This is a genomic window from Sinomonas atrocyanea (assembly GCF_030811715.1).
GTDB classification, from domain to species: Bacteria; Actinomycetota; Actinomycetes; order Actinomycetales; family Micrococcaceae; genus Sinomonas; species Sinomonas atrocyanea_A.
This window is the reverse complement of record NZ_JAUSRH010000008.1, coordinates 115,344-170,835: the sequence shown is the minus strand read 5'-3', so window position 1 is coordinate 170,835 and position 55,492 is coordinate 115,344. Positions and strand designations below refer to the sequence as shown.

Genomic DNA, 55,492 nt, shown 5'->3' with positions numbered 1-55,492 from the left:
TCGCCGGCCGGCTCCACAACCCCAGCGCTGTCGTGGCAGTGCTCGCCGCGGACGCCGCGCGGCGCAGAGGATATGCCTCGCTGCGTCCCGGCGACACCCCGTGGCCGGCCCACCCGGCCCAGCGCTGACCGGCGCCGTGCAGGCTCCCGATCCCGCGCTGGCCTCACCGGCCGCCGCCCCCTCCCCGGCACCCGCGGCTGACGTCCCGCCGGCGCTCGGCCGCGCCGTCGAGGACTACCTCCGCCACCTCGCCGTCGAGCGCGGCCTCGCCGCGAACACCCTCGCCGCCTACCGGCGGGACCTCGCCCGCTACGGCGCCTACCTCGCGGGGCAGGGCGTGGGCTCGCCCCGCGGCGTCGAACGCCAGCACGTCGGGGGCTTCGCCCAGGCGCTGCGCGACGGGGCCGACGGCGGCAGCCCGCTGACCGCGCGGTCCGCGGCGAGGACCGTGGTCGCCGTGCGCGGACTGCACCGGTTCTGGGCGCTCGAGGGCACCACGGCGGACGACCCCGCGGCGGATGTCCACCCGCCGCTCGCCGGGCAGCGCCTGCCCAAGGCCATCACCGTCCACGAGGTCACCCGGATCCTCGAGGCGGCCTCGGCCGACACCCCCTCCGGCCTGCGCGACCGGGCCCTGCTCGAGTTCCTCTACGCCACCGGGGCGCGCATCAGCGAGGCCGTGGGCCTGGACGTGGACGACCTGCGGCTCGAGGCGGGCGACGGCGGTCCCGCCGTGGTGCGGCTCTTCGGCAAGGGTTCCAAGGAGCGCCTCGTGCCCATCGGCTCCTACGCCGCCCGCGCCCTCGACGCGTACATCGTCCGCGGCCGCCCGGCCCTCGTGGCGAAGGGGCGCGGCACCCCGGGCCTCTTCCTCAACGCCCGCGGGGGCCGGCTGAGCCGGCAGAGCGCGTGGACCATCCTCAAGGACGTCGCCCAGAAGGCACAGATCGACCGCGACGTCTCGCCGCACACCCTGCGGCACTCCTTCGCCACCCACCTCCTGGAGGGCGGCGCGGACGTCCGCGTCGTCCAGGAGCTGCTCGGGCACGCCTCGGTGACGACCACGCAGGTGTACACCCTCGTCACCGCGGACACGCTGCGCGAGGTCTACGCGGCAGCGCACCCGAGGGCGCGCGGATGAGCGCCGCCCGGGGGCACGGAGGCGCGGGCTGATGGGCGCGCCGGTCGCGCTGTGCTTCCTCCTGCGCGAGACGGCGGGAGGCCGGGAGGTCCTGCTCGGGCGCAAGAAGCGCGGCTTCGGCCGGGGCAAGATCGTCGGCCTCGGCGGGCATGTCGAACCGGGGGAGACCCCCGCGGAAGCCGCGGTCCGCGAGCTCGGGGAGGAGGCCGGCGTCGTGCTCGACCTCGCCGTGCTGGAGCCGGCCGGAACCGTCGACTTCCGCTTCCCCGCCCGTCCGGCCTGGGACATGGAGTGCACGATGTTCACCGCGGCCGTCTGGACCGGGGAGATCGCCGAGACCGAGGAGATCGAGCCCTCGTGGTACCCGGTGGAGGCTCTGCCGATCGAGGACATGTGGCAGGACGCCGACCACTGGCTCCCCCTGGTCCTGGGCGGCACCGTCGCCGACTTCTACGTGGAAATGGCCGAGGACAACGAGACGGTGTTCCGTTTCGCTGTCCTCGGCCCGTGATCCTGCGCGGAGGGGCTCCGCCGGGGCGGATCAGTCCAGGTGGCGCTCGTCCGGGCCGTTGTAGGCCGAGAGCGGGCGGATGAGCGAGTTGCTCTCGAGCTGCTCCATCACGTGGGCGGTCCAGCCCACGATCCGGCTGGCCACGAACAGCGGCGTGAACGTGGGGATGTCGAAGCCCATGAGGTGGTACGCAGGGCCCGTCGGGTAGTCGAGGTTGGGCTTGATGCCCTTGGCCTCGTCCATCGACTGCTCGAGGCCGTCGTAGAGGCCCAGGATCTCGGGGCGGCCGTAGAACGCGATGAGGTCGTCGAGCGCGGCCTTCATGGTCGGAACCCGCGAGTCGCCGTGCTTGTAGACGCGGTGGCCGAACCCCATGACCTTCTTCTTGGCGGCCAGGGCCTCGTCCATCCAGGCCTTGGCCCGGGTCTTGGCCTGCTCGTGCGTCTCGTCCGTCCGGATGCCGATCTCCTCGAACGTCTCCATGACGGCCTCGTTGGCCCCGCCGTGGAGCGGGCCCTTGAGGGCGCCGATGGCGGCCGTCACGGCCGAGTGGAGGTCGGAGAGCGTCGAGGTCACCACGCGCGCGGTGAAGGTCGAGGCGTTGAACGAGTGCTCGGCGTACAGGATCATCGAGACCTCGAAGGCCCGCACCACCTCGGCGGCCGCCTCCTCCCCGAAGGTCATCCACAGGAAGTTCGCGGCGTAGCCGAGGTCGTCCCGCGGCTCGACGAGGTCCTGCCCGCGGCGCCGCCGCTGGTCGTAGGCCACGACGGCCGGCATGGCGGCGAACAGCTCGACGGCCTTGGCCAGGTTCGCCGCGCGGGAGGAGTCGCCGGCCTTGGGGTCGCGGGCGCCCTGCACGCTCGCCGCGGTGCGGCACACGTCCATGGGATGGCACGTGGCCGGCAGGTCGTCGATGAGCCGCTTCAGGAGCGGGTCGAGCGCGCGGCCCGAACGCTCGTGCGCCTCGAACTCGGCCAGCTGCTCCGGCGTGGGCAGCTCGCCGTGCCACAGCAGGTAGGCGACCTCCTCGAAGCTGCACCGCGCAGCGAGCTCCTGTACCGGGTAGCCCCGGTAGAGGAGCGAGTTGGTCTCAGGGTTCACCTTCGAGATGGCGGTGTAGTCCACCACCACGCCGGCAAGGCCCTTCTTGATCTCTTCGGTGTTGGGCACCTGTGTCATCGCAGGACTCCTTCGTCAATGGCCCCGTGGCCTCAGTATCGGCCGGGAACCTGAAAGTTGAACACGCCGGTGTCGAAACGGTTGTACGCCTCGTAGTCAACCAGCTCGTAGAGGCGGGAGCGAGTCAGCATGTTCGCCACCTGGGCCTCCTGGGTGCCGTCCGCCCGGATGCTCTCCAGCGTACGTTCCGCGGCGCCCATGGCGCTGCGCAGCAGGGTCACCGGGTAGATCACGAGGTTGATCCCGACCCCGCCGAGCTCCTCCGCGGTGAACAGCCGGCTCTTGCCGAACTCGGTCATGTTCGCCAGCACCGGCACGTCCACGGCGTCTCGGATCGTCTGGAACTCCTCGAGGCTGGCCATGGCCTCGGGGAAGATCGCGTCGGCCCCCGCCTCGACGAGGGCCTTCGCGCGCTCGACGGCGGCCTCCAGGCCAGCTGCCCCCTCGCCCGTGGCCCGCACATCGGTCCGGGCCATGATGAGGAAGTTCGGATCGCGGCGCGCGTCCGCGGCGGCCCTGACGCGCTGGAGCGCGGTGTCGAGGTCCACGACCGCCTTGCCGTCGAGGTGGCCGCAGCGCTTCGGATTGACCTGGTCCTCGATGTGCATCCCGGCCAGGCCGGCGTTCTCGAGCTCCTGGACGGTGCGGGCCACGTTCATGGCCTCGCCGAATCCCGTGTCGGCGTCGACGATGGCGGGCAGGTTGGTCATCCGCGCGATCTGCCCGGCGCGGGTGGCGACCTCCGTCAGGGTCGTCAGCCCGATGTCCGGCAGGCCCAGGTCGTTGGCGAGGACCGCGCCGGAGATGTACACCCCCGGGAAGCCCTTCTCCTCGATGAGGCGCGCGGAGAGCGGGCTGAAGGCACCCGGGAACTGCTGCAGCGTGCCCGAACCGAGGATCTCGCGCAGCGTGGCGCGCTTCTGCTCGGGAGTGGTCGTCGAGTACAGCATCAGAAGAGTCCCTTCGGGGCGGAGGCGAGGTCGATCACGCCCTCCTTGGCGACGATGTTGAGCGCGTCGAGCTCGCCGGGGCCGAGTTCGGGGAGCCGCTGCACGGCGTCGAGGAAGCGCTCGATCTCCTCCGGGGCCACCGACTCGGCGGCCAGCGTCCTGAACTTGGCGATGTACTGCTCGCGGCGGAACGGGCGCGCGCCGAGCGGGTGGGCGTCCGCCACGGCGATCTCGTCCTCGATCACTGTCCCGTCGGCGAGCGTGATGACCACGGAGCCGCCGAAGGCCTTCTCCGCGATGTCGAGGGAGTGGTAGCGGCGCGTCCACTCCGGGTCCTCCTCCGTGGTGACCTTGTGCCACAGCGCCACGGTGTCGGGCCGGCCTGCGCGCTCGGGGGAGTAGGACTCCACGTGGTGCCACGTGCCGTCCTGGAGGGCCACCGCGAAGATGTAGGGGATGGAGTGGTCGAGCGTCTCGCGGGACGCCGTCGGATCGTACTTCTGGGGGTCGTTCGCGCCGGAGCCGATGACGTAGTGGGTGTGGTGGCTGGTCTTGATGAGGATGCTGGCCACGTTCTCGGGGTCGGTCACCTCGGGATGCTCGCGGTGCAGCTTGCGGGCCAGGTCGATCCACGCCTGCGCCTGGTACTCAGCGGAGTGCTCCTTGGTGTAGGTGTCGAGGATCGCCCGCTTGGCCTCGCCGCGCGCGGGGAGCGGGACCTCGTAGGCGGCGTCCGGACCGTCGAGCATCCACGCGATGACCCCGTCCTCGCCCTCGTAGATCGGCACGGGGGAGGTCTGCCCGCGCATGGCACGGTCCACGGCCTCGACCGCCATCTTGCCGGCGAACGCGGGGGCGTGCGCCTTCCAGGTGGAGATCTCGCCCTTGCGGGACTGCCGGGTCGCCGTGGTGGTGTGCAGCGCCTGGCCGACGGCCTGGAAGATGGTCTCGACGTCGAGGCCGAGCAGGGTGCCGATGCCGGCGGCCGCGGAGGGGCCGAGGTGGGCGACGTGGTCGATCTTGTGCTTGTGCAGGCTGATCGCCTTCACGAGGTCGACCTGGATCTCGTACCCGGTCGCGATGCCGCGGATCAGGTCTCGGCCGGTCGAGCCGACGTGCTGGGCGACGGCGAGGATCGGCGGGATGTTGTCTCCGGGGTGGGAGTACTCCGCCGCGAGGAACGTGTCGTGGTAGTCGAGCTCGCGCACGGCCACGCCGTTGGCCCAGGCGGCCCACTCGGGGGAGACGCGGTCGGTGATGCCGTAGAGGAGCGAGCCCTTCCCCCCGGACGACGGCGCGTGGGCCAGCGCCTGCGCGCGCGCGGCCACGATGGGGCCGCGGTTGAGCGAGGCGATCGCCACCGAGGCGTTGTCGATGATCCGGTTGACGATCATCTCGGCGACCTCGTCGGAGACCTCGACGGGGTCGGCGGCGACCGTGGCGATCTTGTGCGCGAGCTGGTCCTCGCGGGGGAGGTTCTCCTCGCTCTTGTAGACGCGGACCTTGTGCATCTCGACCATGGCTGACCTTTCGGTGGGGCTTAGGGAAGCGGGTGGGTGTTCTTGATGTGGTGCAGGCTGTTGCTGAGGTGGACGGCGGTGGCCGCCGCCGCGAGGTGGGCGTTGCCGTCGGCGATCGCCCCGGCGATGGCGGCGTGCTCGGAGGCTGCCTGCCTCAGGCGGGCGGCGTCGTCCTTCGCCAGGCGCCGCACCCGGGTGAGGTGGACGCGCAGGCCCTCGAGGGACTGCGCGAGGTAGGAGTTGGCGATGGAGTCGTCGATCGCCGCGTCGAGCTCGGCTGCGAGCGCGTAGTACTGGTGCCGCTGCGGGTCCTCGTCGTGCAGGAGGGCCGGGGCCGCGGCGAACCGGTCGCGGAGCCCGGCGAACCGCGCGTGGTCCCCCCGCAGCGCCGCGAGCGCGGCGGCCTTCGCCTCGAGCGCCTCGCGCAGCTCGAACAGCTCGTCGATGTGGGCCAGGGAGATGTCGCTGACGACGACGCCGCGCCCCCGCTGGGCCGAGGCGAGGCCCTCGGCGGTGAGGCGGGCCAGGGCCTCGCGCAGCGGTGTTCGCGAGACCCCGAGGCGTTCCGACTGCTCGACCTCGCCCAGGACGGTGCCGGGAGGCAGGCGCCATTCCACGATGTCCTCGCGCAGGGACGCATAGGCGCGGTCGCTGGCCTTCACGGCGCTCCTCCCCAGATTCGTCCAAGCCCACCTTCGATGTCTCTGTATACATTGGCAGGAAGGCATCGTGAAATCAAGGCCATTATGGGCATTAGAGAGGCTGAATGTATACACAACCCCTTGTCGTCGGTGGGGGCCTGCCCTACGCTGGCCTCATCACGAGGAAGTGAGGAGTGCTGCCATGACCCAGGCGACAGTGACACAGGGGCCGGGACCGTACGCCGAGGTGTACCGCCGGAGCCTGGAGGACCGCGAGTCCTTCTGGCTCGACGCGGCCAAGGCCATCGACTGGGTGGAGGAGCCCACGGCAGCCCTGGATGCCTCCGAGCCCCCGCTCTACCGCTGGTTCCCGGGCGGCATGCTCAACACCGCGTACAACGCGCTGGACCGCCACGTCGAGGGTGGGCGCGGAGACGCCGCCGCCCTCGTGTACGACTCGGCCGTGACCGGCGCGAAGGCCACGTTCACCTACGCACAGCTCACCGACCTCGTGGCCCGGTTCGCGGGAGCGCTGGCTGCCCGCGGCGTCGGGACCGGGGACCGCGTCGTCCTCTATATGCCCATGATCCCGGAGGCCGTCGTCGCGATGCTCGCGTGCGCGCGGCTGGGAGCCGTCCACTCGGTCGTGTTCGGCGGATTCGCTCCGCGCGAGCTCGCGGCGAGGATCAGGGATGCACGGCCCAGGCTCGTCGTGACGGCCAGCGGCGGCATCGAGCCCAACCGTCGCGTCGAATACCTCCCGGCCGTCGCAGAGGCCCTCGAGATCGCCGAGACGCCGGAGGTCCCCGTCCTCGTCAAGGTGCGCCCCGGCTTCGCGCACCAGCTCGCGGACTATCCGGGCTGGGAGGACTTCGACTCCGCCCTCCGGTCCGCCGAGCCCGCGGGATGCGTGCCCGTCGCCGCGTCCCATCCGCTCTACGTCCTCTACACCTCCGGGACCACCGGCACCCCGAAGGGCGTGCAGCGGGACAACGGCGGCCATGCTGTGGCGCTCGCCTGGACCCTGAAGAACCTGTACGGCGTGGGGCCCGGGGAGGTCATGTGGACGGCCTCGGACGTGGGCTGGGTCGTGGGCCACTCCTACATCGTCTACGGACCCCTCCTGGCCGGCGCCACGACGGTGCTGTACGAGGGCAAGCCCGTGGGCACCCCGGACGCCGGGGCGTTCTGGCGCGTGGTGGCGGACCACCGCGTCAAGGTCCTCTTCACGGCGCCCACAGCCCTGAGGGCCATCCGCCGCGCGGACCCCGAGGCCGCTCTCCTCGCCGGCTACGACCTCTCCACGCTCGAGCGGCTGTACGCCGCCGGGGAGCGCCTCGACCCCGAGACCTACCGCTGGGCCGGGGAGAAGCTGAAGGTCCCGGTGATCGACCACTGGTGGCAGACGGAGACCGGATGGGCCATCTGCGGAAGCCCGCGCGGCCTCGAGGACCTTCCGCTCAAGGCCGGGTCCCCGTCCGTGCCGATGCCCGGCTACGACCTGGACATCCTCGACGGCGCGGGGGAGCCCGTCGGAGTCGGCGAGGAGGGCAACATCGTCCTGCGCCTGCCCCTGCCGCCCGGCACCCTCACCACGCTCTGGCACAACGACGAGCGCTACATCTCCTCCTACCTCAGCGCCTTCCCCGGCAGCTACGCGACGGGCGATTCCGGCTACCGCGACGCGGACGGGTATGTGTTCGTCATGGGCCGCACCGACGACATCATCAACGTTGCGGGCCACCGTCTCTCCACGGGGGCGATCGAAGCAGTGCTCGCGGGCCATCCGGCCGTCGCCGAGTGCGCCGTGATCGGCCTGAAGGACACGCTCAAGGGCCAGCGCGCCGTGGGCTACGTGGTGCTCAAGGCGGGGGCGGAGGTGTCCGAGGAGGCGCTCGCCACCGAGCTCGTGGCCCTCGTGCGCTCGCAGATCGGCGCGGTGGCGGACTTCAAGCAGGCCCTCGTCGTCGACGCCCTGCCCAAGACGCGCTCAGGGAAGATCCTGCGCAAGACCATGCGGCAGATCGCCGATGGCGAGGAGTACACGGTGCCGTCCACGATCGAGGACCCGGAGGTGATCGAGCGCCTCGTCCCCGTCCTGCGCGGCGAGTGACCCCGCGCGGTTACCGACGGGTAACATGACGGCATGCACCTGCTCCTGCGCACCCTGATGCTCCTGGTCACCTCGCGCCGGCGGCCTCCGCTGAGCCTGTGGGGGACCTCGTCCCTGAAGCTGCGCGTCCTCCCCACGGACATCGACATCGCCCTGCACGTCAACAACGGCATGTACTTCTCGCTCATGGACCTCGGCAGGTTCGACCTCATGGTGCGCGCCGGAATGTGGGACCGCATGCGCGCTCGGGGCTGGAGCCCCGTGGTGAACCTCGAGACCATCACGTTCCGCAGGTCGCTCACGCTCTGGCAGGCCTACACCATCGAGACCAGGATCATCGGGTTCGACGAGAAGGCCATCTTCTTCGAGCAGCGCATGGTGGCCGGCGGCGAGATCTACGCGCGCGCCTACCTCGCCACCCGCCTGGTCTCGAAGTCCGGCCCGGTGGCGAACGAGGAGATCTTCGCCGAGACCGGCCGGCCGCCCGCAGACCTCGTGCTGCCCGAGTTCCTCCACCGCTGGCGCGAGGAGAACGCCCTGCCCAGCACGCGGCGCCCCGCACCGCACCTCTGGCAGCGCTAGCGTGGGGTGATGGACTTCACCACCCGGCCCGAGCTCGCCGGCACGTTCGGCATGGTCTCGGCAACCCACTGGACCGGCGCCCAGGCCGGCATGGCGATGCTCGAGCACGGGGGCAACGCGTTCGACGCCGCCGCTGCCGCCGGCTTCGCGCTCCAGGCCGCCGAGCCGCAGCAGAACGGCCCCGGCGGCGACATGACCCTCATCTTCGCCGAGCCGGGGCAGGCGCCGCGCGTCCTGAGCGCCCAGGGCCCGGCCCCCGCCTCGGCGACGCCCGCGGCGTTCCGGGCGCTCGGCCTCGGGCACGTGCCCGGCACCGGACTCCTCGCCGCGGCCATCCCTGGCTCGACCCTGGGCTGGCTCAGGCTCCTCGCCGACCACGGCACCCTCGCTCTGGCCGACGTCCTCGGGCCCGCGCTGGCGGTGGTCGAGGACGGGCTCCCCGTCTCGGCCAGGCTGGCGGCCGTCCTCGAGCGCATGGCGCCGCACTTCCGGCAGCACTGGCCCTCCTCGGCCGCGGTGTACGCCCCCGGCGGCCGGCCGCTGGCCGCCGGCAGCCTGCTGCGGAACCCCGCGCTCGCCCGCACCTGGCGCCGGCTCGTCGAGGCCGAGGTCCGGGCGGCAGCCGGCGGCGCGGGACGCGCGGAGGCGATCGACGCCGCCGTGCGCGAATGGACGACCGGGTTCGTCGCCGAGGCGATCGACGCGTTCTGCCGCACGCCGCAGCGCGACTCGAGCGGCACCGCCCACGCGGGCCTCATCACCGCCGCCGACCTGGCCGCATGGCGCCCGCACTACGAGCCGACGGTCTCCCTCGACTTCCGCGGCTGGACCGTGCACAAGTGCGGGTTCTTCAGCCAGGGGCCCGCCTTCCTGCAGCAGCTGGCGATCCTGGACGCAGTCCCCGGCTTCGGCGAGGGCACGCTCGCCCCCGGCACAGAGGGCTACCTCCACACCGTGCTCGAGGCGACCAAGCTTGCGCTCGCGGACCGGGACGCCTGGTATGGAGACGGGCCCGGCGTACCGGCAGAGGAGCTCCTCTCGCCCGGGTACGCGGCCGCCCGGGCGGCGCTCATCGGCGCGACGGCCACCCTCGAGCTCCTCCCCGGCTCCCCGGGCGGGAGGATGCCGCGCCTGCCCGACCTCGTGGTGCGGGGCGGCTTCGAGGCGGCCGGGGTGAACGGGCTGGGCGAGCCCAACGCGGTGCGCGCGCTGCAGGAGGCCACGGCCGCGGACGGCCTGCCCGCGGCCGACGGGAAGGCCCGGACCGACACCGTCCACGTCGACGTCGTGGACCGGTGGGGGAACATGGTGTCGGCGACGCCGAGCGGCGGCTGGCTCTCGAGCTCGCCGGTCATCCCCGAGCTGGGCTTCCCGCTCGGCACGCGGCTGCAGATGGCCTGGCTCGAGGAGGGACTGCCCAACACCCTGGCGCCGGGGCGCAGGCCGCGCACGACGCTTTCGCCGTCCCTCGCCACGCGCGGCGGCGAGGCGGTGCTCGCCTTCGGCTCGCCCGGCGGCGACCAGCAGGACCAGTGGCAGCCGCACTTCTTCCTCGACGTCGCCCTGCGGGGAGTCGGGCTGCAGGAGGCGATCGACGCGCCAGGGTTCCACTCCGTCCACTCGCCGTCGAGCTTCTACCCGCACGAGCACCAGCCCGGCGTTGCCCTGCTCGAGGGGCGGTTCGGTGCCGACGTCGTGGAGGGGCTGAGGCGCCGCGGCCATCGCGTGGGCGTGGCGGGGGACTGGGAGATCGGGCGGCTGTGCGCCGTGGCACGGGATCCGGCCACGGGAATCCTGCGCGCAGGGGCGAACCCGCGCGGCATGGCGGGCTACGCCGTCGGGCGCTGACTCAGGGCCCGGAGGGGGTCAGGCGGCCATCTCGCGGAAGGCCGCGGCGAGCTGGGGGTAGCGGAACTCGAATCCGGCGTCCTTGAGCACGCCGGGGACGGCCCGGACGCTGTCGAGGGCGAGATCGGGATTCGTGCGCAGGACGCCCGCTGCCGCCCGCAGCAGCCCGGCCGGGGCCGGAATGCCGACGGGGACTCCGACGAACTCCCGGATGTGCGCCATGAGCTCGCGGTTCTGGACCGGCTGCGGGGAGGTGGCGTTCACCACCCCGTCGGGCAGCTCGACCGGCGCCTCGCCCGCCGAGGGGACGAGGCCCAGGGCCGCGCGCGCGACCCGCAGCCAGTCGGCCGCGTGGATCCAGCTGAACCACTGCTCGCCCGTGCCGAGGTGGCCACCGGCGCCGAGCCGGGCGGGCCCGGTGAGCCGGGACAGCACCGCGGCGTCGCGGTCCAGCACCACGGCCGTGCGCAGCACCGTCGAACGGGCGGCGGCGGCAGGATCGAAGGCGGCCTCCCAGTCGCGCACCACGGCCGCGAGGCCCGGGGCCTCGGACGGGGGAGCGGCCCGCTCGTCCATCGGCTCCTGCGAGTCGCCGTAGATGCCGACGGCGCTGAGCTGAACCCAGCGCTCGACCGGGCGCGCCCAAGTCCGGCTCGCCTCGACGAGGGCGCGCGTGGGGGCGACCCGGCTGTCGCGGAGCAGCGCGAGGTTCGCCTCGGTGCCGGGCCTGTCGAGGCTCACGCCGCTGAGGTTGACGAGGGCGAGCCGCTCGACCGCGCCCAGCTCGGCGGCCCAGGGACCCTGGCTGCGCCCGTCCCAGAGGATCTGCCGGAAGGGGCCCGGCCGCTGGGACCGTGCGAGGAGGGCCACCTCGTGCCCCGAGCAGAGCAGGTCCGCCGCGAGCAGGGTGCCCAGATACCCGCTCCCGCCGGCGAGGACCGTGAGCGGGCGGCGCGCTGCGTCGTCGTCCGCACCGGCGGTGCCGCCGCCCGGAGCCGCGAGCCGGTACAGGCGCGCGCACTGGGCGGCGAAGCCGCGCACGAGGGGCTCCCCGGCCGTGAGGCCGAACTGCTGCGCGAGCGGGCCGTCGATCACGACGCGCTGGGTGAAGAGCGTGCCCCCGTCGCGTTCCGCGAGCGACCACTCGATCTCCTGTGCGCCGCCGGGCTGGGGCTGGCGGAGCACCAGCCGGCGGCCCGGATCGACCTGGGTGACGGTGAACCCGGGAGCGGTGCGCCGGTGGAGGGCGCCGAGGATCCGCTGGGCGGGCGCGTAGTGTCCCTGCGCCCCCTCCGCGAGGGCTGTGCCCAGCCCGGCCTCGCCGACCGCGGGGTTCCATTCCGGCCACCGCCGCACCTCGGAGAGCACCTCCCAGAGGGGGCCGGCAGGGAGTCGGAACCACTGGGATGCCGTGCGATGCCAGGTCATCCGTGCAGTCTACTGGCCGTGTCCCCGGGCACCGCGGCCGCGGCGGCCTCACGCTCGGCGGCCTCGATCGCCTCCGCGATCCGGTGGCATGCCTGCCCCAGCACGGCCTGCTGCTCGGCGGTGAGGGGGTCGAAGACGATGCGCCGGACGAAGCCGACGTGGCCCGGCGCGGCGTCCGTGATCGCCGCCCGCCCCGCCTCGGTGAGGGTCACATCCTGCCCGCGCGCGTCGTCCGCCGAACAGCTGCGGTGGATGAGCCCCTTGGCCTCCATGCGCCGCAGGATGTGGGAGAGCCGGCTGCGCTCCCAGCCGAGCTCCTGGGCGGCGGTCCCGGAGCGCAGCACCCCGTCGGGGCATTCCGAGAGGGTCGCGAGCACCGAGTACTCGGGCCCGGACAGCTGGGAGTCCCTCGTGAGCTGCCGGTCGACGGCGGGGGTCAGCCCCCACACGAGGCGGCGCAGGGCCAGCCAGACGTCCTTCTCGCGTTCGTCGAGCCAGTGCGGCTCGGCCGTGGTGTGGGTGCTCACAGCGTCTCCTCGGGTCCCCATGTTTGACACATCAATTATGCACGTGCCCGCGGCTCGTGGCGTGGACCAGGGCCCTCGACCCCGTGCGCGCAGGGGACGCCGCGACGCTCCGACGCGGACGGGGGTGGCGGCCCGGGCCGAACCGGACAAGGATGGTCGGCAGTGGCCACACGGGCCGCACGGGAAGGGGAGTCCATGGAGATCGTGCTCACCGGAGGAAGCGGGAAGCTGGGGCGGGTGGTCCTGGCGCACCTGCGGGAGGCGGGCCACCGCGTGTGGAGCCTCGATGTGGCGGGGGAGCGGGACCCAGGATTCATCCGCACCGACCTGACCGACTACGGCCAGGTGGTCGATGCGTTCCTCGGCGTCGACGACCGCCACGACGGGATCGACGCGGTTGTCCACCTCGGCGCCATCCCGGCCCCCGGGCTCGTGCCGGACGCCGCGACGTTCCGCAACAACATGCTGGCCACGTACAACGTCTTCCAGGCCGCCAGGCGGGCGGGCGTGAAGCGGATCGCCTATGCCTCGAGCGAGACCGTGCTCGGGCTGCCCTTCGACACCCCGCCGCCCTACATCCCCGTCGACGAGGAGTACGCGGCCCGACCCGAGAGCACATACTCGCTCGTGAAGCACCTCGAGGAGCAGATGGCCATCCAGCTGTGCCGCTGGGACCCGGAGCTGAGCATCAGCGCGTTCAGGTTCTCCAACGTCATGGTGCCCGAGGACTACGCCGCCTTCCCCTCGTTCGATGCCGACCCGTCTCGGCGCAAGTGGAACCTGTGGGGGTACATCGACGCGCGGGACGGCGCGCAGGCCGTCGAGCGCGCCCTCGAGTCGGCGCGGCCCGGATTCGAGGCGTACATCATCGCCGCGGCCGACACGGTCATGTCGCGCAGCTCCGCCTCGCTCGCCGCGGAGGTCTTCCCCGGGGTCCAGGTGCGGGAAGGTCTGGGCGAGCACGAGACGCTGCTCGGGATCGACAAGGCCCGCAGGCTGCTCGGATACGACCCGCGCCATTCCTGGCGCGACCACGTCTAGAGGATTCCAGCAGGGACCGGCCGCACCGGCCGGTCCCTGTCCCGAGACGCCGAGAGGGCCGGCAGCGAGTCGCTGCCGGCCCTCTCGGGCTCATTGCTCACAGGCGCTCCGCAGGGAGCGTCCGGGGATCAGAGCGGGCGGACCTTGGCGGCCTGCAGGCCCTTGGGTCCCTGCTGGGTCTCGAACTCGACCTTCTGGCCCTCGAGGAGCTCGCGGTAGCCGTTCGATTCGATGGCGCTGAAGTGAACGAACACGTCGGCCGAGTTGTCGTCGGGGGCGATGAAGCCGAAGCCCTTTTCGCTGTTGAACCACTTGACGGTGCCGGTTGTCATGACTGCCCTTCGGGGTCGGTGCAGGTCCCGACCATCGGGACCTGATATGCAGCGGTGTTCGTAAAACCGCTAGCACGCACCGCCCTGGCCATCCGGTGGAGGCAGGAGCCGTACAGGCACAACGTGAAACACAACGACTACACGTACAACGGTACAGGAGCGCGGCCCACGGAGCGAGCGCCGCGCAGCATCCATTTCAGCGCACCGTCTCCCGCCGGGCCTGTCAGTCGATGCCGAGCTCGACGTCGGGGTTCTCCTCCTCCTCGGAGTCGAGCTCGATCAGCCGGCGCGGATCGTGGAGCGGGTCGAGCTCGTCCATGGTCTCCGGATTGTCGCTCGACCCCTCCGGAGCCTGGCTGTCGCGGCCGTCGAGGGGCTCGGTGAGGTCGTCGTCCTCGGTGTTGCCGAAGTCGAGGCTGTGCGTCATCATCTGTCCTCTCGCTGTTCCTGCATCAAATCTAGGCCGCCCGCGCCGCTCGCGACAGGGCCCCAGCGGAGGCGCCTCAGCCGGTCCAGCGGTACTCGTTCTCGGGGCGTCCGGGCGCGCCGTAGCGGGCCGAGCGGGTGACCTCCTTCGTCTCGGCGAGGTGCTCGAGATACCGGCGCGCCGTCACCCGGGAGACGCCGACGGCCTCGGTGACCTCGGACGCGGAGACGGGCACGCCCTTGGCCCGGAGGAAGCCGCGGATCGCCTCGAGCGTCCCGGCGGAGAGCCCCTTGGGCAGGGGCCTGGCCACCGGGGCGCGGAGCGCCGCGAGAGCCTCGTCCACCGCAGCCTGCGACGCCGGGCCCGCGCCGTCCGCGAGCGCCTCACGATAGGAGCGGTAGTGCTCGAGGCGCTCGGCGAAGGCGGCGAACGTGAACGGCTTGATGAGGTACTGCACGACGCCGACCGAGATCGCCCGCCGCACGACCGGCAGCTCGCGGACCGCCGTGATGGCGATGATGTCCACCGGATGGCCCGCGGCCCGCATGCGCCGCCCGACGTCCAGCCCATGCAGGTCGGGCAGGTTCATGTCCAGCAGGACGAGGTCCACGGGCTCACCGGCGGCCGCGAGCTCGCCGGCCAGCCGCAGCGCCGACGCGCCGTCGTTGGCCGTCCCGGCATGGACGAACCCCGGGACGCGCTCCACGTACGCGGCGTGCGCGGCCGCAGCGATGGGCTCGTCCTCCACGACGAGCACCCGGATCCCGGGGGCCAGGCTGCGGCCCCTCGCCGCACTCACGGTGCGGGCTCCTTCCGCGGGATCTCGACCGTGAACACGGCCCCGGCCCCGCCCGTGATGGAGAGGGTGCCGCCGAGGCGTTCCACCGAGCGCTTGACGAGGGCCAGGCCGAGGCCGCGGCCCTGGCCGGCGTGGGGCTTGGTCGAGTAGCCGTAGCGCAGGATCTTCTCCGCTTCGCCGCCGGGTACGCCCGGCCCCGAGTCGGCGACCTCGATCACGAGGGAGGGCCCGTGCTCGGCGATCTCGAGGGAGACCCAGCGGGGGGCGTCCGCGGCCGCAGCGGCGTCGATCGCGTTGTCCACGAGGTTGCCGACGATGGTCACGAGGTCTGCCGCCGCGAGGCCCGAATCGGCGAGGGACGCGGTGGCCTCCGCATCGAGCCGGACACCGCGCTCGTTGGCCTGGGCCGCCTTGCCCATGATGAGGGCGGCGAGGACCGGCTCGTCGATCGAGACGACGAGCTCGTCCGCCAGGGACTGGCTCAGCTGCAGGTCCTCGGTCGCGAAGGCCAGGGCCCGGTCCGTCTGGCCGAGCTCGAGGAGGGAGACGATCGTGTGCAGCCGGTTGGCATGCTCGTGCGTCTGGCTCCTCAGCGCATCGGAAAGCGTGCGCATCGTCTCGAGCTCGTTGCCGAGGGCCTCGATCTCCGTCTGGTCCCGCAGGGTCGCCACCGAGCCGAGGACGCGGCTGCGCCGGCCCTCCTGCGAGACCGCGGGCTCCTGGTTCACCACGAGGACGCGCTCGTCGGTCACGTGGATCTCGTCGCGGGCCGTCCGCCCGCTCGCGAGCAGGTCGCGCAGGCTGCCGGGGATGCCGAGCCGGCTGAGGGCGGGCGGCGCGGGGAGGGCACGGCGCGCGGCGCGGGACCCGCGCGGGGTGCCGGGGCCGGCGTCGTCCACGTCCTCCTCCTCGGGCAGGCCGAGGAGCCGCGAGGCCTGGTCGTTCCGGATCACCACGCGCCCCTTGGCGTCCACGAGGATGACGCCTTCGCGCACCGAGTGCAGCACGGACTCGTAGTAGGCGAACAGCTGGCCGAGCTGCTCGGGGCCGTAGCCGCGCGTGACGCGCTTGAGGTACCGCCCGACGCCGAGCGAGCCGAGGGACCCGAGGGCGAGCATGACGGCGGCGATCGCCAGGAGCGCGGGCAGGCGGCCGGCGACGGCGACCTCGATGGCGCTCACCGTCACGCCGGCGGCGACCATGCCGATGACCTTCCCGCCGTCCCTGATCGGCACGATCGTGCGGACGGAGGGGCCCAGGGTCCCCTCGACCTCCTCGGTGAACGGGTGGCCGGCGAGCGCCTGGTCGATGCTGCCGATGTACTTGCCGCCGATCTGGGTGGGGTCCGGGTGCGTCCAGCGGGTCCGGTCCGGGGCCATGATCGTGATGAAGTCCAGCCCGGCGTCCGCCATGACCTTCATCGCGTACGGCTGGAGGGCGGCCGTGGGGTCCACGGCGGCGGCACGCCGGGCCGCGTCCACCACGAACGGGCTGTCGGCAAGGGCGGAGGCGACGGCGAGGGTGCGGCGTCCGGCCTGCTCGTGCGTCTGGTCCCTCGCATCGACGTACATCGCCGTCCCCATGAAGCCCGTGAGCACGATGACGGCGAGCACGAGCGTCCAGAGCATCCGGGCGGCGAGGCTCAGCGGGCGCATCGGGTCCTTCCTCCTCCCCAGTGACCAATATGACCGCAACGGTGAGGTCTGTCACAGCGTGACCCACAGTGGAGTGTGAACCGGCCCACCCCGGGCCAGAAGTCAAGGTATCAACGAAGGAGCTCCCCGTGGCAATGTCGCCTACGGCACCCGACGCGGCGCCGGCCAAGAAGAAGTCGGTCGACCGCACCCATTGGCTCTACATCGCCGTCGTCGTCGCCGTGGTCCTCGGCGTTGCAGTCGGCCTCATGTTCCCCGGCAAGGATGGGTTCGCCGCGAACCTCAAGCCGCTGGGCGACGGGTTCGTGGCCCTGATCAAGATGATGATCTCCCCGGTCATCTTCTGCACGATCGTCCTCGGCATCGGCTCGATCGCCAAGGCCAAGACGGTGGGCAAGGTCGGCGGCCTCGCCCTCCTCTACTTCATGATCATGAGCACGTTCGCGCTCGGCATCGGCCTCGTCGTGGGCAACCTCGTCCACCCGGGCCAGGGCCTCAACCTCAAGGACGCGACCTACAAGGCGACGCAGTCCGCGGACACCACCGACTTCCTCCTGGGCATCATCCCCAAGTCCCTGCTCTCCTCGCTCACCGCCGGCGACGTCCTCCAGACCCTCTTCGTGGCCCTCCTCGTGGGCTTCGCGCTCCAGCGCATGGGCAGGACCGGCAGGCTCCTCCTCGACTTCATCGCCCAGGCGCAGGCGCTCGTCTTCCGGATCCTCATCATGATCATGTGGGTCGCCCCCATCGGCGCGTTCGGCGCGATCGCCGCCGTGGTCGGCGCCACCGGCTGGAAGGCAGTCCTGAGCCTCGCGACGCTCATGATCGCGTTCTACATCACCTGCATCCTGTTCATCGTGGTGGTCCTCGGCACGATCCTGAAGGTCGTCTCCGGCGTGAACATCTTCAAGCTCATGAAGTACCTCGGCCGCGAGTACCTCATCATCGTCTCGACCTCCTCCTCCGAGGCCGCCCTGCCGCGCCTGATCGCGAAGATGGAGCACCTCGGGGTCTCCAAGCCGGTGGTCGGCGTGACCGTGCCCACGGGCTACTCCTTCAACCTCGACGGCACGGCGATCTACCTCACGATGGCCTCGCTGTTCATCGCGAGCGCGATGGGGCAGCCGCTCGCCCTCGGTGAGCAGATCGGGCTGCTCGTGTTCATGATCATCGCCTCCAAGGGCGCCGCGGGCGTCTCCGGCGCCGGCCTCGCCACCCTCGCCGGCGGCCTCCAGGCCCACGCCCCGCAGCTCGTGGGGGGCGTGTCCTTCATCGTCGGCATCGACCGGTTCATGTCCGAGGCCCGCGCCCTGACCAACTTCACCGGCAACGCCGTGGCGACGGTCCTCATGGGGACGTGGACCAAGGAGATCGACGCCTCCCAGGTGACCGAGGTGCTCTCCGGCCGCCTGCCGTTCGACGAGACCACGATGATCGCAGGGCACGGCCACGGCGACGGCGGCGAGGTCGAGGTCGGGGCCACCGGCGCCGGCGCCGAGGAGGCGCTCGCCCGGGCCTGACCCCACCCACTCCCGCGCAGGACGGCGGGCGGGCGCCTCTCGGAGGTGGCCCGCCCGCCGTCGTGCTCGCCGCCGTGGCGGCAAGGCGCAGGCCTCTGGGCGAGTGGCGGAGGCCCCGCAACCTTGAAGTTCCAGTTGAGGGTGAGGCGCGCCGGGGGCCGATTGTCAAGGTCCGCACAATGCATGTCGCCCGTGTGTAGGCTGGTGAGCCAAGGACGCCGTAGGCATGCGAATCGCCGCCAACGAATCGAAAGTGTGGATGGACACGTGAGCACAGAGCAGAGCGCAGCGACTCTGGACGGCATCTCCGGCTCCCTCGAGGGCACGGAGGGCACCGTGGAGCTCGGACCCACGGGCCGGCCCCTGCACACGTTCGAGGTCCCGGCGCCCCTGAGCTCGCACGGGCCGGCGCGGATCATCGCGATGGTCAACCAGAAGGGCGGGGTGGGCAAGACCACCTCGACCATCAACCTGGCCGCCGCGCTCGCCGAATACGGCCGGAAGGTCCTCCTCGTCGACTTCGACCCCCAGGGCGCCCTCTCCGCCGGGCTCGGCATCAACCCGCACGAGCTCGACACCACCGTGTACAACGTGATGATGGACCGCCACGTGGACGTCCGGCAGGCCATCCGCAGCACGGAGGAGCCCAATGTGGACCTCCTCCCGGCCAACATCGACCTCTCCGCCGCCGAGGTGCAGCTCGTCACCGAGGTGGCGCGCGAGCAGGTCCTCGCGAGCGCCCTGCGCAAGGTCGAGGACGAGTACGACGTCATCCTCATCGACTGCCAGCCCTCCCTCGGCCTCCTCACCGTCAACGCGCTCACGGCCGCGCACGGCGTGGTCATCCCGCTCATCTGCGAGTTCTTCGCGCTGCGCGCCGTGGCCCTGCTCGTGGAGACCATCGAGAAGGTCCAGGACCGGCTCAACCCGCGCCTCGTGGTGGACGGGGTGCTCGCCACGATGTACGACGCCCGCACGCTGCACAGCCGCGAGGTGCTGGCCCGTCTCGTCGAGGCCTTCGGCGACAAGGTCTTCGAGACCGTCATCAAGAGGACCATCAAGTTCGCCGACGCGACCGTGGCCGCCGAGCCGATCACCCGGTACGCGTCGAACCACCCGGGCGCCGAGGCGTACCGCAGCCTGGCGCGCGAGCTCGTGGCCCGCGGTGGAGCTCCCTGACACCGAGCCGGCCGACGCCGCGCCGGGCGCGGGCGGCTTCGAGGTCCGCCTCGAGAACTTCACCGGACCGTTCGACCTCCTGCTCGGGCTCATCGCCAAGCACCGCCTCGACATCACCGAGGTGGCCCTCGCGACCGTCACCGACGACTTCATCGCCTACACCCGCGCCCTCCAGGCCAAGGGAGAGGACTGGGCGCTCGACGAGGCCAGCGAGTTCCTCGTCATCGCCGCGACCCTGCTCGACCTCAAGGCGGCCAGGCTCCTACCCCAGGGCGAGGTCGACGACGAGGAGGACGTGGCCCGCCTCGAGGCCCGCGACCTCCTCTTCGCCCGGCTCCTGCAGTACCGCGCCTTCAAGGAGATCGCCGGGATCTTCGCCGCGACCCTCGACGCCGAGGCGCGCCGCTTCCCGCGCTCCGTGACGCTCGAGCCGGCCTTCGCCGCACTCCTGCCCGAGCTCGTGTGGCGGCACACGCCCGAGCAGTTCGCGGCGCTCGCCGCCAAGGCGTTCGCGCCCAAGGAGGCCCCGCCCAGCGAGGTCGGCACCGCCCACCTGCACGCGCCGCCGGTGAGCGTGCGCGAGCAGGCCGAGCTCATCGGCCTGCGGCTGCAGGGCTCGGGGCCGCTGAGCTTCCGGGCGCTCACGGCCGACGCCGAGACGCGGCTCGTCGTGGTCGCGCGCTTCCTGGCCCTGCTGGAGCTGTTCCGGGACCGGGCCGTGGCCTTCGAGCAGGCGGCGCCGCTCGCCGAGCTGAGCGTGCGCTGGACCGCCGGCGAGGATTGGAGCGCCGAGAGGGTGAGCGAGGAGTACGAGGATGCCGCAGACAGCGAGGGACAGCATGCAGCAGGCTGAGCCGACGGTCCGCGCGGCCCTCGAGGCCGTGCTCATGGTCGTGGACGAGCCGATCAGCGCGGCCGAGCTCGCGGCGACCCTCGAGGTGCCCCAGGCGGAGGCCGAGGAGGCGCTCGAGGAGCTCGCGGCCGAGTACACACGGCAGGGGAGGGGGTTCGAGCTGCGCGCCGTCGCGGGCGGGTGGCGGTTCTACTCGCGCCCCGAGTACGCGGACATCGTCTCCCGGTACGTGCTCGAGGGCCAGACGGCGCGGCTGACCCAGGCCGCGCTCGAGACGCTCGCCGTCATCGCCTACCGGCAGCCCGTGGGCCGCTCGCGCGTCGCCGCGATCCGAGGGGTCAACGTGGACTCCGTGGTGAAGACCCTCGTGACCCGGGGCCTCGTCGAGGAGGCCGGCACCGACCCGGAGTCGGGGGCGATCCTGTACCGGACGACGTCGTACTTCCTGGAGCGGCTCGGCATCGGCTCCGTCGCCGAGCTGCCCAAGCTCTCGCCGCACCTCCCGGGGCTCGACGAGCTGGGCGGGATCGACGCCCCGTTCTGAGGCCCCGGGCGGCCCGGGAGGGCAGATCCGGTATCCTTGACGGGGGCATTCGCCCTCTTTCTACCACCAACGCAGCCCCGGACGGGCTGCTTCATACTGCAGAGGCATTGGTTATGGCACAGGCGGGACGCCAGGGTTCACCACGCAACGGGGACAACCCCCGCAGGAACAGCGCGCGCGGCAGCGCAGCGCGCGGAGGCGCCAAGGGCGCCCCGAAGGGCGCGCAGCGCAAGCGCGGCGAGCGCCCCACCCCGAAGGGGACGGGCGCGGCGCCCTTCGCGAACGAGCGCTTCGGCAGGAGCCTCGGCCCGGTGGGCAAGGCGGGCCAGGGCACGGCCCGCAGGCAGCCGGCCCCCCTGCCTGCCCACGCGCCGCGCACCCGGGCCCAGATGGCCGAGGACGGGGTGCGCCTGCAGAAGGTCATGGCCAGCGCGGGCGTTGCCTCGCGCCGGGTGTGCGAGGAGCTCATCGCGGAGGGCCGCGTCGAGGTCAACGGGCAGATCGTCACCGAGCTCGGCACCCGGGTCAACCCCGAGACGGACGTCATCCATGTCGACGGGGTCCGTGTGCAGACCGACGAGCACCTCGTCTACATGGCGTTCAACAAGCCGCGCGGCGTGGTGTCCACGATGGACGACCCCGAGGGCCGCCCGTGCATCACGGACTACCTGCGCCCGGGTTCGCCGGAGCGCCTCTTCCACGTGGGCCGCCTCGACACGAACACCGAGGGCCTGCTGCTCCTGACGAACGACGGCGAGCTCGCCAACCGCCTCACGCATCCCTCGTACGAGGTCCCCAAGACCTACGTCGTGCAGGTCCGCGGGCCCATGCCCCAGGGCATCGGAGCCCAGCTGCGCCGCGGCGTCGAGCTCGAGGACGGCCTCGCGAAGGTCGACTCGTTCCGCCTCGTGGACTCCACGCCCGGCTTCGTGCTCGTCGAGGTGGTCCTGCACTCGGGCAAGAACCGGATCGTCCGCCGCATGTTCGACGCGGTGGGCTTCCCGGTCCAGCGGCTCGTGCGCGCCAAGATCGGTCCGATCGGGCTCGGCGACCAGAAGCAGGGCACGATCCGCCGGCTCGGCAAGCAGGAGATCGGGCACCTCATGGCCGCCGTCGGCCTGTAGGGGAGAGCATGTCAGCAACACACCTCCATGGACCGATCGTCGTCATCGGCACCGGGCTGCTCGGGACCAGCATCGGCCTCGGCCTCGAGCACCGCGGCGTGCCGGTCTTCCTCGAGGACACCTCGCCCACCAACCAGGCCGTCGCGGTCGACATCGGCGCGGGCCGGCCCATCGCCGAGTTCGAGGCCGACCGCGGAGCCCAGCCGGAGCTCGTCGTCGTGGCGACGCCTCCGGACGTGGCCGTCGGCGTCGCAGCGCGCGCCCTCGAGCGCTGGCCCCATGCCGTCGTCGTGGACATCGCCAGCGTCAAGGGCGCCATCGTGCAGGGGCTGCGCGAGCGCGGCGCGGACGTGGCCCGCTACGTCGGGACCCACCCCATGGCCGGCCGGGAGAAGTCCGGCCCGGTTGCCGCCCGCGGCGAGCTCTTCACCTCCATGCCCTGGGTCGTGTGCGCGGCCCCCGAGTCCGATCCCGGCGCTGTCCGCCTCGCCAAGGCCCTTGGCTCCGACCTCGGCGGCATCGTCGTCGAGTTCGACGCCGACGAGCACGACGAGGCGGTGGCGCTCGTGAGCCACCTGCCCCAGGTCATGTCCTCCCTGCTGGCCTCGCGCCTGCAGGGTACCGACCTGCGGCTGCTGGCCCTCGCGGGCAACGGCCTGCGCGACACGACGCGCATCGCCGCGAGCGACCCGGGCCTGTGGGTGCAGATCCTCGGGGCGAATGCGGGCAAGATCGTCGAGCACCTGTACGGTGTGCGCGAGGACGTCGAACGCCTCATCCGCACCCTCGAGGCGCCCACGGCGCCGGGGGCGCGGCTCGATCTGGCCCAGCTCATGACCGAGGGCAACGCGGGCCAGGCGCGGATCCCGGGCAAGCACGGCGGCCCGCCTCAGGCGTTCGCGTGGCTCACGGTCCTCGTCGACGACAGGCCGGGGCAGATCGCCAGGCTCCTGACGGAGATCGGCGAGATCGGGGTGAACCTCGAAGACCTGCGCCTCGACCACTCGTCGGGGCGGAATGTGGGCATGGTGGAGATCTCGGTGCTGCCGAGCAAGCACGACGCCCTGGTGGCGGAACTGGAGGAGCGCGGATGGCGGGTACTGCAATGAGCGAGCAGGAGACGGAGCAGGGCGTGGCGCAGTCCACGGAGCTCCATTCCCTCAGCACGGCGCAGGGCACGTCCGTGCGCTACACGCCCGCTCCCGGCGCGGAGCCCCTCCGGCTCGGCCGGCCGCTCGTCGTGGCGATCGATGGCCCGAGCGGATCGGGGAAGTCGAGCGTCTCGAAGGAGGTGGCACGCCGGCTCCGGCTCGCCTACCTCGACACCGGTGCCATGTACCGGGCGGTGGCCTGGGACTGCCTCGAGCGGGGCCTCGACCTCGCGGACGGCGCGCTCGTTGAGGCCGCGGCCCGGGGGCTCGACCTCGAGCTGAGCACGAGCCCCGCCACCGAGCGGGTCCTCGTGCGCGGCGCCGACGTCACCGCGGCCATCCGCGAGCCCCGCATTTCCGCCTCGGTGAGCGCCGTCGCGACGAACCTGGGCGTGCGGGACGAGCTCATCCGCCGCCAGCGCGCGATCATCGCGGCCCACGGCCGGCGCATGGTGGTCGAGGGCCGGGACATCACCACCGTGGTGGCGCGCGACGCCGAGGTGCGGCTCCTGCTCACCGCCTCCGAGGAGGCCCGCATGCGCCGCCGCGGAGCGCAGCTCGGCGGCACCCAGAACGCCGAGGAGCTGCACGAGCAGGTCGTCGCGCGGGACGCGAAGGACTCCGCCGTCGCCAGCTTCACGCAGGCCGCCGACGGCGTCTTCACCGTCGACTCCTCAGACCTCGACTTCGACCAGACCGTCGACGCCGTCCTCGGCGTCGTGCACGCGGCCGTGAGCCGCCCGGCCGGCGCGTGAGCCCGGCCCCCTGACACCCTTCAAGGAGACCCCCATGACCGATTCCCTGGATACCGGGACCGCCGGCTCCGCCGGGAACGACGAGTACGTGCCCGAGGGCGCCGACCAGGTCGCCGAGCACCTCGCGGCGATGGACGACGCCGAGGCGGACCAGCGCGCGGCGACCCTGCGCGCAGGCCTGGACGACTACGACCTGGACGAGGAGGACGCGCGCCTCCTCGCGGGCGGAGGCGAGGACTGGGACGCGGACACGCCGACCCGGATGGACCCCGTCCTGGCGATCATCGGCCGCCCCAACGTGGGCAAGTCCACCCTCGTCAACCGGATCCTGGGCCGCCGCGAGGCCGTGGTCGAGGACGTCCCCGGCGTCACGCGAGACCGCGTCTCCTACCCCGCCGAATGGACCGGACGGAAGTTCACGCTCGTGGACACCGGCGGCTGGGAGCGCGACGCCAAGGGCCTGCACGCGATGGTCGCCGAGCAGGCCGAGGTCGCGGTGAGCATGGCGGACGCCGTCCTGTTCGTCGTCGACGCCACCGTCGGGGCCACGGCCACCGACGAGGCCGTCATGCGCATGCTGCGCAAGTCCAAGAAGCCCGTGCTGCTCGTGGCGAACAAGGTCGACGACTTCGCCCAGGAGGCCGACGCCTCCCTGCTGTGGGGCCTCGGCTTCGGCCAGCCGTGGCCTGTCTCGGCCCTCCACGGACGCGGCGTGGCGGACCTGCTCGACGCAGCGCTCGAGGTCCTGCCCGAGTTCTCCGCGATCGCCGGCGTCGAGCGCTCGGGCGGCCCGCGTCGCGTGGCGCTCATCGGCCGGCCGAACGTGGGCAAGTCCTCGCTCCTGAACAAGCTCGCCGGCTCGGAGCGGTCCGTCGTGAACGAGCTAGCGGGCACCACGCGGGACCCGGTCGACGAGTACATCGAGCTCGGCGGCAGGACGTGGCGCTTCGTGGACACCGCGGGCATCCGCCGCCGCCAGCACATGGCCCAGGGCGCCGAGTACTACGCGTCCCTGCGGACGCAGGCCGCGCTCGAGAAGGCGGAGGTCGCCGTCGTGCTCCTGGCCGCGGACGAGGTACTCTCCGAGCAGGACGTGCGCATCCTCTCGCTCGCGATCGAGTCCGGGCGCGCCCTCGTCATCGCGTTCAACAAGTGGGACCTCATGGACGACGAGCGGCGCCGCTGGCTCGAGCGCGAGATCGAGAAGGACCTCGCCCATGTGGAGTGGGCTCCGCGGGTGAACCTCTCCGCCAAGACCGGCTGGCACCGGGACCGCCTCGTGCCCGCGCTGGACAAGGCCCTCGCCGGCTGGGACACCCGCATCCCGACCGGCCGGCTCAACGCGTTCCTCGGCGAGCTCGTCGCCGCACACCCGCACCCGGTGCGCGGGGGCAAGCAGCCGCGCATCCTCTTCGGCACCCAGGCCCAGAGCCGGCCGCCGAAGTTCGTCCTGTTCACCACCGGGTTCCTCGATCCGGGCTACCGCCGCTTCATCACGCGCCGCCTGCGCGAGACGTTCGGCTTCGAGGGCACTCCGATCGAGATCAGCATGCGCGTGCGCGAGCGCCGCTCGAAGAAGAAGTAGGCCCCGCACGACGCCGGTGAGTCACCCCAGGAGGGCGGCCCACCGGCGTCGTGCTTTCCCGCTCGTACCGTGTCCAGCAGTCGCCGCGGCGGAGGCTCGCCGGGCACTGCTCGATTCGCGCCGATCGCCCCGTTCGGATATGCTGGAGCGGTTGCTTCGCCGGGCGTGAGAGCGTCAGGCGCGGGCGATGTTCGGGCTGTAGCGCAGCTTGGTAGCGCACTTGACTGGGGGTCAAGGGGTCGCAGGTTCAAATCCTGTCAGCCCGACCAGCAGGGACCCGATCCGCGGACGCGGATCGGGTCCCTTTCTCGTTCTCGCCCAGCGGGTGGTGCTACGTTTCGGACCGTGGACAACGATCCGGTGGCAGTGGCGCACGTCCAGGTCAACCTCTTCTGCGACGATGTTCCATCCTGCCTCGCGTTCTACCGATCCCTGGGCCTTCCTGAAGTGTTCCGCTTCCCGGAGACCGGTGCCGTCCAGCACGCGGAGGTCGACGCGGCGGGCACACGGCTGGGGCTCACGTCCGCCGCGGCCGCCAACCGGATCGCCGGCCTCGGCGTGGGCACGGGCGGCGGCCGGTCAACCGAGGTCGTGCTCTGGTCGCCGGACGTCGACGGGCTGTTCGCGCGCGCCGTCTCTGCGGGGGCCGCCGCCGTCACGGGCCCCATGGACTCCCCGGACGGCCGGCTCCGGTACGCCTGGGTCCTGGACCCCGCCGGGCACCAGGTCAAGCTCGTCCAGGCGCGCTGATGCCAGCGGGCCGACGGCGAGGAATACGCATGCACATGCATGCAGTTGACGCCCGTGTGAAGGCCTTCGGATTCCTCTCGTTCGGACACTACGCGCCCCTGCGCGGCTCACAGACGGGCAGCGCGGCGGACATGATCCGCCAAGCCGTCGACCTGGGCGTCGGGGCGGACGAGCTCGGCGTCAATGGCGCGTACTTCCGCGTCCACCACTTTGCGCCGCAGCAGGCCGCTCCGGTGCCACTCCTGAGTGCGATCGCCGCGAGGACGCAGCGCATCGAGGTCGGCACGGGCGTGATCGACATGCGGTACGAGAACCCGCTCTACCTCGCCGAGGAGCTCGCCGCGCTCGATATCATCAGCGCCGGCCGGATCGCAATCGGCGTGAGCCGTGGCTCGCCTGAGCCGGCGCTGCGCGGGTACGAGGCGTTCGGCTATACCGGCGCCGAGGACCCCCGCGGCGCCGACCTCGCCCGGTCGCACTTCGAGACGTTCCTGCGGGCCATCGACGGCGAGGGCATCGCGCCCGCCGACCCGCGCCAGGCTCCGGCCGGAACGCTGCTGCCCGTCGAGCCGCACTCGCCGGGCCTGCGCGGACGGATCTGGTGGGGGAGTGGCACCCGCTCCACGGCCGAGTGGACCGGGCGGCTGGGCCTGAACCTCATGAGCTCGACCCTGCTGACGGAGGCCCCGGGCGTGCCGTTCCACGAGCTCCAGCGGGACCAGATCGATGCCTACCGGGCCGCGTACAAGGAAGCGGGGCACACGCGGCCGCCCCGGGTCTCGGTGAGCCGCAGCATCTTCCCGATCGTGAACTCCAAGGACGCGATGTACTTCGGCCGGCGCACGGACTCGGACCAGATCGGCGTGATCGACGGCTTCCAGTCCACGTTCGGCAAGACCTACGCGGCCGAGCCCGACGAACTCGTCGAGCAGCTCCGGGGCGACTCCGCGGTCATGGCTGCAGACACCGTGATGCTGACCATCCCGAACCAGCTCGGGGTCGAATACAACCTCCACATCCTCGAATCTTTCGCGAAGCTCGTCGCCCCGGAGCTCGGCTGGCGGCCCAACACGGACGGCCCCGTCGAGGGAGACCCGATCCCCTGACCCCGCCGCCGGGCCCGTCGCACGCGGCCACTGCTGGCCGTCCGGCCGCGCTCGGGCTAGCGTGTGCGGCATGGCAGACATCCTCCTGTTCCACCACGCGCTCGGCCTCACGCCCGGTGTCGCGTCCCTCGCGGAGACCCTGATCCGCAACGGCCACACCGTGACGACACCGGACCTGTTCGAGGGCAGGACCTTCGCGACGATCGACGAGGGGGTGGAGCACGCGCGCGAGATCGGCTTCGGCGAGATCATCGCCCGCGGCGAGCGCGCGGCGTCGGCCCTTCCGGAGAACCTCGTCTACATGGGCCTCTCGCTCGGCGTGCTGCCGGCGCAGAAGCTCGCCCAGACGCGCGCCGGAGCGCGCGGGGCCGTCTTCTTCTACTCATGTGTGCCCGCCGAGGAGTTCGGCGGCCCGTGGCCGGCCGGCGTCCCCCTCCAGGTCCACGGGGCGGAACAGGACCCGATCTTCATGGACGAGGGCGACGTCGACGCGGCCCGCGCGATCGTCGCCGGGGCGCAGGATGCCGAACTCTTCCTCTACCCGTCCTCCGCCCACTACTTCGCCGACTCGAGCCAGAAGGGCTTCGACGCGGCCTCGGCATCGCTGGCCGTGGACCGCGTCCTCGCCTTCCTCGACCGGATCTGATCCACCCCCGGCACGGTCCGTGCTCCGCCTACTTGAGGAACTTCGAGGTGCGGCGGTCGGCGAGCGGCTTCCCGCCCGTCTGGCATGAGGGGCAGTACTGCAGGGCGCTGTCCGCGAAGGAGACCTCGAGGATGGTGTCCCCGCACACGGGGCACGGCTCGCCCGCCCGGCGGTGGACGCGCATGATCCGGCGCTTCTCGTCCTTGAGCTCCTCCGGCGGGTGCCCGAGGTCCTCCTCGACCGCGTCGGTGAGGACGCGCCGCATCGATTCGTAGAGCCGGGCGGTGGAGACGTCGTCCAGCGTCGAGGCGATCGCGAAGGGGGAGATCTTCGCAGCGTGCAGGATCTCGTCGCTGTAGGCATTGCCGATCCCCGCGATGATCTTCTGGTCGCGGAGCAGGCCCTTGACCTGCTTGCGGTGGTTCAGGAGCTTCCGGAAGGCCTCGAGCGTGAAGTCCTCCGCGAGCGGCTCGGGGCCGAGGTCCGCGATGGCTGGAACGTCCTCGAGGCGGCGCACGATATGCACGGAGAGCCGCTTCCAGGTCCCCGCCTCGGTCAGGTCGATCCCGGTCTCCTCGCCGTCCCGCACGAACCCGAAACGCGCCGCCACGTAGCCCTTCCCCCGCGGCGGGGCCCCCTCCTGGATGCGGTCCGTCACCCGCACCCACCCGCCCAGGGCGAGATGTACGACGACGGCGAGCGGGCCGGCGTCGTCCGCCCCGCCCCCGCGGTCCCCGCCGTCCTCGGCAGGGACCGGCTCGGTGACCAGGACGAGGAACTTGCCGCGCCGGCCCACCGAGTCGACGCGGCGCCCCACGAGGGCGGTGTACGGAGGATCGGCGGTCTTGAGCGCGTTGATGGCCCCGATCCGGACCTGTTCGACGACCGCCCCGGCGAGGCGCCGGTCGAGGTACTCGGCCAGCGCTGTGACCTCCGGCAGCTCCGGCATGGACCCCTCCTGACGTGACGTGGACTGCTCGTGCTCCATCGTGGCAGGAAACGGCGCCCGGCGCAGCGGGGCGCGGCCGATCCGCGGGGCGTCCTTGTGCCTATACTTTCAGCGATACCGCACCCAGAGGCTGGCCGGGCATGCCCGACGCCTCGACGTCGACGAAAGGCGAGCCCCATGAGCAACGTCCCAGCGGAGCTGTCCTACACGGCAGAGCACGAGTGGGTCTCGACCGAGCCCGGCGACGGCGTGGTGCGCATCGGCATCACCGACTTCGCCCAGGACGCCCTCGGCGACGTGGTCTACGTCCAGATGCCCGAGGTCGGCACCGAGGTGAGCGCCAACGGCGTCGTCGGCGAGGTCGAGTCAACCAAGAGCGTCAGCGACATCTACGCCCCGGCCGGCGGGACCGTGGTCGCGCGGAACGAGGCTCTGGACACGGATCCGGCGCTCGTGAACTCCGATCCGTATGGCGAGGGCTGGCTGTTCGAGGTCAAGCTCGCGGACGACGCGCAGACGGAGGGCCTCCTCAGTGCCGCCGAGTACGAGCAGCAGGTAGGGTAGAAGTCTGATTCCGGGACTGTTCAGGAGGAACTGATGGTGAGCCACGAGCGCCGGGACGTCGGCGCCGACGAGGTGACGCAGCGTCAGGAATCGGCGTCCGAGACGACGTCGATCCACATGCCGCCGATCCATGCCGACACGACGATCGCCCCCGCGCTGAGCGCGGAGGAGGCCAAGGCGGTCGCCGCGCTGCCCTATGGGTCGGCGCTGCTCATCGCGCATGCCGGGCCCAATGCGGGCGCACGGTTCCTGCTCGACTCGGACGTCACGACCGCGGGCCGCCACCCGAACGCCGACATCTTTCTCGACGATGTGACCGTCTCCCGCCGCCACGCGCAGTTCCGCCGGGTGGGCCGGGGCTTCGAGGTGGTCGACGCCGGCAGCCTCAACGGCACGTACGTCAACCATGACCGGGTCGACCAGGTCGCCCTGCGCAACGGTTCGGAGGTGCAGATCGGCAAGTTCCGGCTCACCTTCTACCTCAGCCCCGCACAGAGCCCGGTGCGGCCCACCGCCTGAGAGGCGGATCCATGGCAGCTGCCCAGCCCGAGCGCAAGGGGGCCACGGCCCTGAACATCGGCGAGGTCCTGGCCACCCTGGCCGAGGACTTTCCCTCGATGACGGCCTCCAAGATCCGGTTCCTGGAGGACAAGGGCCTCATCGCGCCGCACCGCACGCCCTCGGGCTACCGGCAGTACAGCGACGGCGATGTCGAGCGTCTCCGGTTCATCCTCGCGCTGCAGCGCGACCAGTACCTGCCGTTGAAGGTCATCAAGGACTACCTCGACGCGGTCGACCGCGGCGAGCGGCCCGAGGGGCTCCCCGGCGGAGCGAGCATCGCCCCGCGCGCGGTGTCCGAGGAGCTCGGTGCCCAGCTGGGCGGCACGCGCCCGCGTTCGCTGGGCGAGGCCCAGCTCCGGGCGGAATCCGGGGCGAGCGCGGCGCTCGTGGAGGCCATGGCAACGTTCGGCCTCATCAGCGCCGAGGACGGCCGGTTCGACGAGCACGATCTCGCGGTGGCCCGTTCCTGCGTCGCCCTGGCGGACCACGGCCTCGAGCCCCGCCACCTGCGGCCCTTCCAGACCACGGCAGAGCGGGAAGTGGCACTGATCGAACGCGCCGTGGCGCCGAGCGCGTCGCGGCGGGACCCCGCCTCCCGTGAGCGGGCTGCCGAGGAGGCCCGCGAGCTCGGAGAGCTGTTCCTGACCCTGCACCGTGCACTGGTCCACGGGCTGATCTCGAGGATGGATGGCTGATGATCGAGGTAGAAGTCGTAGGTGTCCGCATCGAGCTGCCGTCCAACCAGCCCCTGGTGCTCCTGAAGGAGGCACACGGCGAGCGGCACCTGCCCATCTGGATCGGGACCGCGGAGGCCAGCGCCATCGCCCTGGCGCAGCAGCACGTGGTGCCGCCCCGGCCGCTCACCCACGACCTCCTCGTGAGCGTCGTGCACAGCCTCGGCCGGCAGATCGTGAGCGCGACCATCGTGGCGGTCGAGGACAGCGTCTTCTATGCCCAGCTCGGATTCGACGACGGAACGACCGTGGAGTCGAGGGCCTCCGACGCCCTCGCCGTGGCCCTGCGGGTCAACTGCCGGATCTGGTGCGCGGACGCGGTCCTCGAGGAGGCCGGGGTCCAGCTCGCCGAGGGCAGCGACGGCACGGAGGAGGGCGCGAACGCCGAGGAAGAGGAGACCGAGATGCGCCGGTTCCGCGAGTTCCTCGCGGACGTGGAGCCGGAGGACTTCGACGAGTGACGCGCCCCGCCGTCCGCCTCAGGTGCGCCGGCGCCCGACACGCCCCCGCCGCCGGACGCGATGTCTTTGATTTCGTTCCCCGACGGTTCTAACGTCGTTAGAGACAAGCTCCCATTGCTTCCCCGATGGCTTCAGGCGACACTGGAGGGTGGACCCGAGTGTAATTACACGAGGGGCACTTTCGAGGCTACCTGGCGGAGGACGCGATTCCCCCAGGGGAGCTGTGAAGGAGGGTTTAGTGAGTCCCAAGCGCGAGCACGGAGATCTCAAGCATATTTCCGGCGCGGGCACCGAGGCGCCGTCCGGCACCCAGGGCCTCCTCTTCGATGATGACCTCCCCGCTCTGGACGAGGAGGCGGGCTACCGCGGCCCCACCGCGTGCAAGGCCGCGGGAATCACCTACCGGCAGCTCGACTACTGGGCCCGCACGGGCCTTGTCGAACCCACCGTGCGCGGGGCCGCAGGCAGCGGCTCCCAGCGCCTCTACGGTTTCCGCGACATCCTCGTCCTGAAGGTGGTCAAGCGACTGCTCGACACCGGGGTCTCGCTCCAGCAGATCCGCAGCGCCGTCGGGCACCTCCGCGAGCGCGGCGTCGAGGACCTCGCACAGATCACGCTCATGAGCGACGGCGCCTCGGTGTACGAGTGCACGTCGGCCGATGAGGTCATCGACCTCGTCCAAGGAGGACAGGGCGTCTTCGGCATCGCCGTCGGACGCGTGTGGCGCGAGGTGGAGGGGAGCCTCGCCGAGCTGCCGAGCGAGCACGCCGCAGACCAGACGTTTCCCGGGGACGAGCTGAGCAAGCGCCGCGCGGCGCGCAGGACAGGCTGAGCCGCCGGGGCAGCAGGAGCAGCGCTCCGCCCGCGCACCGACGCAGAGGGGCCGCCACCTACGGGTGGCGGCCCCTCGACGTCTGTCGGAGCGTTCAGCGGAGCTAGCGCGCGACGCGGGGGCGGAGTTCCCGCCCCTGCTTCACGACCGAGCCGAGCAGCTCGTCGTACAGCGCGGCCGTGCCGCGGGCGGCCTCGCCGGGCCAGTGGTGCACCGCATGGGCGGCGCCCTGGATCTGCTGCCAGTTCGCCACCTCGGGAATCTGCGGGTCCAGCAGGAGCGGACCGAACATCTGCTTCATCTCCTCGAGCCGGTAGGCGTGCTCGGTGGAGGAGGGGCGGACTCGGTTGGCGACGATGCCGGCGGGGGAGAGCTTGGGGGCGTACTCCTGCCTGAAGAGCTGGATGGCGCGCAGCGTCCGCTCGGTGCCGGCCACCGAGAACAGGCCGGGCTCGGCGACGAGGAGCACGCGGTTGCTCGCGGCCCACGCCATGCGGGTGAGGCCGTTGAGCGAGGGCGGGCAGTCGATGAGGACCAGGCCATAGCCCTCCAGGCCGTGGAGGACCGTGGTGAGGCGGCGCAGGTCCCGCCGGCCCAGGTCGGGCCGGTCGTAGATGCCGCTCAGCGAACCGCCGTAGGCCACGTTGAGCACCCGGTTCTGCTGGCCGTTCAGCGCGGCGGCGCGCCGCACCCAGGGGCTCGCCACGACGTTGTCCTCGAGGAAGACCCGCTTGGGGGACTTGAGCAGCCGCCCCACCTCGAGCTCCCGGTCCGGGTTCACGCCGAGTGCGGTCGACGCGTCAGCATGCGGGTCGAGGTCGACCACGAGAGTGGGGATCCCGGCCGCGAGGGCGGCTGACGCAAGCCCCGTTGTCACCGAGGTCTTCCCGACCCCGCCCTTCAGGCTGCTGATGCTGACTACTTGCACGTGAGAATCCACTATCTATCCGCTGGCCGACCGTTCCATCCTAAAGGGAAGCAGGCGGCCGCCCGGGCCACGCCACGGCCCGGGGAACCGACTGCCCCCGCGCCGCGTCCACGTGGCGAGACGTTACATCCGTGATTCAAGACACAGCACATTGCCCTGCTACTTTGCTGGCATAGACACTAGGCACCACCTAGACAAGTCCTGCGTTGCGACAACAGGAGTCCCATGTTCTCCAAGATTCTGGTAGCGAACCGCGGTGAAATCGCCATCCGCGCGTTCCGGGCGGGCTACGAGCTCGGTGCCAAGACGGTTGCCGTGTTCCCCCACGAAGACCGCAACTCGATCCACCGGCAGAAGGCGGACGAGGCCTACCTCATTGGCGAGGAGGGCCATCCGGTCCGGGCCTATCTCGATGTGGACGAGATCGTCCGGGTCGCCAAGGAGGCCGGTGCGGATGCCATCTACCCCGGCTACGGCTTCCTCTCCGAGAACCCGGAGCTGGCGCGCGCGGCCGCAGCCGCCGGCATCACCTTCGTCGGCCCCCCGGCCGATGTCCTCGAACTGGCCGGCCACAAAGTCCACGCCCTGCAGGCGGCGCGCAAGGCAGGCATCCCCGTGCTCAAGTCCTCCGCGCCCAGCTCGGACGCGGACGAGCTCCTCGCGGCCGCGGATGAGATCGGCTTCCCGATCTTCGTCAAGGCCGTCGCCGGCGGCGGCGGCCGCGGCATGCGCCGCGTCGACACGCGCGAGGCCCTGCCGGAGTCGCTGAACGCCGCGATGCGCGAGGCCGACGCCGCGTTCGGTGACCCGACCGTGTTCCTCGAGCAGGCCGTGCTGCGCCCGCGCCACATCGAGGTCCAGGTCCTCGCGGACGGCGAGGGCAACGTCGTGCACCTGTTCGAGCGCGACTGCTCGCTGCAGCGCAGGCACCAGAAGGTCATCGAGATCGCCCCGGCCCCGCAGCTCGACGAGTCGATCCGCCAGGCCCTCTACGCGGACGCCATCAAGTTCGCCAAGGCCCTCGGCTACGTCAACGCCGGCACCGTGGAGTTCCTCGTCGACACGGTCGGCGAGCGCGCCGGCCAGCACGTCTTCATCGAGATGAACCCCCGCATCCAGGTCGAGCACACGGTCACCGAGGAGGTGACCGACGTCGACCTCGTCCAGGCGCAGCTGCGCATCGCCTCCGGCGAGACGCTCGAGGACCTCGGGCTCACCCAGGACCGGATCCACCTCAAGGGCGCGGCGCTCCAGTGCCGCATCACCACCGAGGACCCGGCCAACGGCTTCCGCCCGGACGTCGGCAAGATCACCGGCTACCGCTCCGCCGGCGGCGCGGGCGTGCGCCTCGACGGCGGCACGATCTACCAGGGCGCGGAGATCAGCCCGCACTTCGACTCGATGCTCGTCAAGCTCACGTGCCGCGGCCGCGACTACGCGACCGCGGTCAAGCGCGCCCGTCGCGCCCTGGCCGAGTTCCGCATCCGCGGCGTCTCCACGAACATCCCCTTCCTCCAGGCTGTCCTCGACGACGAGGACTTCGTCGCCGGCAACGTCGCTACCTCGTTCATCGACGAGCGCCCGGAGCTGCTGAAGGCACGCTCGTCCGCCGACCGGGGGACCAGGCTGCTCACCTGGCTCGCCGACGTGACCGTGAACAAGCCCAACGGCGAGCTCAAGGTCCACGCGGATCCGCAGGAGAAGCTCCCGAAGGTCGACCTGGCCGACGCGCCGGCCGGATCCCGCCAGAAGCTGCTCGAGCTCGGCCCGGAGGGCTTCGCGAAGGCCCTGCGCGAGCAGAACGCGGTCGCCGTGACGGACACGACCTTCCGCGACGCCCACCAGTCGCTGCTGGCGACGCGCGTGCGTACCCGGGACCTCGTCGCGGCCGGCCCCGCGGTCTCGGTGCTCACGCCCGAGCTGCTCTCGGTGGAGGCCTGGGGCGGGGCAACGTACGACGTCGCACTCCGCTTCCTCGGCGAGGACCCCTGGCAGCGGCTTGCCGCCCTGCGTGCGGCGATCCCGAACATCTGCCTCCAGATGCTCCTGCGCGGCCGGAACACGGTCGGGTACACGCCGTACCCCGAGGAGGTGACGGCCGCCTTCGTCAAGGAGGCCGCAGCCACCGGCATCGACATCTTCCGCATCTTCGACGCGCTCAACGACGTGAACCAGATGGCCCCCGCCATCAAGGCCGTCCGCGAGACCGGGACCGCGGTGGCCGAGGTGGTGCTGTGCTACACCGGTGACCTCCTCGACCCCGCGGAGGACCTGTACACGCTCGACTACTACCTCGGGCTCGCACAGAAGATCGTCGACGCCGGCGCCCACATCCTCGCGATCAAGGACATGGCGGGCCTCCTGCGCCCGGCCGCGGCCGCGAAGCTCGTGCGCGCCCTGCGGGAGCGCTTCGACCTTCCCGTCCACCTGCACACGCACGACACCGCGGGCGGCCAGCTCGCGACGCTGCTCGCGGCGGTCGAGGCCGGGGTCGACGCCGTCGACGTCGCCTCGGCGTCCCTGGCCGGCACCACCAGCCAGGTCCCGGCGTCGGCCCTCGTGGCCGCACTCGCCCACACCCCCCGCGACACGGGCCTGGCGCTGGAGAAGGTCAGCGCGCTCGAGCCCTACTGGGAGGCCGTGCGCCGCGTCTACGCCCCCTTCGAGTCGGGACTTCCGGGCCCGACCGGGCGCGTCTACCACCACGAGATCCCGGGCGGCCAGCTCTCCAACCTGCGCCAGCAGGCCATGGCCCTCGGCCTGGCCGAGCGGTTCGAGGCGATCGAGGACATGTACGCGGCTGCGGACCGGATCCTCGGCCGGCTGGTCAAGGTCACGCCGTCGTCCAAGGTGGTCGGCGACCTTGCGCTGCACCTCGTCGGGCTCGGCGCGGATCCCGAGGAGTTCCGGCAGAACCCGCAGAAGTTCGACATCCCCGAGTCGGTCATCGGCTTCCTCAGCGGCGAGCTCGGTGACCCGCCCGGCGGCTGGCCGGAGCCCTTCCGCACGAAGGCCCTGCAGGGCCGGACCGTCAAGGTGCGCGAGGAGAAGCTCTCGGCCGAGGACTCGGCGGGTTTGGCGGGCGACTCGGCCACGCGCCGGGCCACGCTCAACCGGCTGCTGTTCCCCGGCCCGACGAAGGACTACCTCGCGAACCGGGAAGCCTACGGCAACCTCTCGGTGCTCGACACGCGGGACTACCTCTACGGCCTCCAGCGCGGCCACGAGCACGTGATCGAGCTCGAGAAGGGCGTGCGGCTCATCGCGCAGCTCGAGGCCATCTCGGAGCCCGACGAGAAGGGCATGCGCACGGTCATCGCGACGCTGAACGGCCAGTCCCGGCCGGTCTCGGTCCGCGACCGGGCCGTGCAGAGCAACGTCAAGCAGGCGGAGAAGGCCGACGCGACCAACCCCGGCCACGTCGCCGCTCCGTTCGCCGGCGCGGTGACCGTCACGGCGAAGGAGGGCGACCTCGTCCAGGCCGGCGATTCGGTGGCGACCATCGAGGCCATGAAGATGGAGGCCGCCATTACCTCGCCGGTCGCCGGCAAGGTGGCCCGCGTGGTCGTCTCCGGCGTCGAGCAGGTCCAGGGCGGAGACCTCCTGCTCGTGGTCGGCGCCGAGTAGCCGCCGGCCCGCGTTCCGGGCATCCGGGCCGCCGCCCCGTCTCTGCCGCAGGGCGGAGCCGGGGCGGCGGCTAGACTGGGCGCGATCCAGGACGGCGGCGGTCCGCCGCCGCCGTCCGCACCCACCTACGAGGCGAACGGGAGCCATGAGCGACAGCACGCCCAAGCCCGCACCGCGGCGCGGTCCATCCCAGGACGAGCCGGATTCCACCCAGGGCGCCCCGGCGGCCGAGGACGGCGCGGGGGAGGAGGCGGCAGGCTCGGCGGCCCCCGAACCCGCCTCGGAGCCGGCCGCTGCCCGGGGGACGCTCGGGATCCTGTCCGTGCCGCTGGACCTCGGCTCGGTGCCGCCGGCCCCGTCCGCGCCTCCCGCGGGATGGCTCGCGGGCGCACCGGCGACCGCGTCCGTCCCGGTCGCCCCCGCCTCCGACGACCCCGCCGCGGTCCCCGTCCAGCCGGCCCCGTCGGCCGAGGTCGGCTACCAGCCCCGCGGCTCCGCACCGCTCGGCCCGGAGGCCGCACAGGCGGCTGCCGCCGGCGACGACGCGCCGGCGGTGAGCGAGCGCCGGTCGCGCGCCGAGGGACCCGAGTCGGCCACGTCCCTCACCTCGGACCGCCTCGTGTCCAAGAGCCCCGCGCCCCCCGTGGGCGGCTGGCGGCGCTGGCTCTACTTCGCGACCTTCGGCTACGTCAACGTCGGAGACTCGGACGCCGTCCGGATGCAGCGGGCACTCGAGCACCGGATCGCCGTGCGGCTGGGGGAGAAGACGCGGTACGTGCCCGTCCTGTCCCGCAAGGGCGGCGTCGGCAAGACGACGGTGACGACGCTGCTGGGCATGGCCCTCGCCGACCTGCGCGAGGACCGCGTCATCGCGATGGACGCGAATCCCGACCGGGGAACCCTCTCGGACCGGAACCCCGGGCGCGCGTCCCACACCGCCCGCCAGCTCGTCAAGGACCGCTTCGAGGTCAATTCCTTCGCCCAGCTGTCCAACTACACGGCCCGCGAGGGGTCGCGGCTCGACGTCCTCGCCTCGGACGCGGACCCGATGGTCGCCCACGCCTTCAACGACGCGGACTACCGGGCCGTCACGGACATCCTCGGCCGCTACTACTCGATCGTGCTCACCGATTCCGGCACGGGGATGGTCCACTCCGTCATGCAGGGGACGCTGGAGAAGGCCGACGCCGTCGTCCTCGTCTCGGGCGGAAGCGTCGACGAGGCGAGGCTCGCCTCCGAGACGCTCTCGTGGCTCGAGGCCCACGGGCGGGACGACCTGGTGCGCAGGGCGATCGTCGTGGTCAACGTCTCCGCCGGCAGCGGCACGCGGGTGAACGTGGACGAGATCGAGGACCACTTCCGCACCCGCGTGGGCCACGTGGTCCGCATCCCGCATGACCGGCACCTGGCCGAGGGCTCGCAGATCGAGTTCGCCAAGCTGGCCCCCGCGACGCGCGAGGCGGCGATCGAGCTCGCCGGACTCGTCGTGGACCAGCTCACCGGCGACTGACCGCAGCGAGGCGGCCCCGGCACATGCCGGGGCCGCCTCGCTCGGCGCTGGCGGGAGCGGCGGTCAGACGACGCTCGGCTTGGGGGCCGAGTAGATGTCCTCGACGTAGCTGCCGAAGTCGGCCATGACCTGGGCCCGCTTGACCTTGAGCGAGGGCGTGAGGTGGCCGGAGGACTCGGTGAAGTCGGTCGGCACCACCCGGAAGGACTTGATCGCCTCCGCCTTCGACACGCTCTCGTTGGCGCGGTCGATGATCGACTGCACGTGCGCGAGCACGCCCGGGTGGGACGTGGCGTCCTCGAGGGAGAGCCCGGCGGGGAGCCCCTGCCGCTCGAGCCAGCCCGGCAGGGCCTCCTCGTCGAGGGTCACGAGCGCCCCGATGAAGGGGCGGTTCTCGCCGACCACGACGACCTGGGACACGAGCGCGTCGGCGCGGATCTGGTCCTCGAGGTGGGCGGGGGCCACGTTCTTGCCGCCGGCCGTAACGATGATGTCCTTCTTGCGGCCGGTGATGCGCAGGTAGCCGTCGGCATCGAGCTCGCCGATGTCCCCGGTGTGGAACCACCCGTCCGTGAACGTCTCGGTCTGAAGCTCCGGGAGCCGGTAGTAGCCGCGCATGACGCTGATGCCCTTGGCGAGGATCTCGCCGTCGTCCGCGATCCGGACGGAGTTCCCGGGGATGGGCGCGCCGACGGTGCCGATCTTCACCAGCGAAGGGGTGTTGACGCAGATCGGCGCGGTGGTCTCGGTGAGGCCGTAGCCCTCGAGGACGCGGAGGCCGATGCCGTGGAAGAAGTGGCCGAGCCGCTCGCCGAGCGGGCCTCCCCCCGAGACGGCGTACTTGACGTGGCCGCCCATGGCCGCACGCAGCTTGCGGTAGACGAGCGCGTCGTAGAGCGCATGCTGCAGCCGCAGGCCGAGGGAGGGGCTCCCGCCGTCGGCGTGGGACTTCGACCAGGCGATCGCGATGTCGGCCGCGCGGTGGAAGATCTTGCCCTTGCCGCCGTCCTCCGCCTTGGTCAGCGCGGAGTTGTAGACCTTCTCGAACACGCGCGGGACCACGAGGATGAAGTTCGGCTCGAAGCCCTGCAGGTCGGCCAGCAGGTTCTTGATGTCCGGGGTGTGCGCCACCTGGCAGCCTGCGGCGACGGCGAGGACGGAGATGAAGCGGGCGAACACGTGGGCGAGCGGCAGGAACATGATGGTCTTGGCGCCCGGCACCACGACCTCTCCGAGCGCGGCCGTGGCGTTCTCCGACAGCGCCACGAAGTTCCCATGGGTCAGCTCGCACCCCTTCGGTCGGCCCAGGGTGCCCGAGGTGTAGATGATGGTGGCCAGCGACTCGAGGGTCGCGGCCGAGCGGCGCGCCTCGAGCTCCTCGTCGGAGACCCGCTCGCCGGCCGCGCCCAGGGCACCGAGGCCTGCAGGGGAGAGCTGCCAGACGTGGCGCATCGCGGTGAGGTCCTCGGAGTCGATGGCAGCGCGGATGGCGTCCTCGTGGTGGGCGGTCTCTCCGAAGGCGGCGACGGCGCCCGAGTTGCCGAGGTTCCACGCGATCTGGCTCGGGGACGAGGTTTCGTAGATGGGCACCGACACTGCGCCGGCGAACCAGATCGCGAAGTCGACGAGGCTCCACTCGTAGCAGGTGCGGGCCATGATGGCCACCCGGTCGCCGGGGGCCACCCCCTCCGCGATCAGGCCCTTGGCAATCCGCTCCACCTCGGCGCGGAACTCCTTGGCCGTCACGTCCTCCCACGCGCCCGTGGCACCGCGCCGGGCGAAGAGGGCGGGGTTCGAGGGCTTCTCGGCCTGCTCGATCACGAAGTCGGCGATGTTCCTGGCGACGGGGGTGGGGACGAGGGGCGGAACGGACTTTTCGCGCACGATATCTCCTTCGGTACCTCCCGGTGCGCGGGAGACGGCTTAACCATATCCAAGCGCACTGCACGGAGTGTGCCTTGGATCACGGCACGATGCTACTGGTCAGTAACAATAGCGGTCCGGGGTCCCGGGCCGCCAGTAGAATGGCCAGCGTGCGCAGACCCCGCTTGGCCCCGACCTTCCGGCCCCGCGACCCGCGGCTGAGGCGGAGGGGCCTGGCGATCGGCATCGACATCGGCGGCACGAAGGTCGCCGCGGGCGTGGTCGACGCGGACGGGCACGTCCTCCAGCGGGCCCGCCGGGCGACCCCGGGCACGCGGCCGCGCGAAGTCGAGCGTGTCATCGCCGAGCTCGTGGACGAGCTCAGCGTCGAGCACCGGATCGCCTCCGTGGGGATCGGCGCGGCAGGGTGGATGGACCTCGACGGCGGGACCGTCCTCTTCAGCCCCCACCTCGCTTGGCGCAACGAGCCGCTGCGGGCCAACCTCGAATCGCTCCTGCGCCGCCGCGTGCACCTCGCCAACGACGCCGATGCCGCTGCCTGGGCGGAGTGGCGCTTCGGGGCCGGACGCCAGGAGAGCCGGCTCGTGTGCATCACCCTCGGCACCGGCATCGGCGGGGCGATGGTGCTCTCCGGCCACCTCGAGCGCGGCCGCTATGGGGTCGCGGGGGAGTTCGGCCACCAGATCATCATGCCCGGCGGACACCGCTGCGAATGCGGCAACCGCGGCTGCTGGGAGCAGTACGCGTCCGGCAACGCGCTCGGACGCGAGGCGCGCGAGCTCGCCCGCGCCAACTCCCCCGTGGCGCAGGAGCTCCTCCGTGCCGTCGACGGCGACCCGGAGCAGATCACCGGCGCCATCGTCACCGAGCTGGCCCGGGCCGGGGACGCGGCCTCGCGCGAGCTCATCGAGGACGTCGGCGAATGGCTGGGGCTGGGGCTCGCCAACCTCGCCGCCGCGCTGGACCCGGGGACCTTCGCAGTCGGTGGCGGGCTCTGCGACGCGGGGGAGCTCCTGCTTGCCCCGGCCCGGAGGGCCTTCGCGCGGAACCTGACAGGCCGGGGGTTCCGCCCGCCGGCCAGGATCGTGCGGGCGGCCCTCGGGCCCGAGGCCGGCCTCATCGGCGCCGCCGACCTCTCGCGCGTCCACCTGCGCTCGCACGGGGCGGCGCGCTGAGCCCGCAGGTCAGAGGCGGGCGCCGTCGTCCCCGTCGTCATCCTTGCTGCGGGGCAGGCGCATGATGAGCGTCCCGACCCCCGCTATGAAGGCGGCAACGAGCAGCACGATCGCGTAGCCCGGCACGGTGCGCCACACGAGCGCGCACACCAGCAGGGCCACCGGGCCGCCGAGCGCGCCGCACCACGCGAGCACCGCCACGGGGTCGGCCCCGGCCAGGACCGGGGCGGGCTCGTCGGGGACGAAGTCGCCCGGGAGCCCCTCGGGCTCCTCGCCGGCCGGCCCGCGGCCGCGAGGGGCAGCGATGCCGAGGGGGTCGTACCGCGAGAAGCGGGCGGGGCCGGCGTCGTCCTCGACGCCTCCGGGGTCCGACGCGCCCGTGCCCGGGCCCGCGGGGCTGTCGTCGCGCGGCGGAGACTGGCGCGGCAGCGGGCTCGAGGATGAGGCGCGCTCGGCGGCGGAGGGCTCGGTCGGCGCGGGGCCGGCGGCGCGGTCTTCCGCGGAGCCGCCGAGGCGTGCCACGAGGTCGCGCCAGACGTCGTCGTCCGCCGCGGGGTCGTGGCGGTCGGGGTCAGGGCGCCCGTTCACGCCGCATCCCCGGCGCTGCTGATGCGGCCGGCGGGGGCCGACCGGGCGGCGTCGACCGCCTCGCGGATGAAGGCGACCGAGCCGCGGAAGATCGTCTCCGCGTCGTGGTCCAGAGTCGCCACGTGGTAGCTGTTGGCGAGCCGGACGATGCGGATGTCTGTGCCGCCGTAGCGGGCGGCGATCGCGCCGACGCTCCGCTCGCTCGTGACGACCCTGTCGACGGTCGAGCGGAACACCTGCAGCGGGGCGGTGGCCCGCGGCAGGGAGGCGACCGTGTCCCGGAACAGGAGCTTGAGCTGGTGCGCGGCGGCGACCGGCACCGCCTCGTAGGCGCCCTCGTCCTGGCCCGCGAGCTTGATGTCGTTGCGGATGCCGGGAACCGTCCGCATCACATGCCGCAGGACCCCGGAGAGGTACGAGCGCGGATCGTCGATCACGAGGCCGGGGTTGACCACGCTGACAGCGGCCACAGGGCGGTGCGCGGCAAGGCGCAGCGCGAGGGCGCCGCCCATCGACAGGCCCGCGGCGACCACAGCCGTGCACTCGCTCGCGAGCTCGAGGTAGGCGGCATCGTAGGCGTCGTACCACTCGTGCCACGACCTGCGGGCGAGGTCCTCGATGGAGGTCCCGTGGCCGGGGAGGAGGGGGGTGGCCACGCGGAACCCGGCGCCTCGGAGCGCATCAGCCCACGGCGCGATCCCGCCGAGCCCGCCCGTGAAACCGTGGCTCAGGGCGACACCGACGGTGGAAGGGTCCATGGCAAGCATTATGCACCGGCGGGAGCCTGTTGCGCCGAGTCCCCGGCGGGACACTACAGTGAAGCCTGAACGCGCTCGCACAGCGGAAGGACCTGCGTGGTCTACTGGATCCTCAAGCAGATCTTCATCGGCCCCCTCGTCAAAGTGCTGTACAGGCCGTGGACCAAGGGACTCGCGAACGTCCCGGCCCGTGGCGCGGCGATCCTCGCCTCGAACCACCTCTCGTTCTCCGACTCGATCTTCCTGCCCCTCATGGTCCGCAGGCCGGTGGTGTTCCTCGCGAAGCAGGAGTACTTCACCGGCCGCGGCCTCAAGGGGTGGCTGACGGCGGCGTTCTTCCGCTACACGAACCAGCTGCCGATGGACCGGTCCGGCGGCGAGGCGTCCGCTGCCTCCCTCGAGGCCGGGGCGCAGATCCTCGAGGGCGGGGGGCTGCTGGGCATCTACCCGGAGGGGACCCGGAGCCCCGACGGACGCCTGTACCGGGGCAAGGTCGGCGTGGCCCGGCTTGCGCTCGTCAAGCAGGTGCCGGTGCTCCCGGTGGCCATGATCGGCACGGAGAAGGTCCAGCCGATCGGCCAGCGCATCCCCTCGATCCGGCGGGTCGGCATCATCATCGGCCAGCCGATGGACTTCTCCGAGTTCTACGGCCGGGCCGACGACCGGGCCGTCCAGCGCGAGGTGACCACCCGGATCATGCGGCAGATCCAGCAGCTGTCCGCGCAGGAGTACGTCGACGCGTATGCCGCCGACGTCAAGGCCCGGCTGGCGCAGGAGGCGGCGCACGAGGCGGCGCAGAAGCGGGCGGGGAAGCCTCCGGCCGACGCATAAGCGCGGCACCGGGCTGGTGGCTTAGCCTTGGAGGCGTGACTGATCTCTCCGTATCGCCCGCGGCCCGATTCACGAGCACTGCACAGAGCGGTGCCGCCGACTACCCGGGCCTCGACAACTGGCGCTCCCTGCCGATCTCGCAGCAGCCTTCCTGGTCGGATCCGGACGTCTTCCGCGCGGCGATCGCGGAGCTGTCGATCCTCCCTCCCCTCGTCTTCGCCGGCGAGGTGGACCTCCTGCGCGAGCGCCTCGCGGCCGCGGCCCGCGGGGAGGCCTTCCTGCTTCAGGGCGGCGACTGCGCCGAGACCTTCGGGGCGGCGACGGCGGACCGGATCAGCGCGCGCGTGAAGACCATCCTGCAGATGGCGGTGGTGCTGACCTACGGCGCCCAGCTGCCCGTGATCAAGATGGGCCGCATGGCCGGCCAGTTCGCCAAGCCGCGCTCCTCCGATACCGAGACCCGGGACGGCGTGACCCTCCCGGCCTACCGCGGCGACATCGTCAACGGCTACGACTTCACGCCTGAGTCGCGCGCCCACGATGCCGACCGGATGCTCCGGGCCTACCACACGTCGGCGTCGACCCTGAACCTCATCCGCGCCTTCACGCAGGGCGGCTTCGCCGACCTGCGCCTCGTGCACACGTGGAACAAGGGGTTCACGGAGAACCCCGCCCACGCCCGCTACGAATCGCTCGCCCGCGAGATCGACCGCGCCATCAAGTTCATGGACTCGTGCGGGGCGGACTTCGAGGCGCTCAAGCGCGTCGAGTTCTTCGCGAGCCACGAGGCGCTGCTGCTGGACTACGAACGGGCGCTCACGCGCATCGACTCCCGCACGGGCCTGCCGTACGACACGTCCGCGCACTTCCTGTGGATCGGCGAGCGGACCCGGGAGCTCGACCACGCCCACGTGGACTACCTCTCCCGCGTGCGCAACCCGATCGGCGTCAAGCTCGGTCCGTCGACGACGGGCGACGACGCCCTGCGGCTCATCGACAGGCTCGACCCCGAGCGCGAGCCCGGCCGGCTGACGTTCATCACGAGGATGGGCGCGCAGAACATCCGCGAGAAGCTGCCTCCTGTGGTCGAGAAGGTCACGGCGTCCGGGGCCCAGGTCCTGTGGGTCACCGACCCGATGCACGGCAACACGGTCACGAGCCGCAATGGCTACAAGACCCGCCGCTTCGACGACGTCGTGGACGAGGTCCGCGGCTTCTTCGACGTCCACCAGGCGCTCGGGACCGTCCCGGGCGGCCTGCACATGGAGATGACGGGCGACGACGTCGCCGAGTGCCTCGGCGGCTCCGACCCGATCGACGAGGCGGCCTTCGAAGACCGGTACGAGTCGGTGTGCGACCCCCGGCTCAACCACATGCAGTCGCTCGAGATGGCCTTCCTCGTCGCCGGGGCGCTGTCCAAGCGGGCCTGATCGGCCTCTCCCGCCCGCGAGGGGCGTCGGCTGCGGCCGGCGCCCCTCGCGTCGTTCCGCCGCCCTACACGACGGTGAGGGTGACCACGCTGCCCTCGGGCACGTCCTTGTCCATCGGGTCCTGGGCGCGGACGGTGCCGAAGAACCCGCCGAGGATGTTCTCCACGTGCACGTCGAACCCGAGCTGCTTGAGCGCGTCCGTGGCCTCGCCCACCTGCTTGCCCACGAAGCTCGGGACGTGCACCATCTTCGGGCCCTTGGACATGGTCAGGGTGACCGCGCCGCCCTTGGTCAGGGTCGCGCCGGGCGAGGGATCCTGGGCTGCCACGGACCCCTTCGGGACCGTCTTGTCGTTGACCTCGTCGGAGGAGACCTGGGGGTCCAGTCCGGCGGCGCGGAGGGCGGCCAGGGCCTGGGACTGCGGCATGCCCACCACGCGGGGCACGGGGATGGGCTGGGGGCCCTTGGACACGGTCAGCGCCACGGTGGAGCCGTGGCGGAGGGGCGTCCCGGACCCCGGGTCCTGGGCCAGGACGATCCCCGCCGGCACGCTGTCGTCGTAGGCCTCCCTGACCGCGCCGACCGTGTTCTTCGCCGCGGTGATGGCCGCCTTCGCGTCGTCGAGGGACTTCCCCCGCAGGTCCTCGAGGGGGAAGAGCTGCGGGCCCTTCGAGACGAGCACGCTCACGCCCTGGAACTTCCGGATCTGGGTGCCCGGGGGCGGGGTGCTGTCGACGATGAGCCCGGACGTGACGGCGTCGTCGAAGACATCCTGGGTGGAGAAGGAGAGCCCCGCCCGGTCGAAGAGCGGCCGCGCCTGGTCCACCGTGAGGTCCTTGACCGGTGGGACCGTGGCGGCGGCGCCGGGGCCCACGCCGAAGAACCACCCGGCCAGCGCGGCGACGAGCGCGAGGACGACGATGACGGCGGCCCACACCGCTCCGCGGCGCCGCGACCGTCCGGGCCCCAGCGTCCTCGTCGGCGTCGCCGCCGCGGCCGCGGACCGGCGTGCGGCCTCGCGGTCGTGCCGGCGCTGCTCGCGCGCCGTCGGGGCCGGCGCTGCCGGGATGACGCTCGTGCGCTGGGGGGCAGAGGCGATCACCTCCGTGCGCCCGGCGGGGAGCATCTCGGTGTGTCCGGGTGCGGGGACGGGGATGTGCTGGGTCTGCGCCGCGTGCAGGTCCAGCTGGGCGTCGCTCAGATGGGTGCGGATGTGCCGGATCTCGCCGAGGAGCGCCTCGGCGTCCACGGGGCGGTCCTCCGGGTCCCGCGCGCAGGCCCACTGGACGAGCTCGTCGAGCTCGGGGGAGAGGCCGGGGACGAGGTCGGATGGGGGAGGGACGTCGCGGGTCGCGTGCTGCATCGCAACCTGCACCGGCAGGTCGCCCCGATAGGGCTGGTGACCGGTGAGCAGCTCGTAGAGCATGATCCCGACCGAGTAGAGGTCGCTGCGCGCGTCGCCCCCGCTGCGCTGGACGAGCTCTGGGGCGATGTACGCGACCGTGCCCATCGTGACACCGCTGGTCGTCGAGGTCGTGACGGCCCTGGCGAGCCCGAAGTCCGCGACCTTGATCTGCCCGGAGTCCCCGAGGAGCACGTTCTCGGGCTTGATGTCGCGGTGGACGAGGCCGGCCGCATGCGCGGCCGCGAGCCCGTCGACCACGGCGTCGATGAGCGCGAGGGCCTGGCGCGGCGCCAGCAGCCCGTGCTCGTCGAGCAGCTGGCGCAGGTTGCGGCCGGGCACGTACTCCATCACGAGGTAGAAGACGTCCCCGTCGTGGCCGCGGTCGAGGACCGAGACCACGTGGGGGTGCGAGAGCCGGGCCGCGGCCTTGGCCTCCTGCTCGAGGCGCTCGGCGAAGGACGGGTCCTGGCTCAGATGGGGATGGAGGACCTTGAGGGCGACGTCCCGGTCGAGGTTCGTGTCCGTGGCGAGGTAGACCGTGGCCATGCCGCCCATGGCGAGGCGCGCGGCAACGCGGTACCGGCCGCCCACGAGCGATCCGACGAGCCCATCGCTCAGCTTTCCGTTCACCCCACGATCCTAAGCGCTCGCCCGCGGCGGGCGCCCGAGGCGCCCCGGGCCCGGACGGGCCGCGGGGCACCGCGCTCAGCTGAAGGTCTTCTGGTGCGCCCTGATGGCCGCCACATACTGCTTGGTGTCCTTGTACATGCCGTGCTTGGCCACGGAGTACTGGCCCTGGTAGTAGCCGGCGATCGCGGTGTCCTCGTCCTTGCTGGTCCGCACGAGGGCACGGATGATCGCGATACCGGCGGTGGCGTTGTCGTAGGGATCCAGCAGGTTGAGCCTGCGGCCTACGAGGTCTGAGGCCCACTGCCCCGAGGTGGGCACGAGCTGCATCGTCCCGATGGCGTTGGCGGGGGAGACGGCACGCTGGCTGAACCCCGACTCCTGGTAGGCGATGGCAAGGGCGAGCGCGGGGTCGACGCCCATCCGCCGGGCTGTGTCGGCGACGATCTGCTTCATCTCCACCCTGCTCGGCACCGGCGCGGCGTTGAGGATGCGCTTGTTCTCGTTCGCGGAGGCGACCACGGCGTCGGGGTACTTGAAGCCGAGGAAGGTGTCGCCCACGAGCGGCTTGGGCGCGCCCGAGGACGCCTGCGTGATGGCGGCAGCGGGCTCGGCCTTCCCGGCCGGGAGCTTGAGGGTTCGCCCCGCGTAGATGATGCTCGTGAGGCTGAGCCCGTTGGCCGCCAGCAGGCTGCCGAGCGGCACCTTCAGGCGGGCGCTGATCCCGTAGAGCGTGTCGCCGGGACGGATGGTGTAGCTGCCGGCGCTCGCCGCCTGGGCGGGCTTCGCCGAAGCGGACGACGACGCGGGCGCGCCGTGCGATGCTGGGCCGCCGGTGAGCCTGAGCTGCTGGCCCGGATAGATGATCGTGGTGGGCGTGAGGTGGTTCAGGGACAGGACGTCGCCGACCTTGAGCCCGAACCGCCCGGCGATCGCCGTGACCGTGTCCCCGGCGCGCACCGTGTACCTCTGCGGCGGTGCCGCCTTCGCCGGGGCGAGCCGGCTGGGGACCATCGCGGGCACCTCGGCGGCGGGCACGACGGCGGCCTGCGCGGCGGCGCGGGGGACGGCACCCGGCAGGGCTCCGGACTGGGCGACGGACTCCGCGGCTGCAGCGGATGCGGGCGCGGCGAGCGCGAGCGAGGACAGGGCGACGGCGGGAAGGACCGCCGTCGTCGCCGCGACAAGGGGAAGGCTGTGCTTGGCGGCAGCGCTCCCGCTGGTTCCGGACGTGCTCATCGGTCGACCTCCTTGAGCCGGGGTGGTGTCACTGATGTGAGGGCGGCTGTAAATTCGGTGATGTTGCGTGAGTGATTGATTTGACTGGTGTTACTTAAGTGACCGATGTGAATCTCTCATGATTCGCCGGAAGGTACAAGGCGGCGTCCGGCCGGGCCTCGGCCGGCCGGCATGCCGCTGCCGACTAGGTGGAGCGGCCCGGAGCGTGGCACGCTGGTGCCGTGAGTGATATCGAGAACCTGGTGTCTGAATGGCTGCCCCTCCCGGACGTCGCGGAGCGGCTCGGGCTGCCGGTCACCAAGGTGCATGGCCTGATTGACGAGCGCGCTCTCGTCGCCGCGCGCGTGGGCGAACGGAAGATCCGCTCCGTCCCGGCGCTGTTCCTCGACGGGGACCACGTGGTGGACAGCCTCAAGGGCACGATTGCCGTCCTGGCAGATGCGGGCTTCAGCGATGAGGAGCTGATCGTCTGGCTCTTCACGCCCGACGAGTCCCTCCGCGGCCGCCCCATCGATGCGCTCCGCGAGGGCCGCAAGACCGAGATCCGGCGCCGCGCCCAGATTCTGGCCTGGTAGCCGGCCCCTCGGCGTCCTGTCTGGGTTCAGGCCCCGGTCCTCTCCGCGCGGGCGGAGCGGGCCCGGGGCCTGACGCGTCCCTCAGGAAGCCCGCTGCACCGCGGCCCGCCCGAGCGCCTCGAGGGCAGTGCGGACCACGGGATCCACGTCGAGCCGCGCGAGCGCACCGAACGCCGTCTCGGCCAGGGCGCCGATGAGCCGCTCCGTGGCCTCGAGGGCCCCGGCGGAACTGATGATGTCCCGCAGCCTGCCGACCTCGTCGAGGTCGAGGTCGCCCCGACCGAGGCCGCGTTCGAGCTCTGCCGCCGCGGCGCCGTCGGCCGCGTCGAGTGCGAGCGCCACGAGCATCGTCCGCTTTCCCTCGCGCAGGTCGTCCCCGGCGGGCTTGCCCGTGCTGCGCGGATCCCCGAACACCCCGAGCACGTCGTCGCGGAGCTGGAACGCCTCGCCGAGCGGGAGCGAGAAGGCGGAGTACGCCGCCAGCAGGGCATCGTCCGCTCCGGCGAGCGCGCCTCCGATGCCGAGCGGGTGCTCGGTGGAGTACTTCGCCGACTTGTACCTGATCACCGTGCCTGCCCTGGCCACGGCCTCTGTCCGCGGGCGCGAGGGGCCGGCTACCTCCTCGAGGATGTCCAGGTACTGCCCGGCCATGACCTCGGCCCTCATCGTGTTGAAGATGCGGCGGCCAGCGGTGCCGATCCCCGCGGCCGGCCCGACGGCGGTGAAGGCCTCCTCGCTGAAGGACAGGCACAGGTCGCCGGTGAGGATGGCGGCAGCATGGCCGAAGCGGGTCGCATCGAGCGCCCATCCGGACCTGGCGTGCAGCGCCGTGAACCGCTCGTGCACGCTCGGAGCACCGCGGCGGGTGGCCGAACGGTCGATGATGTCGTCGTGGATCAGAGCAGCAGCCTGGAAGAGCTCGAGGGCGGCGCCCGCCCGCACCGGCTCGCCGGCCAGCTCCGCCCCGCCGGCGCCGCGCCACCCCCAGTAGCCGAGCAGCGCCCGCAGGCGCTTGCCGCCCGAGACCAGGCCGGAGATCGCGTCCATGAGCGCATCGACGTCCGCGGAGACCCCGGCCATCACCGACCGCTGGCGGTCGAGGAAGGAGCGCAGCTCGGCCTCGAGGGCCTCCCGGTAGCGGGCCTGCTCCGCCTCGACTCCCGCGGCGGCACCCGCTCGCTGCTCGTTCACCGTGTCCCCTTCTCCGCTGCCTACTTCAGCGACGAGGGCGCCACGGAGACGCCCACGGTCGCGACCGCCTGCTTGTTCGCGGTGACGACGGTGACGGTGGCCGTCTCCGAGCCGTTCGAGCGCACGAAGTCGCGCACGAGGGTCCCCGCCGCCGCCATCGATGCTGAGGTGCTGGACGAGGCGCTGGCGGCCGGAACGGCGGTGAACCCCTCGCCGGTGAGGGTCTTCGTGTAATAGTCCAGCATCTCGGAGGCCGAGGACGTGCTGCTGCCCGCAACCAGGGAGGCGACGGCGGGTGACGCCGAGGCGTCGAAGCTCGTCGCGAGCGCCGTGGCGCCCGGCATGAGCGGAAGCGTCTGCGACGGGAAGCCCGGCGCGATGGCGCTCACCGTGGCGTTCGCCGCCGAGGCCGACGCGGACGCGCGCCCGCTCACCGTCGAGGACGGCGACGGCGAGGCAGTGGCGGCAGCTGAGCTCGCGGGAGCCGGGCTCTGCGCCGCGCTCCCTGTCTGGCCCCCGCAGCCGGCCACCGCGAATGCGGTGGCCATGAGCACGGTGGCCCCTGCGAGCCGTCGGATCCTCCCGGTGATGTTCGCCATGCGCCTGGTGTTGCCTTTCGTTCTTGCTGCAAGGTCCCGCCCAGTCTAGTGGGCCGGCGCGGTGCCCCTCCCGCCTACGATGGACGGGTGGGAACGGACGGTGATGCCCCCGGCGGGGAGACGCTGGGCCAGATGCGGCGCCGTGGCATCCTGCACGTCGACATGGACGCCTTCTTCGTCGCCGTCGAGCAGCGCGAACAGCCCGAACTGCGCGGGCGCCGCGTCATCGTCGGATTCCCGGCCGAGCGCTCCGTGGTCCTGTCCGCCAGCTACGAGGCGCGCGCCTTCGGCATCAGCAGTGCGATGCCGATGCTCATCGCGCTGCGGCGCTGCCCCGACGCCATCGTGGTCGAGCCGCGGCACCACCTCTACTACGAGGTGTCCAGGCAGCTCATGCGGCTCTTCGCCGACTTCACTGACCTCGTCGAACCGCTGAGCGTCGACGAGGCCTTCCTCGACGTCTCCGGAGCCGTGCGGCGCCTGGGGGCATCGCCCGAGCAGATCGCGGCCCAGATCAAGTCCCGCATCCGGTCCGAACTCGGCATCACGGCGTCGGTCGGGGTCGCCTCGACGAAGTTCGTGGCCAAGATCGCCTCCACCCGGTCCAAGCCGGACGGCCTGCTCGTGGTCCGCCCGGAGGACACGGTGCCGTTCCTGCACTCCTTGCCGGTGGGGGCCCTGTGGGGAATCGGCGGCAAGACGCAGGAGGTCCTCGGCCGTCTCGGGATCCACACCGTCGGCGACCTCGCGCAGACGCCCGACTCGACGCTGAGGCGCTCGCTGGGCGCCACCGGCCTGCACGCCAAGCGCCTGAGCTGGGGCATCGACGAACGGGTCGTGACGCCCACCCGTGAGGAGAAGAGCATCGGCGCGGAGGAGACCTTCGCCGTGGACGTCGCGGACGACGCCATGCTGCACGCCGAGCTCCTGCGGCTCGCCCACCGCGTCGCCGGACGCCTCAGGGGCCAGGGGGTCGCCGCCGGCACGGTGGCGCTCAAGCTCCGGTACTCGGACTTCTCGACGCTCGCGCGGTCGCACACCCTCACGGTGCCGACCGACAGCGCCCAGCACCTCTACAGCGCGGGGCGCCAGCTCCTGGCGGCCCTCGGGCCGCGCCCGCTGCCGGTCCGGCTCATCGGCCTGCGGGGAGAGCGGCTCTCGCGGTCGGCCGGCGCGCCGCGCCAGCTCAGCCTCGACCGCACCGAGGACAACTGGCGCACCGCCGAGGAGGCCCTCGACCGAGTCTCGGAACGGTTCGGCTCCGGCATGGTCCAGCCCGCACGCCTCCTCGGGGAGCGACGTCCGGGCCCCCAGCGGGACGGGCGGACGCCGCGCGAGTGAGCGGCACCCGCGACGCTCCGGGCGTCCCTTTTGGAACCTACCCGGACGTCATATCCTTAAGGAACCTCGAAATATTGGGTGCACTGAGTCGGCTGGGAAGTCCATCTGGGGTCGGGTCGCAGCGGCTCGTCGGTCAGGGGAACCCGCGGCTGGTTCAATGCGTTGGTGCAGATGATGGAGGCCGTCCATCATCTGCATGCGTGAAGGAGTCGCCATGCCTCTCTCGGAGCACGAACAGAAGATGCTGGAGCAGCTTGAGAAGCAGCTCCACGAAGAGGACCCCAAGTTCGCCGATTCCATGGGCGCCGATGCCCTCAAGACGTTCTCGACCAAGCACATTGTGCTCGGGGTCCTCGGCGTCATCGCGGGCATCCTCGTCCTCCTGGTCGGAGTGAGCATCCAGAACATCTTCGTGGGGGTCCTCGGCTTCCTCCTCATGGGCGCGAGCGTCTACTACGGCACGCTCAGGCGGCCCGGCCGGCGCCTCCGCTCAGGCGGCTCGAAGCGGACGAGCAGCGGGTTCCTCCGCAAGCTCGAAGCCCAGTGGGAAGAACGGCGCAGGGACGAAGGCTGATCCGTCCCGCCCGGCCCGCGCGCCGGGCCCCTCGCCGAGGCGCCTCAGCGACTCCAGCGCCACGCACCGCCTGACGGCCTGACTGTGCCCCGGAACCGTTTCGGTTCCGGGGCACAGTCGTGTCCTGGGGCGCCCGCACGCGCGCTTGCTCCGCTGACCTCCCGGTCCTCCACCTCGCTCCCCGTCCTCCACCCTGCTCCCCGTCCTCCACTTCTCTCCCCGTCCTCCACTTCCCTCCCCGTCGTGCCCACAAGCGCGGCCACGCCCGCACGGCGTAGGGCGAGCGTCCGCCGTCGTGCCCCCGCCTGCGCCCCAGGGCTCCACCGTCCCGCCCTTTCCCTCCACCTCGCCTCCACCGCGGAGATCCGCATGAATCCGGGGGAGTTCCTTGTACAGATGGTGCGACATGCGGGCCGTGTCGCATTGACGGGGGAGGACTGTGGAGTAAAGTGGGGGATGTTGGAGGGAAGTGGCGGATAGGGACGTTCAGCCTCGCACAGACAGGTGGTGGTGCCGGTGTTGCTCGGTACCTATTCGCCGCGTCTGGACGAGAAGGGGCGACTCATCCTCCCGGCGAAGTACCGAGACGAACTGGCCGAGGGGCTGGTTCTGACCCGGGGCCAGGAGCGCTGCATCTACGTCTTCAGCCAGAAGGAATTCGAGAGGGTCCACGAGCAGATGCGGGAAGCCCCTATCTCCTCGCGTCAGTCGCGTGACTATCTCCGGGTCTTTCTGTCTGGGGCCTCCGACGAGGTGCCCGACAAGCAGGGGCGCGTGACGATCCCCCAGAACCTGCGCAAGTACGCAGGCCTGGACCGGGACCTGGCCGTGATCGGCGTGGGGACCCGGGCGGAGATCTGGGACGCCCAGGCGTGGGAGGACTACCTGTCCGAGAAGGAATCCGCCTTCTCGGAGACTGACGACGACGCGATACCAGGGATCGTCTGATCCCGCTGGCTGGCCGAGATCTCCAGCCGCCCCGCAAGGTTTCCTGGCTCACCTTCCCCGGAGCCAGGCGACCGACCGGCGCGGAGGGGGATCTGGACCAGCCGGGCACCCCGGAGCATCCGCTCCACACCAGATGCATGCGCACGGGAGGAGTGGACCATGCCGAACGACGACCAGCAGGACCGGCCGACATCCGACCGCCACGTCCCCGTGCTGCTCGAGCGCTGCGTCAACCTGCTGTCCGGCGGTGTCGAGGCGGCCATCGCCGCGGGACGCACCCCCGTGGTGGTCGACGCGACCCTCGGCATGGGCGGCCACAGCGAGGCGATCCTGACCCGCTTCCCGACGGCGACGCTGGTGGGAATCGACCGGGACGAGCAGGCCCTCGCCCTCGCCGGCGCCCGCCTTGCCCCGTTCGGGGAGCGGGCCACGCTCGTGCACGCCGTCTACGACGAGATCCCCGAGGTGCTCGAAGAACTCGGCCTGCCCGGCGCCGACGGCGTGCTCATGGACCTCGGCGTCTCCTCGATGCAGCTCGACGAGCGCGAGCGCGGATTCGCCTACTCCTACGACGCCCCGCTCGATATGCGCATGGACACGAGCCGCGGCCTGACGGCGGCGGACGTGGTCAACACCTACAGCGTCGAGGACCTCACCCGGATCATCCGCGCGTGGGGCGAGGAGAAGTTCGCGGGCCGGATCGCGAAGAACATCGTCGCCGAGCGCCAGAAGCAGCCGTTCACCACCACCGGCCAGCTCGTCGAGGCCATCCGTGCGGTGGTCCCCGCGGCGGCCGCGCGGACCGGCGGCCACCCCGCCAAGCGCACATTCCAGGCGCTGCGGATCGAGGTCAACGAGGAGCTCGACGTGCTCGAGAGGGCCGTCCCGGCCGCCATCGGCACCCTTACCCTCGGCGGCCGGATCGTGGTCATGAGCTACCACTCGCTCGAGGACCGCATCGTCAAGGCCGCACTCCAGTCCCGGAGCCGGTCGACGGCGCCCCCCGGCTTCCCCGTGGAGCTCGAGGAGCACCGCCCCGAACTGAAGATCATCACCAAAGGAACAGAAGTGCCGACGGAAGCCGAGATCGCGGAGAACCCCCGCGCCGCCTCGGCTCGCCTCCGCGCGGCCGAACGCATCAGGGCAAGGAGTGGAGTATGAGCGCAGCAGCACAGCGGAAGGCGGCGGTGGCCGGGACGTCCGCCCTCACGACGGCGGCACCCCGGCGGGATGCCCCGTCCGCTGCTCCGCGCCGGGCACCGCTGTCGGTCGTCCGCACGGCGCCCGCGCGCCGTCGTGCTCCGTTCGCCATCTTCTGCCTCGGCGTCCTCGCCGCGGCGCTCCTCGCCGTGCTCGTGCTCAACGTGTCCGTCTCGACCGGGCAGTACCAGCTCGTGCAGCTGCGCAATGACCAGCTGGGCCTCCAGAAGCAGAACCAGGAACTGACACAGCAGGTCCAGAACTTCCAGGCTCCCCAGAATCTTGCTGCGCGGGCGGCACAATATGGAATGGTCGCCTCGACGTCCAACGGCCAGATCGACGTGAAGACGCTCGCGGTGACCGGCAACGCCAAGGCGGCGGAGAAGGGTGCCTCCCAGGGTGCCACGATCGCGACGCCCGCCGTTCCCGGCCAGCTCTCCGCCGCGCCGGCAGCGACGACCAAGGACGCACTCGCGCCCGGGGCCGCGGCCACCACGGCCTCGACCGCTCCGGCCGCCAAGCCAGCGGACAGGCCCGCCGCGAAGGCCGACCTCCACGGCGGGTCCATCCCGGCTCCCGCGCAGAAGACGCCGGGCCAGTAGCCCCCGCGGCCCACCGGCCTGACGCCAGCGCGGCGCGGTGCGGCCGAGCGCAGCAGCAGGGAGATCGGGAAGCGTAGGGACACACGTGGCAGCGAAGAGCACCGACACACAGGGCAGGCAGGCGCGAGGCGGCCCGCGCACACCGGACGAGGGCCCGCTCCGGCGCGCACGCCGGGCCACCAGCCGCCTCCGCCTCGGCCTCGCGGCCATGCTCGCCCTGCTCCTGCTCATCGGGGGCCGGCTCGTGCTCGTCCAGGGCATGGACGTGGGCGGCCTGGCGGAGGCGGCCCTGAGCAAGAGGCTCCAGAAGACGGTGCTCCCCGCCGAACGCGGCCAGATCGTCGACTCCAAGGGAACCGTCCTGGCCTCGAGCGTGGTCCGCTACAACATCACGGTCGACCAGCGCATCGCCTCCTCGAAGGACTTCACGGAGCTCGAGCAGCGCGTCG

54 protein-coding genes and 1 tRNA gene (2 of these 55 only partly in view) are annotated in these 55,492 nt (G+C 72.0%); 36 read left to right on the top strand and 19 right to left on the bottom strand.

Annotation, left to right across the window (positions count from 1 at the left end):
- The 3 genes in view from J2W21_RS13665 to J2W21_RS13655 are tightly spaced (at most 31 nt apart) and all read left to right on the top strand, a layout consistent with a single transcriptional unit that may run on beyond the window.
- Nucleotides 1-128 carry the final stretch of an NUDIX domain-containing protein gene (locus tag J2W21_RS13665; RefSeq protein ID WP_307115048.1) on the top strand. Its footprint begins 556 nt before the window's first position, so 128 of the gene's 684 nt are visible here — the last part of the coding sequence; its start codon lies beyond the left edge, outside the window; its stop codon occupies nt 126-128.
- A gap of 29 nt (nt 129-157) precedes the next feature.
- Entirely contained in the window at nt 158-1,141 is a 984-nt protein-coding gene (xerD, locus tag J2W21_RS13660) for a site-specific tyrosine recombinase XerD (protein ID WP_307115063.1), read from the top strand.
- A gap of 31 nt (nt 1,142-1,172) precedes the next feature.
- Nucleotides 1,173-1,652, top strand: a complete 480-nt coding sequence (locus tag J2W21_RS13655) for an 8-oxo-dGTP diphosphatase (RefSeq protein ID WP_307115047.1) — start codon at nt 1,173-1,175, stop codon at nt 1,650-1,652.
- Nucleotides 1,653-1,682: 30 nt separating this feature from the next.
- Here the strand turns inward: J2W21_RS13655 and J2W21_RS13650 are convergent, their stop codons facing one another.
- From J2W21_RS13650 to J2W21_RS13635, 4 genes are read right to left on the bottom strand one after another with little or no spacing between them, the layout of a single operon-like run.
- Entirely contained in the window at nt 1,683-2,834 is a 1,152-nt protein-coding gene (locus tag J2W21_RS13650) for a bifunctional 2-methylcitrate synthase/citrate synthase (RefSeq protein ID WP_307115046.1), read from the bottom strand.
- A 32-nt stretch (nt 2,835-2,866) separates the two neighbouring features.
- The gene (gene prpB / locus J2W21_RS13645; RefSeq protein ID WP_307115045.1) at nt 2,867-3,784 is read right to left on the bottom strand and encodes a methylisocitrate lyase; all 918 of its coding nucleotides are present in this window, start codon (nt 3,782-3,784) and stop codon (nt 2,867-2,869) included.
- On the bottom strand, nt 3,784-5,304 hold the full coding sequence (locus tag J2W21_RS13640; protein ID WP_307115044.1) for an MmgE/PrpD family protein: 1,521 nt from the start codon (nt 5,302-5,304) through the stop codon (nt 3,784-3,786). The genes prpB and J2W21_RS13640 overlap by 1 nt, the downstream gene beginning before the upstream one ends.
- Nucleotides 5,305-5,324: 20 nt before the next feature.
- Nucleotides 5,325-5,966 (bottom strand): GntR family transcriptional regulator, encoded by a 642-nt coding sequence (locus tag J2W21_RS13635; RefSeq protein ID WP_307115043.1) that lies wholly within the window; start codon nt 5,964-5,966, stop codon nt 5,325-5,327.
- 181 nt (nt 5,967-6,147) lie between these two features.
- Between J2W21_RS13635 and J2W21_RS13630 the strand changes: the two genes are divergently transcribed.
- From J2W21_RS13630 to J2W21_RS13620, 3 genes are read left to right on the top strand one after another with little or no spacing between them, the layout of a single operon-like run.
- Nucleotides 6,148-8,058: a propionyl-CoA synthetase gene (locus tag J2W21_RS13630; protein WP_307115042.1), complete on the top strand. Its 1,911-nt coding sequence runs from the start codon at nt 6,148-6,150 to the stop codon at nt 8,056-8,058.
- A gap of 33 nt (nt 8,059-8,091) precedes the next feature.
- Nucleotides 8,092-8,640, top strand: coding sequence for an acyl-CoA thioesterase (locus J2W21_RS13625; RefSeq protein WP_307115041.1), 549 nt, complete (start codon nt 8,092-8,094; stop codon nt 8,638-8,640).
- A 9-nt stretch (nt 8,641-8,649) separates the two neighbouring features.
- Entirely contained in the window at nt 8,650-10,488 is a 1,839-nt protein-coding gene (locus J2W21_RS13620) for a gamma-glutamyltransferase family protein (RefSeq protein ID WP_307115040.1), read from the top strand.
- A gap of 18 nt (nt 10,489-10,506) precedes the next feature.
- Here the strand turns inward: J2W21_RS13620 and J2W21_RS13615 are convergent, their stop codons facing one another.
- Together J2W21_RS13615 and J2W21_RS13610 are read right to left on the bottom strand one after the other, a co-directional pair.
- Nucleotides 10,507-11,916 carry a DUF1731 domain-containing protein gene (locus tag J2W21_RS13615; protein ID WP_307115039.1) on the bottom strand — a complete coding sequence of 470 codons (1,410 nt, stop codon included), beginning with the start codon at nt 11,914-11,916 and terminating at the stop codon, nt 10,507-10,509.
- Nucleotides 11,913-12,443, bottom strand: a complete 531-nt coding sequence (locus J2W21_RS13610) for a MarR family winged helix-turn-helix transcriptional regulator (RefSeq protein ID WP_307115038.1) — start codon at nt 12,441-12,443, stop codon at nt 11,913-11,915. Before J2W21_RS13610 ends, J2W21_RS13615 begins: the two co-directional genes overlap by 4 nt.
- 195 nt (nt 12,444-12,638) lie before the next feature.
- Between J2W21_RS13610 and J2W21_RS13605 the strand changes: the two genes are divergently transcribed.
- Nucleotides 12,639-13,484 carry an NAD-dependent epimerase/dehydratase family protein gene (locus tag J2W21_RS13605; RefSeq protein ID WP_307115037.1) on the top strand — a complete coding sequence of 282 codons (846 nt, stop codon included), beginning with the start codon at nt 12,639-12,641 and terminating at the stop codon, nt 13,482-13,484.
- 128 nt (nt 13,485-13,612) lie between these two features.
- Here the strand turns inward: J2W21_RS13605 and J2W21_RS13600 are convergent, their stop codons facing one another.
- The 4 genes from J2W21_RS13600 to J2W21_RS13585 all read right to left on the bottom strand — a co-directional run bounded on the left by J2W21_RS13600 (nt 13,613) and on the right by J2W21_RS13585 (nt 16,697).
- The gene (locus J2W21_RS13600; protein ID WP_066497363.1) at nt 13,613-13,816 is read right to left on the bottom strand and encodes a cold-shock protein; all 204 of its coding nucleotides are present in this window, start codon (nt 13,814-13,816) and stop codon (nt 13,613-13,615) included.
- 223 nt (nt 13,817-14,039) lie between these two features.
- Nucleotides 14,040-14,243, bottom strand: a complete 204-nt coding sequence (locus J2W21_RS13595) for a hypothetical protein (RefSeq protein ID WP_307115036.1) — start codon at nt 14,241-14,243, stop codon at nt 14,040-14,042.
- A gap of 76 nt (nt 14,244-14,319) precedes the next feature.
- Nucleotides 14,320-15,042, bottom strand: a complete 723-nt coding sequence (locus J2W21_RS13590) for a response regulator (RefSeq protein ID WP_307115035.1) — start codon at nt 15,040-15,042, stop codon at nt 14,320-14,322.
- The gene (locus J2W21_RS13585) at nt 15,039-16,697 is read right to left on the bottom strand and encodes a sensor histidine kinase (RefSeq protein WP_307115034.1); all 1,659 of its coding nucleotides are present in this window, start codon (nt 16,695-16,697) and stop codon (nt 15,039-15,041) included. Before J2W21_RS13585 ends, J2W21_RS13590 begins: the two co-directional genes overlap by 4 nt.
- Before the next feature lie 134 nt (nt 16,698-16,831).
- On the opposite strand from J2W21_RS13585, the gene J2W21_RS13580 reads away from it, so the two are divergent.
- The 12 genes from J2W21_RS13580 to J2W21_RS13525 all read left to right on the top strand — a co-directional run bounded on the left by J2W21_RS13580 (nt 16,832) and on the right by J2W21_RS13525 (nt 27,910).
- Complete coding sequence (locus J2W21_RS13580) at nt 16,832-18,217, top strand: cation:dicarboxylate symporter family transporter (RefSeq protein ID WP_307115062.1); 1,386 nt, start codon at nt 16,832-16,834, stop codon at nt 18,215-18,217.
- Nucleotides 18,218-18,484: 267 nt separating this feature from the next.
- On the top strand, nt 18,485-19,396 hold the full coding sequence (locus J2W21_RS13575) for a ParA family protein (RefSeq protein ID WP_307115033.1): 912 nt from the start codon (nt 18,485-18,487) through the stop codon (nt 19,394-19,396).
- Nucleotides 19,383-20,249: a segregation and condensation protein A gene (locus J2W21_RS13570; RefSeq protein ID WP_307115032.1), complete on the top strand. Its 867-nt coding sequence runs from the start codon at nt 19,383-19,385 to the stop codon at nt 20,247-20,249. The genes J2W21_RS13575 and J2W21_RS13570 overlap by 14 nt, the downstream gene beginning before the upstream one ends.
- Entirely contained in the window at nt 20,212-20,793 is a 582-nt protein-coding gene (gene scpB / locus J2W21_RS13565) for an SMC-Scp complex subunit ScpB (protein ID WP_307115031.1), read from the top strand. The genes J2W21_RS13570 and scpB overlap by 38 nt, the downstream gene beginning before the upstream one ends.
- Before the next feature lie 113 nt (nt 20,794-20,906).
- On the top strand, nt 20,907-21,917 hold the full coding sequence (locus J2W21_RS13560) for a pseudouridine synthase (protein ID WP_307115030.1): 1,011 nt from the start codon (nt 20,907-20,909) through the stop codon (nt 21,915-21,917).
- 8 nt (nt 21,918-21,925) lie between these two features.
- Nucleotides 21,926-23,026: a prephenate dehydrogenase gene (locus tag J2W21_RS13555; protein ID WP_307115029.1), complete on the top strand. Its 1,101-nt coding sequence runs from the start codon at nt 21,926-21,928 to the stop codon at nt 23,024-23,026.
- Complete coding sequence (cmk, locus tag J2W21_RS13550) at nt 23,008-23,823, top strand: (d)CMP kinase (protein ID WP_307115028.1); 816 nt, start codon at nt 23,008-23,010, stop codon at nt 23,821-23,823. The genes J2W21_RS13555 and cmk overlap by 19 nt, the downstream gene beginning before the upstream one ends.
- A gap of 34 nt (nt 23,824-23,857) precedes the next feature.
- Entirely contained in the window at nt 23,858-25,408 is a 1,551-nt protein-coding gene (der, locus tag J2W21_RS13545) for a ribosome biogenesis GTPase Der (RefSeq protein WP_307115027.1), read from the top strand.
- A 192-nt stretch (nt 25,409-25,600) separates the two neighbouring features.
- Nucleotides 25,601-25,677 (top strand) — tRNA-Pro (locus J2W21_RS13540).
- A 76-nt stretch (nt 25,678-25,753) separates the two neighbouring features.
- Nucleotides 25,754-26,158, top strand: coding sequence for a VOC family protein (locus J2W21_RS13535; RefSeq protein WP_307115026.1), 405 nt, complete (start codon nt 25,754-25,756; stop codon nt 26,156-26,158).
- A gap of 56 nt (nt 26,159-26,214) precedes the next feature.
- Nucleotides 26,215-27,264, top strand: coding sequence for an LLM class flavin-dependent oxidoreductase (locus tag J2W21_RS13530; protein ID WP_307115061.1), 1,050 nt, complete (start codon nt 26,215-26,217; stop codon nt 27,262-27,264).
- Nucleotides 27,265-27,334: 70 nt separating this feature from the next.
- On the top strand, nt 27,335-27,910 hold the full coding sequence (locus J2W21_RS13525) for a dienelactone hydrolase family protein (protein WP_307115025.1): 576 nt from the start codon (nt 27,335-27,337) through the stop codon (nt 27,908-27,910).
- 28 nt (nt 27,911-27,938) lie between these two features.
- Here J2W21_RS13525 and J2W21_RS13520 read toward each other — a convergent pair whose 3' ends face one another.
- The gene (locus J2W21_RS13520; RefSeq protein WP_307115024.1) at nt 27,939-28,859 is read right to left on the bottom strand and encodes an Fpg/Nei family DNA glycosylase; all 921 of its coding nucleotides are present in this window, start codon (nt 28,857-28,859) and stop codon (nt 27,939-27,941) included.
- A 177-nt stretch (nt 28,860-29,036) separates the two neighbouring features.
- Between J2W21_RS13520 and gcvH the strand changes: the two genes are divergently transcribed.
- The 5 genes from gcvH (at nt 29,037) to J2W21_RS13495 (ending at nt 32,011) form a co-directional block, all read left to right on the top strand.
- Nucleotides 29,037-29,423 (top strand): glycine cleavage system protein GcvH, encoded by a 387-nt coding sequence (gene gcvH / locus J2W21_RS13515; RefSeq protein ID WP_307115023.1) that lies wholly within the window; start codon nt 29,037-29,039, stop codon nt 29,421-29,423.
- Between the two features lie 33 nt (nt 29,424-29,456).
- The gene (locus J2W21_RS13510; protein ID WP_307115022.1) at nt 29,457-29,942 is read left to right on the top strand and encodes an FHA domain-containing protein; all 486 of its coding nucleotides are present in this window, start codon (nt 29,457-29,459) and stop codon (nt 29,940-29,942) included.
- An 11-nt stretch (nt 29,943-29,953) separates the two neighbouring features.
- Entirely contained in the window at nt 29,954-30,679 is a 726-nt protein-coding gene (gene ftsR, locus J2W21_RS13505) for a transcriptional regulator FtsR (RefSeq protein ID WP_307115021.1), read from the top strand.
- Entirely contained in the window at nt 30,679-31,179 is a 501-nt protein-coding gene (locus J2W21_RS13500) for a bifunctional nuclease family protein (RefSeq protein WP_307008331.1), read from the top strand. The genes ftsR and J2W21_RS13500 overlap by 1 nt, the downstream gene beginning before the upstream one ends.
- A 238-nt stretch (nt 31,180-31,417) precedes the next feature.
- Nucleotides 31,418-32,011, top strand: a complete 594-nt coding sequence (locus J2W21_RS13495) for a MerR family transcriptional regulator (RefSeq protein WP_307115020.1) — start codon at nt 31,418-31,420, stop codon at nt 32,009-32,011.
- 103 nt (nt 32,012-32,114) lie between these two features.
- Here J2W21_RS13495 and J2W21_RS13490 read toward each other — a convergent pair whose 3' ends face one another.
- The gene (locus tag J2W21_RS13490) at nt 32,115-32,939 is read right to left on the bottom strand and encodes a ParA family protein (RefSeq protein WP_307115019.1); all 825 of its coding nucleotides are present in this window, start codon (nt 32,937-32,939) and stop codon (nt 32,115-32,117) included.
- A gap of 225 nt (nt 32,940-33,164) precedes the next feature.
- Between J2W21_RS13490 and J2W21_RS13485 the strand changes: the two genes are divergently transcribed.
- Both J2W21_RS13485 and J2W21_RS13480 read left to right on the top strand, forming a co-directional pair.
- Nucleotides 33,165-36,566 carry a pyruvate carboxylase gene (locus J2W21_RS13485; protein WP_307115018.1) on the top strand — a complete coding sequence of 1,134 codons (3,402 nt, stop codon included), beginning with the start codon at nt 33,165-33,167 and terminating at the stop codon, nt 36,564-36,566.
- A gap of 145 nt (nt 36,567-36,711) precedes the next feature.
- A complete protein-coding gene (locus tag J2W21_RS13480) occupies nt 36,712-38,076 on the top strand; it encodes a MinD/ParA family ATP-binding protein (protein ID WP_307115017.1) in 1,365 nt (454 codons plus the stop codon).
- Between the two features lie 63 nt (nt 38,077-38,139).
- Here J2W21_RS13480 and J2W21_RS13475 read toward each other — a convergent pair whose 3' ends face one another.
- Nucleotides 38,140-39,960 (bottom strand): AMP-dependent synthetase/ligase, encoded by a 1,821-nt coding sequence (locus J2W21_RS13475; RefSeq protein ID WP_307115016.1) that lies wholly within the window; start codon nt 39,958-39,960, stop codon nt 38,140-38,142.
- Nucleotides 39,961-40,100: 140 nt separating this feature from the next.
- Here J2W21_RS13475 and J2W21_RS13470 point away from each other — a divergent pair, with 140 nt between their 5' ends.
- Complete coding sequence (locus tag J2W21_RS13470) at nt 40,101-41,135, top strand: ROK family glucokinase (RefSeq protein WP_307115015.1); 1,035 nt, start codon at nt 40,101-40,103, stop codon at nt 41,133-41,135.
- 9 nt (nt 41,136-41,144) lie between these two features.
- Here the strand turns inward: J2W21_RS13470 and J2W21_RS13465 are convergent, their stop codons facing one another.
- Complete coding sequence (locus J2W21_RS13465; protein WP_307115014.1) at nt 41,145-41,723, bottom strand: hypothetical protein; 579 nt, start codon at nt 41,721-41,723, stop codon at nt 41,145-41,147.
- On the bottom strand, nt 41,720-42,481 hold the full coding sequence (locus J2W21_RS13460) for an alpha/beta hydrolase (protein ID WP_307115013.1): 762 nt from the start codon (nt 42,479-42,481) through the stop codon (nt 41,720-41,722). The genes J2W21_RS13465 and J2W21_RS13460 overlap by 4 nt, the downstream gene beginning before the upstream one ends.
- A gap of 96 nt (nt 42,482-42,577) precedes the next feature.
- On the opposite strand from J2W21_RS13460, the gene J2W21_RS13455 reads away from it, so the two are divergent.
- Together J2W21_RS13455 and J2W21_RS13450 are read left to right on the top strand one after the other, a co-directional pair.
- Nucleotides 42,578-43,312, top strand: coding sequence for a lysophospholipid acyltransferase family protein (locus tag J2W21_RS13455; RefSeq protein WP_307115012.1), 735 nt, complete (start codon nt 42,578-42,580; stop codon nt 43,310-43,312).
- A gap of 35 nt (nt 43,313-43,347) precedes the next feature.
- Complete coding sequence (locus J2W21_RS13450; RefSeq protein WP_307115011.1) at nt 43,348-44,742, top strand: class II 3-deoxy-7-phosphoheptulonate synthase; 1,395 nt, start codon at nt 43,348-43,350, stop codon at nt 44,740-44,742.
- A gap of 64 nt (nt 44,743-44,806) precedes the next feature.
- On the opposite strand, the gene pknB is transcribed toward J2W21_RS13450, so the two are convergent.
- Nucleotides 44,807-46,777, bottom strand: coding sequence for a Stk1 family PASTA domain-containing Ser/Thr kinase (gene pknB, locus J2W21_RS13445; RefSeq protein WP_307115010.1), 1,971 nt, complete (start codon nt 46,775-46,777; stop codon nt 44,807-44,809).
- Between the two features lie 75 nt (nt 46,778-46,852).
- Nucleotides 46,853-48,013 carry a lytic transglycosylase gene (locus tag J2W21_RS13440; protein ID WP_307115009.1) on the bottom strand — a complete coding sequence of 387 codons (1,161 nt, stop codon included), beginning with the start codon at nt 48,011-48,013 and terminating at the stop codon, nt 46,853-46,855.
- 221 nt (nt 48,014-48,234) lie between these two features.
- Between J2W21_RS13440 and J2W21_RS13435 the strand changes: the two genes are divergently transcribed.
- Nucleotides 48,235-48,588 carry an Rv2175c family DNA-binding protein gene (locus J2W21_RS13435; RefSeq protein ID WP_307115008.1) on the top strand — a complete coding sequence of 118 codons (354 nt, stop codon included), beginning with the start codon at nt 48,235-48,237 and terminating at the stop codon, nt 48,586-48,588.
- Nucleotides 48,589-48,669: 81 nt separating this feature from the next.
- Here the strand turns inward: J2W21_RS13435 and J2W21_RS13430 are convergent, their stop codons facing one another.
- Both J2W21_RS13430 and J2W21_RS13425 read right to left on the bottom strand, forming a co-directional pair.
- Complete coding sequence (locus J2W21_RS13430) at nt 48,670-49,779, bottom strand: polyprenyl synthetase family protein (RefSeq protein ID WP_307115007.1); 1,110 nt, start codon at nt 49,777-49,779, stop codon at nt 48,670-48,672.
- A 20-nt stretch (nt 49,780-49,799) separates the two neighbouring features.
- Nucleotides 49,800-50,378 (bottom strand): hypothetical protein, encoded by a 579-nt coding sequence (locus J2W21_RS13425; protein WP_307115006.1) that lies wholly within the window; start codon nt 50,376-50,378, stop codon nt 49,800-49,802.
- 87 nt (nt 50,379-50,465) lie between these two features.
- Here J2W21_RS13425 and dinB point away from each other — a divergent pair, with 87 nt between their 5' ends.
- The 6 genes from dinB to J2W21_RS13395 form a co-directional block, all read left to right on the top strand.
- Nucleotides 50,466-51,719: a DNA polymerase IV gene (gene dinB / locus J2W21_RS13420; RefSeq protein ID WP_373423110.1), complete on the top strand. Its 1,254-nt coding sequence runs from the start codon at nt 50,466-50,468 to the stop codon at nt 51,717-51,719.
- Nucleotides 51,720-51,933: 214 nt separating this feature from the next.
- On the top strand, nt 51,934-52,293 hold the full coding sequence (locus J2W21_RS13415; protein WP_307115005.1) for a DUF3040 domain-containing protein: 360 nt from the start codon (nt 51,934-51,936) through the stop codon (nt 52,291-52,293).
- Between the two features lie 516 nt (nt 52,294-52,809).
- A complete protein-coding gene (gene mraZ / locus J2W21_RS13410; protein ID WP_307115059.1) occupies nt 52,810-53,241 on the top strand; it encodes a division/cell wall cluster transcriptional repressor MraZ in 432 nt (143 codons plus the stop codon).
- Between the two features lie 159 nt (nt 53,242-53,400).
- Nucleotides 53,401-54,402, top strand: coding sequence for a 16S rRNA (cytosine(1402)-N(4))-methyltransferase RsmH (gene rsmH, locus J2W21_RS13405; protein ID WP_307115004.1), 1,002 nt, complete (start codon nt 53,401-53,403; stop codon nt 54,400-54,402).
- A complete protein-coding gene (locus J2W21_RS13400; RefSeq protein WP_307115003.1) occupies nt 54,399-55,043 on the top strand; it encodes a hypothetical protein in 645 nt (214 codons plus the stop codon). The genes rsmH and J2W21_RS13400 overlap by 4 nt, the downstream gene beginning before the upstream one ends.
- 85 nt (nt 55,044-55,128) lie before the next feature.
- Nucleotides 55,129-55,492: the start of a peptidoglycan D,D-transpeptidase FtsI family protein gene (locus J2W21_RS13395; protein WP_307115002.1), read on the top strand. It continues 1,493 nt past the right edge of the window; only the first 364 of its 1,857 coding nucleotides appear in the window; it begins with the start codon at nt 55,129-55,131; its stop codon lies beyond the right edge, outside the window.

What these genes read in the sequence shown, in the direction of transcription:
- J2W21_RS13655 (WP_307115047.1), top strand. Translation starts at nt 1,173, where the DNA reads ATGGGCGCGCCGGTCGCGCTGTGCTTCCTCCTGCGCGAGACGGCGGGA.
- J2W21_RS13650 (WP_307115046.1), bottom strand. Translation starts at nt 2,834, where the DNA reads ATGACACAGGTGCCCAACACCGAAGAGATCAAGAAGGGCCTTGCCGGC.
- prpB (WP_307115045.1), bottom strand. Translation starts at nt 3,784, where the DNA reads ATGCTGTACTCGACGACCACTCCCGAGCAGAAGCGCGCCACGCTGCGC.
- J2W21_RS13640 (WP_307115044.1), bottom strand. Translation starts at nt 5,304, where the DNA reads ATGGTCGAGATGCACAAGGTCCGCGTCTACAAGAGCGAGGAGAACCTC.
- J2W21_RS13630 (WP_307115042.1), top strand. Translation starts at nt 6,148, where the DNA reads ATGACCCAGGCGACAGTGACACAGGGGCCGGGACCGTACGCCGAGGTG.
- J2W21_RS13625 (WP_307115041.1), top strand. Translation starts at nt 8,092, where the DNA reads ATGCACCTGCTCCTGCGCACCCTGATGCTCCTGGTCACCTCGCGCCGG.
- J2W21_RS13620 (WP_307115040.1), top strand. Translation starts at nt 8,650, where the DNA reads ATGGACTTCACCACCCGGCCCGAGCTCGCCGGCACGTTCGGCATGGTC.
- J2W21_RS13615 (WP_307115039.1), bottom strand. Translation starts at nt 11,916, where the DNA reads ATGACCTGGCATCGCACGGCATCCCAGTGGTTCCGACTCCCTGCCGGC.
- J2W21_RS13605 (WP_307115037.1), top strand. Translation starts at nt 12,639, where the DNA reads ATGGAGATCGTGCTCACCGGAGGAAGCGGGAAGCTGGGGCGGGTGGTC.
- J2W21_RS13600 (WP_066497363.1), bottom strand. Translation starts at nt 13,816, where the DNA reads ATGACAACCGGCACCGTCAAGTGGTTCAACAGCGAAAAGGGCTTCGGC.
- J2W21_RS13595 (WP_307115036.1), bottom strand. Translation starts at nt 14,243, where the DNA reads ATGACGCACAGCCTCGACTTCGGCAACACCGAGGACGACGACCTCACC.
- J2W21_RS13585 (WP_307115034.1), bottom strand. Translation starts at nt 16,697, where the DNA reads ATGCGCCCGCTGAGCCTCGCCGCCCGGATGCTCTGGACGCTCGTGCTC.
- J2W21_RS13580 (WP_307115062.1), top strand. Translation starts at nt 16,832, where the DNA reads ATGTCGCCTACGGCACCCGACGCGGCGCCGGCCAAGAAGAAGTCGGTC.
- scpB (WP_307115031.1), top strand. Translation starts at nt 20,212, where the DNA reads ATGCCGCAGACAGCGAGGGACAGCATGCAGCAGGCTGAGCCGACGGTC.
- J2W21_RS13560 (WP_307115030.1), top strand. Translation starts at nt 20,907, where the DNA reads ATGGCACAGGCGGGACGCCAGGGTTCACCACGCAACGGGGACAACCCC.
- J2W21_RS13555 (WP_307115029.1), top strand. Translation starts at nt 21,926, where the DNA reads ATGTCAGCAACACACCTCCATGGACCGATCGTCGTCATCGGCACCGGG.
- cmk (WP_307115028.1), top strand. Translation starts at nt 23,008, where the DNA reads ATGGCGGGTACTGCAATGAGCGAGCAGGAGACGGAGCAGGGCGTGGCG.
- der (WP_307115027.1), top strand. Translation starts at nt 23,858, where the DNA reads ATGACCGATTCCCTGGATACCGGGACCGCCGGCTCCGCCGGGAACGAC.
- J2W21_RS13525 (WP_307115025.1), top strand. Translation starts at nt 27,335, where the DNA reads ATGGCAGACATCCTCCTGTTCCACCACGCGCTCGGCCTCACGCCCGGT.
- J2W21_RS13520 (WP_307115024.1), bottom strand. Translation starts at nt 28,859, where the DNA reads ATGCCGGAGCTGCCGGAGGTCACAGCGCTGGCCGAGTACCTCGACCGG.
- gcvH (WP_307115023.1), top strand. Translation starts at nt 29,037, where the DNA reads ATGAGCAACGTCCCAGCGGAGCTGTCCTACACGGCAGAGCACGAGTGG.
- J2W21_RS13510 (WP_307115022.1), top strand. Translation starts at nt 29,457, where the DNA reads ATGGTGAGCCACGAGCGCCGGGACGTCGGCGCCGACGAGGTGACGCAG.
- ftsR (WP_307115021.1), top strand. Translation starts at nt 29,954, where the DNA reads ATGGCAGCTGCCCAGCCCGAGCGCAAGGGGGCCACGGCCCTGAACATC.
- J2W21_RS13500 (WP_307008331.1), top strand. Translation starts at nt 30,679, where the DNA reads ATGATCGAGGTAGAAGTCGTAGGTGTCCGCATCGAGCTGCCGTCCAAC.
- J2W21_RS13485 (WP_307115018.1), top strand. Translation starts at nt 33,165, where the DNA reads ATGTTCTCCAAGATTCTGGTAGCGAACCGCGGTGAAATCGCCATCCGC.
- J2W21_RS13480 (WP_307115017.1), top strand. Translation starts at nt 36,712, where the DNA reads ATGAGCGACAGCACGCCCAAGCCCGCACCGCGGCGCGGTCCATCCCAG.
- J2W21_RS13470 (WP_307115015.1), top strand. Translation starts at nt 40,101, where the DNA reads ATGGCCAGCGTGCGCAGACCCCGCTTGGCCCCGACCTTCCGGCCCCGC.
- J2W21_RS13460 (WP_307115013.1), bottom strand. Translation starts at nt 42,481, where the DNA reads ATGGACCCTTCCACCGTCGGTGTCGCCCTGAGCCACGGTTTCACGGGC.
- J2W21_RS13440 (WP_307115009.1), bottom strand. Translation starts at nt 48,013, where the DNA reads ATGAGCACGTCCGGAACCAGCGGGAGCGCTGCCGCCAAGCACAGCCTT.
- J2W21_RS13425 (WP_307115006.1), bottom strand. Translation starts at nt 50,378, where the DNA reads ATGGCGAACATCACCGGGAGGATCCGACGGCTCGCAGGGGCCACCGTG.
- J2W21_RS13415 (WP_307115005.1), top strand. Translation starts at nt 51,934, where the DNA reads ATGCCTCTCTCGGAGCACGAACAGAAGATGCTGGAGCAGCTTGAGAAG.
- rsmH (WP_307115004.1), top strand. Translation starts at nt 53,401, where the DNA reads ATGCCGAACGACGACCAGCAGGACCGGCCGACATCCGACCGCCACGTC.
- J2W21_RS13400 (WP_307115003.1), top strand. Translation starts at nt 54,399, where the DNA reads ATGAGCGCAGCAGCACAGCGGAAGGCGGCGGTGGCCGGGACGTCCGCC.